Source organism: Isoptericola croceus (genome assembly GCF_029382255.1).
Taxonomy (GTDB): domain Bacteria; phylum Actinomycetota; class Actinomycetes; order Actinomycetales; family Cellulomonadaceae; genus Isoptericola; species Isoptericola croceus.
The window spans coordinates 223911-278977 of the sequence record NZ_JARLLG010000004.1 but is presented as its reverse complement, the minus strand read 5'-3'; the positions used below and the strand labels follow the sequence as shown (position 1 = coordinate 278977).

Below are 55067 nucleotides of genomic sequence, written 5' to 3'. Positions count from 1 at the left end.
CCGTCGACCAGCACCCCGGAGACGTCGTCGACGACGACCGTCTGCAGGCCGCCCACGGCCGCCGCCACGACCGGTGTCCCGCACGCCTGCGCCTCCGCCGCCACCAGCCCGAACGACTCGCTGTGCGACGGCACGGCGACGACGTCCGCCGCCCGGAACCAGTCCGCGAGCTCGTCCTGCGGCACCGGGGGACGCACGTCCAGGTGGTCGGTGACCCCCGTCTGATGGGCGAGCGCCTCGAGCTCGCGCACGGCCGTCGGTCGCCCGCTCGCGCCCCCGAGCACCACGAGGCGCGGCAGCGGGCCGCCGCCCGACGAGCCCACCGGGTCCGCGTGGTCGGCCATGACGCCGAGCGCCCGTACCAGCACGTCCGGACCCTTGAGCAGCTGGACCCGACCCGCGAACAGCACCACGGGCCGGTCCGTGGGCAGGCCGAGCCGCTCGCGCAGCGCGCGGCGAGCCTGCGCCGTCGCCCCCGTGGGCGGGCCGAGGGGCGCGAACTCCTCCAGGTCGACGCCGGGCGCCACCACGTGGACCAGGTCCGGGTCGGCCCCGCAGTACCGGACGAGGTCGTCGGCCTCCTCCCGTGTCGAGGCGACGAGCGCGTCGGCCGCCTCGACCACCTGTTCCTCGCCGATGACCCGGCCCTGCGGCTCCGGGACGTCCCCCGGTGCGAGCGCCGCGTTCTTCACGCGCGCCATCGTGTGCATCGTGTGCACCAGGGGGACGTCCCAGCGCTCGGCCGCCAACCAGCCGACCTGGCCCGACAGCCAGTAGTGCGCGTGCACGACGTCGTACCAGCTGGGCGGGCGGTGGGCCTCGGCACGCAGCACACCGGCCGTGAACGCGCAGAGCTGCCCCGGGAGGTCGTTCTTGTCGAGACCCTCGTAGGGACCGGCCGCCACGTGCACCACCCGGATGCCCGGCTCGACGTCCACGACCTTCGGCTGCGCCGACGTCGTCGCCCGCGTGTAGATCTCCACCTCGGCGCCCCGCCGTGCCAACGCCCGGGACAGCTCGAGGACGTAGACGTTCATGCCGCCGGCGTCACCTGCTCCGGGCTGGTCCAGCGGCGAGGTGTGGACCGACAGCATCGCGACCCGTGGACCGGGCCGGTTCCCGGCGGTCACCGCTCGACCAGGACGCACGCCGGCGGGGTCGCCCACGGGACGCGTGCGACGATCTCCCCGCTGCCGGAGGCGCCGAGGCGCACCGCGACGAGCTCGCTCGTCCCCTGCAGCGCGACGACCACGACCTCGCCCCCGGGACCGTCGACGACCTCGTGGTGCCGTGGCCAGCCTCCGTCGCCGAGCGCGACGTCGGCGAGGTACGAGATCTCCGGGCTCGCGCCGTCGGTCACGGCATGGACCGCCAGGACGTCCGCGCCACGGATCCCCACGTGCAGCCGCGTGCCGTCGCCGCTGAGCGTGATGTGGCCGCCGAGGTCCTCGCCGGCCGCGGCGCCCGGTGCGAGCGGGACCCTGCCGGAGGGCTCCCAACCGCCGTCCGACGGGACGAGGACGTGGAGGTGCGCGTCGAGCTCGCCGACCACGACCAGCGCGCCGCTCGGTAGCACGACCAGGTGCCGCGGACCGGTCCCGGCAGGGAGCCGTGCCGCGACGTCGTCCCCGGCCGCCCGGCCCGGGCCGGCGTCGACCGGGTACCGCCGGATCAGGTCTGCCCCGAGGTCGGTGACGAGCACCTCGTCGCCGAGGACCGTGACCTGGTGGGCGTGCGGGCCCTCCTGCCGGTCGGCGACGGGACCGGAGCCCGACCCTGCGTGCAGTGCACGGCGGTCCGGCACGGGCGTACCGTCGTCGGTCACCCCGACCACCGTCGCGATGCCGTCACCGTAGTTGGCGACCCAGACGGCCCCCGATGTCGCGGCGACATAGCACGGGTCGTCTCCTCCCGTGGTCAGCCCGTCGAGCGGGGCGAGCGTCGCGTCGTCGGAGACGCGCCATGCCGCGAGACGCCCTGGCGCCGTCTCCGACACCGCATAGAGCACCGCGGTGTGCGGGTGCCGCGCGAGGAAGGACGGCGCGGCGGCCTCGGCCACGAGCTCTGCCGTACCGAGGCTGCCCGTCGCCGGGTCGACCTCGATCCGCCAGACGCCCTCCCCGGTGCCCGGGGTGCTGCTCGCCGGGTAGGTGCCGACCCAGAGGGTCCGGCTGCGCGTGGAGTTCATGGGTCCAGCCTAGGTTCCGCTCGCGCACCAGCGCCGCTCGGCGTGGCCGCGGACAGCACCGCGCCCCGGCCGGGGCTGATCCGACCGGGGCGCAGGCTGGTTTCGTACGGGTCAGTGCGCGGCCTCGAAGGCCTCCAGGATGCGACCCGGGATGCGGCCACGGTCGTTGACCTTGTGGCCGTTGGCACGAGCCCACTCGCGGATCTTCTGGAGCTGCTCGCGGTCGGTGCGGCCCCGGCGCGATGCTCCGGAGGACCGCGGTGCGGACTTCGCCGCCGTCTTGCGGCCGTGCCCGATCCACTGGGCCAGGGCCGCACGCAGCTCCGCGGCGTGCGCCGTAGAGAGGTCGATCTCATACGACACGCCGTCCAGCGCAAAAGTGACGGTCTCGTCACCGTCGCTGCCGTCGATGTCGTCGATCAGCACGACCTGTGTCTTCTGAACCACGCTGTCACCCTCCGGTGCCTCGAATTGTCTGAACGATTCGAGCATGCACGAACGGAGAATGAAAAGTCAACTCGTCGCGCAGAGTGTTTGCATTTCGTGACCGATCATTCAGCGGGCGTATTTTCCGCCGCGGCCCTCGCCTCGGCGTCATGGCGCTCGAGAGCAGCCCGCTCGTTCCGGTCGGCCCGGATGATCTTTCGCATGACCAACCAGAAGAGGAGACCGACTCCGATGGAGGGGATCAGCCCGGCGATCACAGCCCAGAGCGTACTCATGAGCGGTCCTCTCAGTGGGTCGGCTTGACGAGCGGGAACAGAATGGTCTCGCGGATACCGGCACCCGTGAGTGCCATGAGCAACCGGTCGATGCCCATCCCCATTCCACCTGCCGGTGGCATCGCGAACTCCATCGCCGTCAAGAAGTCGTCGTCGAGCCGCATGGCTTCGTCGTCGCCGGCGGCCGCGAGCCGCGCCTGGGCCTCGAACCGCTGGCGCTGGATCACCGGGTCCACCAGCTCGGAGTACGCCGTGGCGAGCTCGAAGCCCCGCACGTAGAGATCCCACTTCTCGACCTGGCCGGGCACGCTGCGGTGGTCACGCGTCAGCGGAGAGGTCTCGACGGGAAAGTCTCGGACGAAGGTCGGCGCGTGCAGCTGATCGCCCACGTGGTGCTCCCACAGCTCTTCGACGAGCTTTCCGTGGTTGACCTTCTTCGGGTCGACCGAGATCTCCGCCTTCTCGGCCAGCACCGTCAGGTGCTCCACCGGCGTCGCGGGCGTGATCTCCTCGCCCAGTGCCGCCGAGAGGGAGTCGTACATCTTGATGTCGTCCCACTCGCCGCCGAGATCGTACTCGGTGCCGTCGGCCAAGGTGACCAGCGTGGTACCGAGGACGTCCTCGGCGGCTTGCTGCACGAGGTTCTTCGTGAGCTCGGCCATCGTGTCGTAGTCGCCGTAGGACTCGTACGCCTCGACCATCGCGAACTCGGGCGAGTGGGAGGAGTCGGCACCCTCGTTGCGGAAGTTGCGATTGATCTCGAAGACCCGCTCGACGCCTCCGACGACCGCCTTCTTCAGGAAGAGCTCGGGAGCAATCCGGAGGAAAAGGTCCATATCGTAGGCGTTCATGTGCGTCTCGAAGGGCCGCGCGGTCGCGCCCGAGGCGACCGACTGCAGCATCGGCGTCTCGACCTCGAGGAAGTCGCGGCGGTGGAAGTTCTCCCGCAACGAGCGCACGACGCCGGCACGCACCCGCACCATGTCGCGGGCCGCGGGGCGGGCGATGAGGTCCACGTACCGCTGGCGGACGCGCGCCTCCTCCGACAGCTCCTTGTGCAGCACCGGCAGCGGGCGGAGCGCCTTGGCCGCCATCTGCCACGCGTCGGCGAAGATGCTCAGCTCGCCACGGCGGGAGGCCCCGACGCGGCCGTGGACGAACAGGTGGTCACCGAGATCGACGTCCGACTTGAAAGCGGCCAACGACTCCTCGCCGACGACCTTCTGGCTGAGCATCGCCTGCAGCCGGTTGCCCTCGCCGTCCTGCAGCGACACGAAGCACAGCTTGCCCGTGTTGCGCAGGAAGACCACGCGCCCCGCGACGCCGACGAGATCGTCCGTCTCGACCCCGGCCTCGAGGTGCCCGTACCCGTCGCGGACGGCGGCGACGGTGCTGGTGATCGGCAGGTTGACCGGGTACGCCTCCCCACCTTCGGCGAGGATGCGGTCACGCTTCTCACGGCGGACGCGCAGCTGCTCGGGCAGGTCGTCGGGCACGTCGTCGGACACAGGTGAGGCGGAGTTCTCGGGGGTTGTCACCGTTCGATTCTACGGGCGTCGCCGCACCAACCCGCCGCCCCTGCCGCCCGCCCGTACCGCGCGTCAGACCAACGAGACCCGGCGGTTCCAGGAGCGCGCGGTCCACCCGAGGCACACCAGCGTGCTGAGCAGCAGCGCCGGCAGGAAGCCGATCGGCATGACGTCGGCCGAGCTGCCGGCGACCATCTCCGCGAAGAGGTCGAACCGGACGATCCCGAGCTGGTCACCCTCGACACCGACCGCCAGCGGCACGGCGGCGAACGAGACGAAGGTGAGGACCTGGGTGACGAAGTACACACCCAGCCAGACCAGGATCGGGCCACCGACCCCCAGCCGGTTCAGCGGTGCCTCGCTGCCGATCGAGGCGGCGAAGAAGTACTGGGCCGGCCAGATCAGGACGAGGGCGACCAGCAGGACCACCATGGCGACGACGGCCCAGGCGGGCGCCATCTCGGTCAGCAGCGCCCAGCCCTCGCGCAACGGCCTGAACAGGTCACCCCGCTCGACAGCGACGCCGCGGGCCAGGAGCGGCGACACCGCGAGGACGAGGCCCACGCTCAGGGCGGCCCCGGCGAGCGAGACGAGCCAGGCCCAGACGATCTTGGCCCAGTAGATGGAGGACCCTCTGACCGGCAACGTCTGGGTCAGGTAGCCCATCCGGCCGTAGCTGGACTGCCAGTAGACGACGGCCAGCAGGATCTGTGCCGCCGGGACCACCGCGAAGATCGCACCCATCGCGAGCACCAGCCCGAAGGGGGCGAGCGCCGGCCAACCGGTCGCGGCGAACAGTGCGCCGACGACGGCCACGAGAACGGCGACCCCGCCTACGAGCGCGAGCATCGCGCGGGTCCGCAGGAGCTCGTGCTTGAGGAGAGTGATCATGAGCTGTACACCTTCCGGAAGATCTGGTCGAGGCTGGCTCCGTGCTCGGCGCGCAGGTCGTCGACCTCACCGGTGAGCACCACCCGGCCGTGGCGCATCATCACGACCGAGTCGAGCGTGGTCTCGAGGTCGTGCACCAGGTGGGTGGCGACGAGCAGCAGCGAGCCGGGTTCGAGGTTGCCGAGGATGCCGTCGAGGATCCCCTCGCGAGCGGCCGGGTCGACGCCCGAGATCGGCTCGTCGAGCAGGAAGACCTGCGCCCTGCGCGCCATGGTGAGAGACACCTGCACCTTCTCGCGCATGCCCTTGGACATCTCCTTGAGCCGCATCGACTCGTCCAGCCCGAAGGAGGCGATCATGTCGCGCGCCTTGTCCACGTCGAAGTCGGCGAAGAAGTCGGCGAACAGGTCGAGGCAGTAGCGCACCCGGACCTGGTCCGGCAGCCCGCTGCGGTCCGGCAGGTAGGAGACGATCGCCTTCGACTCGGGGCCGGGGGGATGCCCGCCCACCCGCACCTCACCTCTGTAGTCCGCGTACACCCCGGCAAGGGTCTTCAGGAGAGTCGACTTGCCACAGCCGTTCTCCCCCAGGAGGCCGATGATCCGGCCGGCGGGCAGGTCCAGGTCGAGGCCGTCCAGCGCGGTGCGGGGGCCGTACCGGACGGTCAGGCCACGGACGCTGACCAGTGCGTGCTCAGGCGTCATCGCGCTCTCCTGGTGCGACCGGGCCGTGGGTGTGGTCGTCATGGGTCCATCTCTCCTCGATGAGTTGCCGCGCCTGGGCCTGGGGCATGCCGAGTCCTCGCGCTCGACGGACGTAGTCGTCGGCGATCCGGCGTGCGAGCTCGGCGCGGAGGGTGTCGATCCGGGGCACGTCGGAGGTGACGAACCTGCCGGCGGTGCGCTCGGAGCGGCACAGCTCCCGGCGATCCAGCTCAGCCAGCGCCCGTTGGACGGTGTTCGGGTTGACCCCGAGCTCGGAGGCCAGCTCGCGGACGCCGGAGATCCTGCTGCCTGCCTGCCACTGCCCGGTGACGATGCGCCGGGAGAACTCCGTGACCAGCTGGTCCCAGATGGGCGAGCTGGTGTCGAACTCCACGCCACACCTCCTGTATCACTGTACTAAGACCTTAATACAGTAACACGACCGTCTCGCCCGGGGGCCGTTGCCCGGCGACGGCCGGTACCGTGTCGCCGTGAGCACGCCCGAGAGCCACCTGCCCGTCCACGCGTCACCCTCCGCCGTCGACCCCGGCCTCGACGCCGGCTGGGTCGCACGCACGGTCGAGACCGCCCTGGCGGAGGACCTGGGCCCCGCGCCCGGCCGGGACGTGACCACCCAGGCCACCGTCCCGCCGTCGGCCACCGGCACCGCCGACCTGGTCGCCCGCGAGGACGGCGTCGTCGCGGGCCTCGTGGTGGTCGCGGAGACCCTCCGGCAGACGGCCGAGCGGCTCGGCCTGCCCGTCCCCGAGGTGACCTTCCACGCCCAGGACGGCGCCGTCGTCGTGCCCGGACAGGTGCTGGCCACGCTGACGGGTCGCACCCAGGTGCTGCTGGTGGCCGAACGGACGCTGCTCAACCTGGCCTCGCGGGCCTCCGGGGTGGCCAGCGCGGCCGCCGCCTTCACCCGCGAGCTCGCGGGCACCGGCGCCCAGGTGCTCGACACCCGCAAGACGACACCCGGCCTGCGGGCGCTGGACAAGTACGCCGTGCGCGCCGGCGGCGGGACGAACAAGCGCATGGGCCTCTACGACGTCGCCATGGTCAAGGACAACCACGTGGTCGCGGCCGGCGGCGTGGCGGCCGCGATCCGTGCGGTGCGGACCACGTTCCCCGACGTGCTCGTCCAGGTCGAGGCCGACACGACCGCCCAGGCCATGGAGGCCCTCGACGCCGGCGCCGACTTCCTCCTGCTGGACAACATGGCGACGCCGGTGCTCACCGCCACCGTGCGGGCGGTGCGGGACCGCGAGGGCCGCGACGGCGTGCCGGCGCACGTCGAGCTGGAGGCCACCGGCAACCTCACGCTCGACCGGGCGCGGGAGGTCGCGTCCACCGGTGTGGACTACCTGTCGGTCGGGGCGCTGACGCACTCCGCGCCGATCCTCGACCTCGCGCTCGACCTGCGGGACTGAGCGCTACCTCAGCAGGGGGTGCGCTACCTCGCGAGCAGGGTGCCGTCCTCGTCGAGGGACACCGTCACCCGCCGCTCCCACGCCGGGTCGCGGTCCGGGAAGTCCGTGCGGAAGTGCCCCCCGCGGCTCTCGGTGCGCAACCACGCCGCGCGCACCAGCGCCCGCGCGACCTGGTGGACGTTGGTGGTCTCCCACTCCGCGGCCTGAGGTGCCGCCACCACGTCCGCCTCCCGGTGGGCCGACGTCGTGATCCCGGCCAGCGCGACGTCCGCGCGCTCCAGCGACTCGGCCGAGCGCACCGGCCCGGCGCCGTCGGACGCGGCCCGCTGCACCCTCGACCGTGCCGCCGCGGCGACGAGCCCCGTGCCCCCGGGGCGCTCCACGACCTCCGGGCACTCGCGCAGGTCGCCCGCCTCGTACCGGTGCACGACGTCGGCCGCGGCCCGCTGGGCGAACACGAGCCCCTCGAGCAGCGAGTTGGAGGCCAGCCGGTTCGCGCCGTGCACCCCGGTGCACGCCACCTCGCCCACGGCGTACAGGCCGGGCACCGAGCTGCGCCCGTGCAGGTCGGTCACGACCCCGCCGGAGTGGTAGTGCTGCGCCGGCGCCACGGGCACCGGCTCCTCCGTCCAGTCGATGCCGGCCTCGAGCAGCCGCGCCGTGATGCCGGGGAACCGGCGGCGCAGGAAGTCGGCGCCGAGCGCGCGGGCGTCGAGCAGCACGTGCTCCGCGGAGGTCGCGGCCATCTGCCGCACGATGGCGTGCGCGACGACGTCACGCGGCGCGAGCTCGGCCATCGGGTGCGCCTCGGGCATGAACCGCTGACCGGTGACGTCGAGCAGCAGCGCCCCCTCCCCGCGGACCGCCTCGCTGATGAGCGGCAGCTGGCCGCGCGCCCCCGCACCGAGCCACAGCACGGTGGGGTGGAACTGGACGAACTCCAGGTCCCCGAGCACGGCACCGGCGCGCAACGCCGCGGCGATGCCGTCCGCCGTCGCGCCCGGCGGGTTGGTCGAGGACCGGAACACCTGCCCCACTCCCCCGGTCGCGAGCACCACGGCCGGCGCGAGCACCGCGCCGACGCCGTCCCGCGACCCCTCGCCGCGCACGTGCAGCGTCACGCCGGCCACGGGCCGGGAACCGTCCGCCGCGGGCGCACCCGTCAGGACGTCCAGCACCAGGGCGTTCTCGATCACCTCGATGCCGGGGTCGTGCTGGACCGCCTCGATCTGCGCGACCAGCGCCCGCGAGATCTCGGCCCCGGTGGCGTCACCGCCGGCGTGCGCGATCCGGTCGGCCCGGTGGCCGCCCTCGCGGGTGAGGGCGATGCCGCCGTCGGCCGCCCGGTCGAACGTCGCACCGCGGGCGACGAGCTCACCGACGCGGTCCGGCCCCTCCGTGACGAGCACCTCCACGGCGGCGGGGTCGCTCAGGCCCCCGCCCGCCACGAGGGTGTCGTGCTGGTGCGCCGCAGGGGTGTCGTCGGGGTGCAGCACCGCGGCGATCCCGCCCTGCGCCCAGACGGTCGAGCCGGAGGGCAGCTCGGCCTTCGTCACGAGCAGCACGTGGGGTACGCGGGTGCGGAGCTCGAGCGCAGCGGTCAGCCCGGCGATCCCGGACCCGACCACGACGGCGTCCGCGCGCGTCGTCCAGCCCGGCGCGGGGGCGGCGAGGGAGCGGGCGAACCGGGCCGGGCTCACCGGGCCGCGACGGGGATGCCGGAGCTGACCAGGCCGAAGCCGTCCGGCACCTGGCCCGGGTCGTCGTGGACCTCGACGATCCGGTTCTCGCCGTCGACGAACACGACGTGCGGCAGGAAGCTGCGGGCGTCGGCGTCGGCGAGCATCCCGTAGGCGATGATGATCACGGTGTCGCCCGGGTGCACGAGGTGCGCGGCGGCGCCGTTGATGCTGATCTGGCCGGACCCGGCCTCGCCGGGGATGACATACGTGGTCAGCCGGGCTCCGTTGTCGACGTCGACGACGTCGACCTGCTGGCCGGGGATGAGGTCCGCCGCCTCGAGCAGGTCCGTGTCGACCGTGATCGATCCCACATAGTGCAGGTCCGCCTGGGTCACGGTGGCGCGGTGGATCTTGCCGATCATCATCGGGCGCTGCAGGGAGGCCGGACGGCGCGCGGGCGCGGGCGTGGCCGGGCCGTGCGAGCTGGCGGCTGAAGCAGTCTGGTCAGTCACGAGATGCCTCCTGGCCTGGGGTTTCGCTGCCGTCGGAAGGCGCGACGACGTCCACGGCCTGGTTGTCGATCAGTCGGGTGGTGCCCACGCGCGCCGCGACGAGCAGGAGCGCGGGTCCGGTGTGCTCGGCGGGCACCTCCTCCACGGTAGCCGGGTCGACGAGCGCGAGGTAGTCCACCACAACGTCGGTGGCCTCGTTGAGGATTCCCGAGGCCGTCGCCCGCACGGCCGCGGCCCCTGCGCCGCCGGCCGCCTGCTGCGCCCCGGCGCGCAGCGCACGCGACAGGGCGAGCGCGGACCGGCGCTCCTCGTCGGACAGGTAGGCGTTGCGCGACGACAGCGCGAGACCGTCCTCGTCGCGCCGCGTCGGGACCCCGACGATCTCGACGTCCAGGTCGAGGTCCCGCACCATGCGACGCACGGCGAGGAGCTGCTGCGCGTCCTTCTCGCCGAAGAGGGCGACGTCCGGGCGCGTGGCGTGCATGAGCTTGAGGACCACGGTGAGAACCCCGTCGAGGTGTCCTGGCCGGAACGCGCCCTCGAGCACCTCCCCGATCCGACCTGCGCTGACACGCACGACCGGGTCACCGTCCGGGTAGACGACGTCGGGCGCCGGTGCGAAGACGACGTCGGCACCCGCGCCGGCGAGCAGCGCGACGTCCCGCTCGAGGTCACGCGGGTAGCTGTCCAGGTCCTCCCCGGCACCGAACTGCAGCGGGTTGACGAAGATCGTCACGAGCACCTGGCCGCCCGGTCCCGCCTCGGCGCGGGCACGGCGCACGAGGTCGAGGTGGCCCTCGTGCAACGCGCCCATGGTCATGACCACGGCACGGCGGTCGGTGGCCTCGGGCGCGGTCATCGCCCAGATCGCCATCGCGTCGCGCAGGTCGGACCGTGTCGTGACGACGACCGGCCCGGCAGGCCCGGCAGGCCCGGCAGGCCCGGCAGGCTCCGCCTGCGACGACGTCTCACGTTCCGCGGGGTGGGTCATTCCTGCTCCTGGGGGGTCTCACCGAGGACGTCGAGCAGCGTCCGCGCCGCGACGTCGTCGATCCGGTGGCTCGCGAGCGCGCGCCGCGTCGCACCGCGCGCGAGCTCGGTGTAGGTGTCGGGGACGTCGGTCGCACCGGTGCGCGCGGCGAGGTCGCCGAGGACCTCGAGGTGGGTGGTCACGGTCCCGGCGTCCCCGCGCGAGACGGGCCCCGTCAGGGCCGCGATCGCACCCGGGCCGACGCCGTCGCGCACGTCCGCGGACCGCGTCGCACCGTCGAGCGCCGCGCCGAGCAGCGGGGCGAGCACCCGGCCGGGACGCTCGATCCCCGCCGCCTCCAGTGCCTGCGCCGCCTGGGCCACGAGCACCACCAGGTGGTTCGCGCCGTGCGCGAGCGCCGCGTGGTACAGACCACGAGCGGTCTCGTCGACGACGACGGGCTCCCCGCCGATCTCCACCACCAGCGCCTGGCCGATGGGCAGCACCGCGGCCGGCGCGGTGACGGCGAACGTGCAGCCCTCCAGCCGGGCCAGGTCGAGCGACGTCCCGGTGAACGTCATCGCCGGGTGGACCGCCAGCGGGATCGCGCCGGCACGTTGCGCCGGCGCGAGCACGTCCGTGCCGTAGCGCCCCGAGGTGTGCACGACGATCTGACCGGCCTGCCAGGCACCCACATCGGCGAGTCCGGCGACCAGGCCCTCCAGCGCGTCGTCGGGCACCGCGAGCAGCACCAGCTCGGCCCGTTCGAGCACCTCCGGGACGGTGAGGTTCTCGACGCCCGGCAGCAGCGTGGCGATGCGCTCGCGCGAGTCGTCGGAGACGCCGGTCGCTCCGACGACGGCGTGCCCGACGGAACGCAGCGCGCTGCCGAACACCGCCCCCACGCGTCCCGCGCCGACCACGCCCACGCCGAGGCGCCCCGGCCGGGCCGGTCCCGGGCGGCCCGGGGTGCCCGACGGCGGCTCGAGGCTCACGCGCCGTCCTCCCGTCGCGTGGGCGGGGGGTCCTCTTCCGGTGCAGGTTCGGCGGCCGGTGCAGGTTCGGCGGCCGGTGCGGGTTCGGCGGCCGGTGCAGGTTCGGCGGCCGGTGCGGGTCCGACGGCTGCCGCGACCGCGGCGACCGTCTCCATCCAACGCTCCGGCGTCTGCTGCGCGCGCGCCGTGCGGGCTCGCACGGCCTGCTCGGCGATGAGGCGCGCCGCGTCGGGCTCGTCGAGGTGGTGCACGGCAGGGCTGATGGGTCCAGGCGTCGAGTGCACGGCGAACGAGGCCACCCCGCGGTGTCGCTGCCACGGCCCCTGCTGGAGCCCCAGCGACTGGGTGCGCTCGTGCGGCACGACGGTGAGCCGACGGGTCAGCCGGCCGCCGCGCAGCAGCAGTGCCCTCTCGGTGACGGCGAACCCGTTGCGGCGCCAGGTCAACGGGTCGAGGATCAGGGCGCGCCGCGGGCTGGTCGTGAAGGTCCGGTCGGTGCGGGCGTCCCCCGTCAGCCCCTCGTCGACGAGCATCGCGGGATCCGGGGTGCCGAGGTCGGGCAGGACGAGCCACATCGCCGTCAGCGCCTCCTGGCGGGTGCCGACGGGCAGCAGGACGCTCTGGGTCCCGTCGGTGCCCTCGATGCCGTACCCGGCGACGTTCACCTTGATGCGCCACCAGTCCTTGCCGCGCCACCACAGTCCCTGAGTCAGCTCGATGGCTTGCACCCGGCCCGGCGGGATGGTCTGGGCCCGCGTCTCGAGAAGACCGTGCCGCAGCCGGATGCCGTCCGGCGACACGGCCGCACGGAAGCCGAACTCCCCCGCGAACCGGTTGAACAGGAACGTCGCGACACCGAGCAGGGCGGGCAGCAGCGAGAACAGGATCGCGACGTTCCGCGTCACGGCGACGGCGGCACCGAGCCCCACGAGCAGGGCGAGCGAGATCCAGACCGCCGGCAGCCGCACCAAGGAGGCCACCAACCGGCCGGGAGGAACCTCGTAGACCTGGTTCTCGGGCGCCTCGACCACCCCCGACAAGGGCGGCGACCCGGCCGAGGTCTCCTCGGCGGGACCCGCGTCAGCGGTCACGGACCCCGGCTCGGCCGCAGGCACGGTGGGCCGGCCGGTCCCGGCGGCATCCTCCCGCACACCACCGGCCCGCCGGGCCTTCACGCCGGCGGCCCGCGCCAGCAGGTCCGCTCGCAGAGCCGTGGCGTCGTCGAGGCGCAGGAAGCCGATCGCCACCGCGGAGTCCGTCCCACCGGCCACCTCGAGGGTGAGCTCCGCCAGACCGAAGATCCGGGCCAGCAGCGGCTGGCGGACGTCGATCGCCTGCAACCGGTCGAGCCGGGCATGGCGCTGCTGGCGGAAGAGGATTCCCTTGCGCAGGTGTGCGGCGTCGTCGTCGACCGCGAAGGTGGTCATCCTCCAGGCCAGCGCGGCGTACCCGAACACGAGGACCAGCACACCGAGGACGCCGAGGGCGAAGACCCACCACACCCGCGCCACGTCGTCGACGAGCTCGCCGTACGGGACCGCGTCGAAGCTCTGCTGCGTGACCACGAAGAGCAGGGCGACGATGATCGCCCAACCACGGACGAACGGCGTCACCGGGTGGACACGGCGCCACTGCTGGTCGTCCCGCTCCGCCGGTGACACCTCAGGGGGCTCCGGGGGTGTCGCCGAGGACTCGTGCGCCGGGACGGGCGCGGGACCGCTCTCGCTCACAGGCCCGCCAGCCTCGCCTCGCCACGGACGGTGAGGCGATCGCGCAGCCGCTCCGCCTCGTCCGGTGCCAGACCGGGGATGACCGCGTCGGTGCTGGCGGCCGCCGTGTGCAGCTGCACCTTCGCGATGCCGAGCTTGCGGTCCAGCGGACCGGCCTCGACGTCGACGAACTGCATCCGGCCGTAGGGGACGACGACGAGCTGCCGGAACAGGATGCCCTTGCGGATCAGCAGGTCGTCGTCACGTTCGGCGTAGCCGATCGCCCGGACCTGCCGCGGGACGAGCAGCACCGCCCACACCAGCAGGGCGGCCAGGACCCCCGCGGGGAGCCACACCCACGGCGTCACCAGCACCGCGACGACCGCGCAGACCACGAACGGGACGCCGAGCATGATCCCCAGCACGACGAGCCGCGCCGTGATCAGGCGGAGCGACACGCCGTCCCAGGCGATGCCCGGCGGGTCGAACGGGCCGGAGGGGTCAGGGGCCGCGGTGGGATCGGGCGAGGTCATGAACTCATCTTCCCATCCTCGGCGTTCAGGACGTGATCGCCTCGGCCTCGCCGCCGTCGTCCTCGGGCGGCGGGATCTCGCAGAACTTCTCGACGAGCAGGCCCGCACAGCTCAGTGCCACGGCCGCCAGCGCCGCGACGCCCGACACGACCGCCTGGTCCCGCCGCGCCTCGACCTCGAGCTGCGGCAGCACCACGAGCACGTGGGCCAGGTACCGACCGGCGAGCAGCGCACCGGTGTAGGCGGCCGCCTTCGCCATCGCGAAGGTGCGTGCCGCACGCAGGGCGTCGAGGTCAGGCTTCTCGCCCCGCAGATAGGCACGGACCGACCAGCCCGCCCAGACGACGAGAACAGCCAGCAGGGCGATCGCGAGGACCTCGACCCATGCGGCGCCCGGCAGATAGGCACGCCGCGACTCCAGCAGCCGCAGCACCAGCGCGCCGACGGCGGCGACGGCCGCCGCGAGAGCGACCAGCGTGCGGACGCGGGTGCGGCGCACGTCAGCGCAGGCCCGGCTGACCGGTGTCCGGCGCGGGTGGGATCGGCGCAGGCGGGATCGGCGCGTGCTGGTGCGGGGCAGGGATCGTCGCCTGCTCCGCCGACGGCGGCCGGACCGCCGGTGCCGGCGGGTGCACCGGTGCGGGTGGCACCACGCGCTCCGGTTCGGCGAACACCGGCTGCGGCTGGGTGCCATAGACGGCCGGCGGCGGCGTCCCGTTGTCGTGCTGGAGCGTGTCCGGGCCGTAGCTCGGCCAGGGCTCGACGTAGACCTGCTGGACCGGGGCCCGCTCCGGCTCCGGCTCCGGGGCGGCGGGGATGAACGCCGGGGGCTCCTGACGTTCCGCCGGCACCTCCGGCTCGTAGGTCCAGCCGGAGCCAGGATGGCTCGGGCCGTCGATCACCTCGGGCTCGGGCTCGGGCTCGAACGACTGCTGCCGCAGGTCCTGCGGGAGCTGTCCCTGCGGCGGCTGGCCCTGCGGCGCGAGGCTCTGGGGTGGCTCCTGGCGAGGCACCGGGATCGACGGTGGCAGCTGCTCACGAGCGGGCGACAGCGCGTCGGGCGCCACCGGGTCACCCTGCACCGACGGGGGTGGTCCGTTAACGGGCGGTGCCGCGACCGGCTGCGATCCTGGCTGCTCCCACGGCCCGGGCGCAGGCTGCTCCGCGGCCTGGGGCTGGGCTGCCACCGCACCGGTCGTGGCGGGCTCGGTCAACCAGTCCAGCGCGAGCCAGCGGATGCCGGGGCGGTCCGGGGCCGTCGCGGCGAGCTGTGCCACAGGCCCTCCCCCCAGCCCGCCGAGGACGGCGTCCGGGTCGACCTCGGCCCACGGGACGAGCACGAACGCGCGCTCGCGTGCCCGGGGGTGCGGGAGCTCGAGGTCGTCGGCACTCGTGACGAGCCCGTCGTACTGCACCAGGTCGATGTCGAGGGTGCGCGGCCCCCATCGCTCGTCCCGGACGCGGCCGTGCAGCAGCTCGACCTCCTGGCAGGCGCCGAGCAGGTCGCGTGGCGGCAACGTGGTGCGCACCAGCAGGACCGCGTTGAGGAAGTCCGGCTGCTCGGGGCCGACGGCGGCGGTACGGGCCAGCGGGGAGACCTCCATGACCTGGAGCCCGGCGATCCGGTCGATGTCCGTCACGGCAGCCCGCAGCGTCCCCTGCGGGTCACCGAGGTTCGAACCCAGCGCGAGCACGGCGTCCACCGGCCCGGACGGCGGTGTGTCCAGCGGGTCCAGCGGCGGCGCGGGGGTCGGCTCGGGCTCGGGCTCGGGGACCCGGCCTGGCTCAGTCGCAGCCGGCGAGGCGGCCAGCCCCACCGGCACCGCGGAGATCATCGTGGCGCCTGAGTCGGGCGCGGCGGCGGTCGGCACCGGAGCGGCGGGAACGGGTTCCGACGGCACAGGGGCCGACGGGGCCGACGGTACGGATGCGGCCGGCACGGGGGCCGACGGCACGGGGGTTGACGGCACGGGGGCTGACGGCACGGGAGCCGACGGCACGGAAACCGCGTCCGCCGGGGTGATCGGTGCCGGCCGGGTCTCGGGCGCCACGGCCTCGTGCCACTGCTCCGGCTCCGGCTCGGGTGAGACGGCAGGCAGCCGCTCCCGATCCCGACGCACCACGACCTCGACGTCGTCGAACGGCACGCTGATCGGCGCCTGCGGCTTGTGCACGCGGACGTCCACGGCCTGCACGGACGCGTACGAGAGCAGTACCGACGCGATCCGTTCGGCCACGGTCTCGACGAGGTCCACGGGCGGGCCGGACAGCACGTCGTACACGTCCTCGGCCACCTCCGCGTAGCTCACGGTGGCGGTCAGGTCGTCCGAGCGCGCGGCGGCCTGGGTGTCGAGGTGCAGCACGACGTCGGCGCGGAAGGTCTGGCCCTCGGCACGCTCCTCGGGCAGGACCCCGTGGTGGCCCGTGGCAGTCACGCCCGTCAACCGGATCTGGTCGAGCGGCCGCCCGTCCGGGCCGGGTACGGCATCGGCAAACGTCACGGGGTGGCCTCCGTCTCGTGGTCCGGTGGCACGACGTGGTCGCGCCCCGGAGGGGTCTTCTCCTGGGTGGTGCGCGCTGCGTCCCAGGCGGCTGCGACGCGCACGGCGTCAACGCTCGCACGCGCGGCGTGCACACGCACGCACCACGCCCCGGCGTGTGCGGCCAACGCCGAGATCGCCGCGGTGGCGTTGTCGCGGGCCAGCGGGGGTGCGGGTTCGCCGCCGCCGGCGAGCAGGTGTCCGAGGAACCGCTTGCGGGACGCGCCGACCAGCAGCGGCCGGCCGAGCGCGTGCAACGCGTCAAGATGTGCCAGCAGGGGCCAGTTCAGCGAGCCGGCCTTGGCGAAACCCAGTCCCGGGTCGAGCACGACCTGCTCGGGTGCCACGCCGGCGTCGTACAGCGCCGTCAGGCGTGCCCCGAGCTCCGCGCGCACGTCCGCGACGACGTCGTCATACACCTCGAGATCGTCCATGACGTCCGCGTGACCGCGCCAGTGCATGGCGACGTAGGCCGCGCCCGTCGCCGCGACGGCCTCTGCCATCGCCGGGTCCGCGAGGCCGCCGGAGACGTCGTTGACGATCCGGGCGCCCGCAGCCACCGCGCGCTCCGCGACGGTCGCCCGGGTGGTGTCCACCGAGACGATCGCCCCGGCGGCAGCGAGCCGCCCGATGACGGGGATCACCCGACGGAGCTCCTCGTCCTCGCTGACGCGGGCGGACCCGGGCCGGGTCGACTCACCGCCGACGTCCAGGATGTCCGCACCCTCGGCGAGCAGGTCGAGCCCGTGCTGCACGCCGGCTTCCGGCTCGAACCACTCGCCCCCGTCGGAGAAGGAGTCGGGCGTGATGTTGACGACGCCCATGACGAGGCAGCGCCCGGCCCCGGAGAGCTCCGGGAGCCCGGCGACGACGGCGTCGCGTGCAGACATCTGCGCTACCGCCCCAGGATGAGGCTCATCGCCTCGGCGCGGGTCGCGGCGTTCTGCATGCCCCCGCGCACGGCCGAGGTGACGGTCCGCGAACCCGGCTTGCGCACACCGCGCATCGACATGCACAGGTGCTCGCACTCGACGACGACGATGACGCCGCGGGGGTCGAGGATCCGCACCAGCGCGTCGGCGATCTGCGTGGTGAGCCGCTCCTGGACCTGCGGACGCTTGGCGTAGACCTCGACCAGCCGGGCCAGCTTCGACAGACCGGTGATCCGGCCGTCGGCGCTCGGGATGTAGCCCACGTGGGCCACCCCGTGGAAGGGCACGAGGTGGTGCTCGCACGTCGAGTACACCTCGATGTCCTTGACCAGCACCATCTCCTCGTGACCGATGTCGAACGTCGTGGTCAGCACGTCCTCGGGCTCCTGGTGCAGCCCGGCGAAGATCTCCTGGTAGGCGCGCGCCACCCGCGCTGGGGTGTCGCGCAGGCCCTCCCGCTCCGGGTCCTCGCCCACGGCGATCAGCAGCTCACGCACGGCGGCCTCGGCACGCGCGGCGTCGTAGGGCGGCACCTCGGCGGCGGGGCGGACCCCGAGGGACACCGCGCTCAGCGGCAGGTCCTCGGCACTCACGGGCTCTCCTCGGCGGGTCCGTCCTGCGTGGTCGCACCCTCGCCGTCCGCGGCGGCTGCCCGCGAGACGCGTCCGCCGACGTCGGACCGTGACGCCGCCTCCTCCGCCTCGACGTTGCCGACGACGGCGGCCTCGTCCTGCGGCGCGCCGGGTGTGCCGTTGGTCGAGAACGCGGCCCGCTCGCCGTCGGTCATGACCGGACCGCGGGTGTGGACCGTGCGCTGCTCGCTGGAGAGCCACACGTCCCGCGGGGGGCGCTTGGCCACGGGACCGAAGATCTCGGCCAGCTCGGCCTGGTTGAGCGTCTCCTTCTCGAGCAGCTCCAGGACCAGGTCGTCCAGGACGTCGCGGTACTGCGTGAGCACCTCCCACGCCTCGTCGTGCGCGGCCTCGACCAGCCGGCGGACCTCGTGGTCGACGGTGCCGGCCACGGCCTCCGAGTAGTCGCGCTGGTGCCCCATGTCCTTGCCGAGGAACGGCTCGGACGAGGCGGAACCGAGCTTGATCGCCCCGACCCTGTCGCTCATCCCGTACTCCATGACCATCTTGCGGGCGATGGCGCTGGCCTTCTCGATGTCGTTGCTCGCGCCCGTGGTGGGGTCGTGGAAGACGATCTCCTCCGCCACCCGGCCACCCATGGCGTAGGCGAGCTGGTCGAGCAGCTCGTTGCGCGTCGTGGAGTACTTGTCCTCCGTGGGCATGACCATCGTGTAGCCGAGGGCCCGCCCACGCGGGAGGATCGTCACCTTGGTGACCGGGTCCGTGTACCGCATGGCCGCAGCCACCAGGGCGTGCCCGCCCTCGTGGTACGCGGTGATCTTCTGCTCCTTGATCTTCATCACGCGGGTGCGCTTCTGCGGGCCCGCGATGACCCGGTCGATCGCCTCGTCCAGCGCCCGGTCGTCGATGAGCTGGGCACCCGACCGCGCCGTGAGCAGGGCGGCCTCGTTCAGCACGTTGGCCAGGTCGGCGCCGGTGAACCCGGGGGTGCGGCGCGCGACGGCGGCCAGGTCGATCTCGTCGACCATCGGCTTGCCCTGCGCGTGCACCTGCAGGATCCTCTCGCGGCCCTTGAGGTCCGGTGCCTCCACAGCCACCTGCCGGTCGAAGCGGCCGGGGCGCAGCAGCGCGGGGTCGAGGATGTCAGGGCGGTTGGTGGCCGCGATGAGGATGACGTTCGTCTTGACGTCGAACCCGTCCATCTCGACGAGCATCTGGTTGAGCGTCTGCTCACGCTCGTCGTGCCCGCCGCCCATGCCGGCACCGCGGTGCCGGCCCACGGCGTCGATCTCGTCGACGAAGATGATCGCCGGTGCGTTGTTCTTCGCCTGCTCGAACAGGTCCCGCACCCGCGAGGCACCCACGCCGACGAACATCTCGACGAAGTCGGAGCCCGAGATCGTGTAGAACGGCACGCCCGCCTCGCCGGCGACGGCACGTGCGAGCAGGGTCTTGCCGGTGCCGGGGGGCCCGTAGAGGAGCACGCCCTTGGGGATCTTCGCGCCCACGGCCTGGAACTTGTCCGGCTCGGCGAGGAACTCCTTGATCTCGTGCAGCTCCTCGACCGCCTCGTCCACGCCGGCGACGTCCGCGAACGTCACCTGGGGCATGTCCTTGCTGATGAGCTTCGCCTTGGACTTGCCGAAGCCCATGACGCGGTTGCCGCCCCCCTGCATCCGGGACAGCACGAACCAGAAGATCGCGATGATGATGAGGAACGGGATGAGGAACGAGAACATCGACCCCCAGAAGGACGCCTGCGGCACGTCGGTGTCGTACCCGTCGGCCAGGTCGGCGCCCTCCACGGCCGCGACGACGTCCTCACCCTGCGGCGCCACCCAGAAGAAGTCCACCTTGTCGCCGTGGTCGACCTCGTCGTCGGTGTCCGCGTCGACGACGTAGTCCTCCGAGAGGTCGAGCTCGACCCGTTGCTCGCCGTCGACGATGAGGGCGTGCTTGACCGTGTCACCCTGCAGCAGCTCGAGGCCCTGCGACGTCTCGATCCGGCTCACGCGGTCGCCCGTGAAGGCCGAGAACGCGAGCGCGATGAGCACGAGGCCGAGCACGATCCAGATGATCGGTCCGCTGAAGATCTTCTTGAGGTTCATCCGTGACGGGGCGCTGCCCCGCTTCCCTTCGTCCGGGCGATGGTTCGATAGGCGAAAATATACGGCGGTCCTGAGAGTTCTCCGCCGTGTTCGCGCAGGGCTCAGCGCACGTCAGGAGTAGACGTGCGGCGCGAGCGTCCCGATGAACGGCAGGTTGCGGTACTTCTCGGCGTGATCGAGGCCGTAGCCCACCACGAACTCGTTCGGGATGTCGAAGCCGACGTAGCGCACGTCGACCTCCACCTTGGCGGCGTCCGGCTTGCGGAGCATCGTCGCGACCTCGACCGACGCCGGGCCGCGCGAGCGCAGGTTCTGCACGAGCCACGAGAGCGTCAGGCCGGAGTCGATGATGTCCTCGGCGATGAGCACGTTGCGCCCCGACAGGTCGGTGTCGAGGTCCTTGAGGATCCGCACCACTCCGGAGGACTTGGTGCCGGAGCCGTAGGACGAGACCGCCATCCAGTCCATCTCGATCGGGTGGTGCAGGCGCCGCGAGAGGTCGGCCATGACCATCACGGCGCCCTTGAGGACGCCGACCACCAGCAGGTCCTTGCCCGCGTAGTCCGCATCGATCTGGGCGGCCATCTCGTCGAGCCGCGACCCGATCTGTTCCTCGGTGAGCAGGATCTCGGCGAGGTCGCCGGCGACGTCCGACTGGTCCACGGGCTACTCCTCATGGTGCGGGGTGGGGTTCCGCGCCGGGAACCGTGCCCGAGCGCAGGACCAGCCTGCCACACGCGCGCGTGGCCCGTGCGCCACCAGGCAGGTGCACCTCACCCTGACCGCGCCACCGCGTGACCAGGGCGTCGAGCGCCTCGACGTGCCGCGCCGTCGTCGTCCCCGCAGGACATCCGGCCTCCAGGACGGCGGCGCGGAGCGCGCGGCGGCGCAGCGCGGCGGGCGCATCGGCGAGCGGTGTGACGTCGAGCACGACGGCGGCCCCCGAGGCGCCCTCGCCGCTCGCCTCGGCGGCGCGCGCGTCGGCGAGGAGGTCGGTGGCGAGGGTGTCGAGCAGGTCCGCGTCGTCGCGCAGCTGGACCGCGCTGCGCGCCAGCGCCTCCACCGCACCGGGACCGAGCACGCTCTCGAGCGTGGGTAGCAGCCGGTCCCGTACCCGTGAGCGCAGAGGCGCCGCGGTGGTGGACCCGTCGTTCGTCGGGTCATGCCACGGCTCCCTGCCGACGACGGCGCACACCCGCTCCGTCTGAGCGCGCCGGAGCCCGAGGAACGGTCGTCGGTAGCGGTCGCGGCGCGGTGGCATGCCCGCCAGCGACCGGGCCCCGCTCCCCCGGGCCAGGCCGAGCAGGACCTGCTCGGCCTGGTCGTCGAGGGTGTGTCCCAGCAGGACCGCGACCGCACCCGTCGCTGCCGCGACCTCGTCGAACGCCCGGTACCGCGCCTCCCGGGCGGCGGCCTCCGGCCCGGGCCCCCGCGTCACCGCGACGCGGTGCACGACGACCGGGTCGAGGCCCAGCTCCCGGCACTGCTGCGCGGCGACCTCCGCGACGCCGTCGGACCCGGGCTGCAACGCATGGTCGACGACGACGGCACCTGCCCGCACGGCGTACCCCGGGGACCGGACGGAACGGCCGACGCGCTGCGCCTCCGTGGCGACGGTCGCCGCGAGCGCGAGGGAGTCCGGCCCGCCCGAGCAGGCGACGAGGACCAGGGACCCGGCAGGGAGGTCGGCGAGCTCGGCACGGACGGCGGTGCGGGCGGCGGCGAGCGCCGGGTCGACGGAAGGCACGGGTCCCTAGGAGTGGACCCGGCGCACCCAGGCGCGCGGGTCGTGGATCTCCCGCGCGGACGGCAGGTTCTCGGGGGCGGCCCACACGGCGTTCAGCCCGTCGCGACCGACCTGCTCCTCCACGGCCCGCACGAACCGCGCGCCGTCACGGTACTGGGCCAGCTTGGCGTCCATGCCGAGCAGGCGCCGCAGCACGGCGTCGAACCGGGGGGCGCCCTCGCCGTCGCGCCGCTTCTCGAACCGGGCACGGATCGTGCGGACGCTGGGCACGACCCGGCGGCCGACGGCGTCCATCATCACGTCGGCGTGGCCCTCCAGGAGCGCCATCACGGCGGTGATCTCGGCGAGCACGCGCTTCTGCTCGGCACCCAGCACCTGGTCCAGCGGGGTGGTGAGCTCGCCACGGACGGCGTCGAGGACGGTGCGACCGACAAGCGCGGCCTTGTCGCGCCACGGGGCACGGGTCAGGTCCAGCGAGGTGGCGGTGACGTCCTGCAGGAGCGCGGCCAGGCGGCCGGCGAGGTGGTCCGCGAGCCACGGGGCGGTGGCGAACTGCAGCGCGTGCGTCTGCTCGTGCAGGCACACCCACAGGTGGAAGTCCCGGCGGTCGAGGCGCAACGCCCGCTCGGCGGCGAGCACGTTGGGCGCCACGAGCAGCAGGGCGGGCCGCCCCTCGCCGTAGGGGTCGAACTGACCGAGCACCTTGGACGAGAGCAGGGCGAGAAGGCCACCGACCTCCACGGCCCCGGCCAGCCGGGCAGCACCGGACCCGGCCGACCGGGCCTCGGACCCGAGCAGGGTGAGGGCCGGCTCGGTCATCGCGGACATCGACCGGGTGTTGGCGAGCGCCCAGGTCGCACGGTCGACGACCCGGACGTCCCCCAGGTCCGGGCGCGGGACCCGCACACGGCGCAACCGGCCGTCCGGGTGACGGTCGCGCTCGACGGCACCGGCGCCCACGGGACGCATCCGGGTGACGCGCAGGACGTGGGGTACGGCGTCGTAGGCGGCCGTGCGCAGCCCGCCGACCAGGTCGTCGAGCTCGCCGCGGGAGGCGACCGGCCCGGGAGGCGCGACCCGGCGGGCGATCTGTGCGGCTGCCGTCCAGTCGATGAGGGCCGTGCTCGGTGCGGTCACGGGTCCACCGTAACCGCACGGTGCCGAGCAGGAACCTGGTCCCGCTATGGCAGAGGAATGCGGGCGCAACCTCCTGCTCGGCGGTGCTCCGGTTAGGGGCAGCCGCAGGTGGCGAGGTCGCCGACGAAGCGGTCGAAGATCAGGTTGGCCCCGTAGGAGCCGCCCTCGGGGATGCGGTCGGCGATTAGGGCGAAGACCAGCAGGCGGTCGTCCGCCGTGACCACGGTGCCCGCGAGCGAGCGGACGTCGGGCAGGCTGCCCGTCTTCGCCTCCGCATAGCCACGGCCCGGGTTGTCCCCCCCGAACCGGTCCGCGAGGGTCCCCTGCAGCCCGGCGACGGGCAGCCCGGTCACCGACTCGCGCAGGTCCGGTTCCGCGGCGGCCGCGACGAGCGTGTCGACCAGCTGTCGGGCGCTCATGACCGACCCCGTGCCCAGCCCGGACAGGTCGGCGAGCTCGGCGCCCGACAGGTCGACCCCCAGGGCTTCGACGGTGGCCATCACCTCGCTGACCGCTGCGTCGCCGGAGCCTGGCAGCCCGGCGTCGATGGCGACCAGCCGGCCCACCACCTCGGTGATCGTGTTGTCCGACTCCTCGAGCAGATACCCGACGATGTCGCCGAGCGGCGCGGACTCCACGCGCCCGATCTCCCGCGCGGAGGACGGTGCCGCCTGCCGGGCGATCTGGCCCGACACGTCGATACCCCGGTCTGCCAAGGCCTCGGCGAACGTCTCGGCTGCGGCGAGCGCCGGGTCCTCCTCGCGGCGGGCGTACTTGTCGTCGGTGAGCCGGGCGACGTCGACGGCGAGCGCGGCCACGGGCGCGATATACCCGTCAGCGGCGTCGTTGGCACGGACGGACGACGCGACAGCGGGCCCGGTGAACAGGGTGTCGTCGACGGTGAGCGTCACCGAGCGGGTGCCGGAGAGGCCGATCTGCGCGACCACCTGGTCCGCGAGGTCCCCCAGCCCGGCATGCCCGTTGATCGCGCCCGGGTCACCGTCGTCGGCTGCGAGCATCATGTCGCCGCCACCGACGAGCACGAGCCGGTTGTCCCCGTGCAGCATCACCCGGGTGACGAGCCGGGTGTCGCCCCCGGGACCGGCGTAGGCCGCGACGCCGGTGAGGATCTTCTGCGCGGACGCCGGGACCAGGAGCCGGTCCTGGCCGGAGGCCCCGAGCGTCTCGCCCGTGACGGCGTCGACCACCATCACGCCGGTGCGCTTGCCCAGGCGGTCGTCGTCGGCGAGATCGTCCACGAGGTCACCCAGCTCGGTGGCGTCCGGGACGGGTGCCGCGTCCGGCAGGGCGGGGACGGCGACGGCGGGGCTCGGACCGGTGGTCGCGCCGGGGGCGGTGGGGAAGGGTGCGGCAGGCTCGGGTGCCGGCTCGAGCGTCACCATGCCGGGCACGACGTCGTAGGCGTCGGCCACCAGGTAGCCCCCGAAGAGGACGACGACCGTCGTGACGGTGGCGCCGACCCTCAGCCGCCACCCCATGCGGTCCTCCCCGTCCTCGTGAACCTGGTCACAAGCAGGCTCCGTCGCGGGATATTCTCGCACGAACTCGCCTGTGAGCGGCACGTCGCCACGGCGTTCGCGCAGCAGCCGCGTGGCACACTGGGGGGGCGCGCACGCCCCGAGACTGGAGGAACAGTGGAGTTCGACGTCACGATCGAGATCCCGAAGGGTCAGCGGAACAAGTACGAGGTCGATCACGAGTCAGGTCGGATCCGCCTCGACCGCATGCTCTTCACCTCGACCCGCTACCCGGACGACTACGGGTTCATCGAGGGCACGCTCGGTGAGGACGGCGACCCGCTGGACGCTCTCGTCCTGCTGGAGGAGCCCACCTTCCCCGGCTGCCTCATCAAGTGCCGCGCACTGGGCATGTTCCGCATGCGCGACGAGGCCGGCGGCGACGACAAGGTGCTGTGCGTGCCCCTCGGCGACCAGCGTGCGGCGTGGCGCCAGGACATCGACGACGTCTCGGACTTCCACCGCCTGGAGATCCAGCACTTCTTCGAGGTCTACAAGGACCTGGAGCCCGGCAAGTCCGTCGAGGGTGCGCACTGGGTCGGCCGTGACGAAGCCGAGGCGGAGATCGAGCGCTCGTTCCAGCGGGCCAAGGACTCCGGCTACAGCCACTGACGCTTCCCGACGGCGGCCCCACCCTGCGACAGGGTGGGGCCGCCGTCGTCTCAGCGTGTGGATCACCCCTTCCACCGACCGACGGGCTCAGGACCGCGACCACGCGGCCAGGGCGTGCGTCGTGCTGTTGACGACGGTGGCCGTGACGGTGCGGGCCACCGCCGCGCCGGCGGCCTGGGCGCCCCAGCTGCCGCGTTCGAGCTTCTGCGCACGCTTGATCACCGGCGTGGTCCACGGGATCTCCCGGTCGAGCCGGGGAAGCGTGCCGCTGCCCGCCAGCAGACCCGCGAGCGCCGCCACCCGGGCCGTCGGCTCCTCCCCGTCGACGAGCACCGCGCGCACGCTCGCGACGAGCTCCGCACGGCGCGGCGTGCCGCCGTCCACGAGGGCGGTCGTGCCGAAGAGCCCGAGCACCTTGCGCCTCTCGCGCCGGACGTCCCCGCGTGCGACGACGGCCTCGAGCAGCGGCTCGCGCAACGACGGCCCGATCGCCGCGAGCACGCTCTGGACAGACCGCGGCTTCTCGGCGACGTAGTCCCACCCCGGACGCAGGAGAGCGTCCGACGGCGGCCGCTCCTCGACCGCCTCCACCCGGACGTTTCCCCCGGGCGACCGCGTGGTCCGCACGTGATCACCGAGGGCGAGGTCCGCGAGCACACCACCGGCGAGGACGGAGGACAACGTGTCCTCGCCGGCGATCGTGCCGGACCGCGGCTGGAACAGCAGCAGGAGGAGGTCCTCCGCCACCGTCGGTGCCGCCGCGGGACCAGGAACCTCGGTCATCGTTCTTCCTCTCGTCGTGCCGGTGCGCACCTCACGACCACCGGTGCCGTCCCGTCACAGCCAGTCGTGCTCGCGCGCATAGCGGGCAGCCTCGTGCCGGGTGCGGGTCTGCGTCTTCTGCATCGCGCTGGACAGGTAGTTGCGCACCGTGCCCGGGGCGAGGTGCAGCCGGGCCGCGATCTCCGCGACCGAGTACCCGTCGCGTGTCACCCGGAGCACGTCAAGCTCCCGGTCGGTCAGCGGGACGTCGTCGATGAGCGCGGCGGCGGAGACGTCCTGGTCGATCCAGCGCCCACCGCCGTGCAGCGCCTCGACGACCGAGGCGATGTGGGACGGGTCGGCGGACTTGCTGACGAAACCCTGCACGCCGAGCCGCAGGGCCTGGCGCAGCACCCCCGGCCGGGCGTGGCGGGTGAGCATGAGGACCACCTGGTCGGGCAGGACCCGGCGGATCTCGGTGACGGCCCCCAGACCGTCCACCCCGGGCATCTCGAGGTCGACGACCAGCACGTCCGGCCGGTGGGCGACCGTCGCGGCGACCGCCTCCTCGCCGTCTCCCGCCTCCGCCAGGACGGCGATGTCGCCCTCGAGCGGGAGGAGCGCCGCGAGCGCCCTGCGCAGCAGGACCTCGTCGTCGGCCAGCACCACGGTGGTCGTCACGCGTCCTCCTCGGGCCGCTCGTCGGCACCTGCGCGCGCGGCGGGGAACTCGGCCGCCGTGCGGAACCGCCCGTCGGCACGGTCGGCGGTCAGCACGCCGCCGCTGTCCGCGACCCGGCGCGCAAGCAGCGCCAGACCACGCAGGGACGGTGGTTCGTGCGCCGCGACCCCGTCGTTGACGATCGTGATGCCGTGGTCCGTGACGGCGACGTGCACCAGCGTCGCGTTCGAGTGGCGCAGCACGTTGGTGGTGGTCTCCCGCAGCACCTGGGCCAGGAGGTCGCCCGGCCGGGGGCGGACGCCCGGCGGGCGGTCGACGCGCACGTGGATGCCTGCGGCCTCGAGCAGGTTCCGCGCGTTCTCCAGCTCGGTGGACAGGTTCGGCCGCCGCCGCCCGTAGGCGAGCTCCTTCGCCTGCGCGATGGTGTCGCCGACCAGGTCGTACGTCTCCCGCAGCTCCTGCTCCGCGCGCTCCGGGTCGGATCGCAGGAGCTTCTGGGCCAGCGCGATCTTGAGCTTCACGACGTGCAGGGTGTGTCCCTGGATGTCGTGCAGGTCGCTCGCGAAGCGGACCCGTTCACGCACGACGGCGAGCTCCGCCTCGCGTTCCCGCGCTTCCTCGAGCTCGGTCATCACGTCGTAGAAGCCCTTGTTGGGGAACCGGAGGCAGATCACGACGACCGTGATGCCGGTGGGGACGATGACGTAGGAGATCAGGTTGCTCGACGTGAACGGTCCGTCGGCGGCCACCCCCCAGGCGCCGATCGAGGCGATGTACGCCGCCACCCCGACCGCGGCCACGGCCCGGTGGCGTGGCAGCTCCGGGACCACGAGGCTCCCGACGATCAGGAGCGAGTAGTAGGACGCCTGGACGGGCCCGCCGACCACGAGCACGCCGTACGGCCACATCGCCGCCGCGACGAGCAGGCACGGGGTCGCCACCCGGGCGAGGTCGCCGATCGTCCATCGCTCGAAAGCGACCAGGGCGGCCAGCAGGCCGAGCCCCAGCACGAGCACCTGGAGCCAGGTCTGCGCCTGGCGCGCCACGAGCAGGACCCCGACGACGGCGAACAGCGGCAGCATCACCGTGAGGTTGAGGCGGCGGAACCGCCGCCGGGACGACCGTGACGCCGCCGTCGGCTTCCAGGGCAGCACGACGTCCCGCGGAGCAGAGGTGCGGTCTTCCATGGTCAGCGGCTCACAGGCTCGGGGATCGTCGTCCGCCAGTATCCGCTGCCGCGCGCGACCGCTGCTAGTGACGCCGTGTCATACCGGTCCGCTGCGGCGCGTCATGCGCAGGCCTGACACCGCGGCACTGGGCAGGACCGGGCGCCAGGAGTGTGATGTAGCCATGTCAACGAACACTGTGATCGACGTCGACGGCCTCGACGTCACGTACGGCGACTTCCGCGCCGTGAAGGACCTGTCGTTCCAGGTCGAGCAGGGTGAGCTCTACGCGCTCCTGGGGACCAACGGCGCCGGCAAGACGTCGACGCTGGAGGTCGTCGAGGGACACCGCGAGGCCACCTCGGGCACCGTGCGTGTGCTGGGGTCAAGCCCCCGGGACCGCTCGGCGGTCCGCCCACGGGTCGGGATCATGCTGCAGGAGAGCGGGTTCTCCGCCGACCTCACGGTCGCGGAGTCGACACGGCTCGTCGGCCGCCTGACGGGCCGCGAGGACTCCGTCGAGCGCGTCCTGGGCCTGGTCGACCTCACCCACCACGCCGACACACGGGTCGGTCAGCTCTCCGGCGGCGAGAAGCGTCGCCTCGACTTCGCCACCGCCGTCTACGGCAGCCCGGAGCTCCTCTTCCTCGACGAGCCCACGACGGGTCTGGACATCCAGTCCCGCGACTCGCTGTGGGCCACCGTGCAGCAGCTGCGCGAGGAGGGCACGACCGTCGTGCTGACCACCCACTACCTGGAGGAGGCGCAGCAGCGCGCCGACCGCATCGGGCTCATGCACCGCGGCACGTTCCGCCGCCAGGGGACGGTGAGCGAGCTGACCCGGGCGCTCCCGGCCGCGATCCAGTTCTCGCTGCCGCCCGACGCCCCTGCGCCCCCGACGGGCTCCGTCGCGCAGGCCGACCGCTCCTACGCGATCGAGACGTTCGAGCTCCAGCGGGACCTCAAGCAGCTCCTCGACTGGGCCGACGCCCACCGCATCGAGCTGGACGGCCTGTCCGCGGCGCCGACCCGCCTGGACGACGTCTTCCGCGCCATCGGCGCCGACTCCATCACTTCCTGAGACCCCCGACAGGAGATCGTCATGCTTCCCATCGCACAGGGTGAGCTGGTCCAGCTCTTCCGCAACCGGGCGGTGCTCGTCACCAGCCTGCTCATGCCCGTGGCAGTTGCCGCCTTCTTCATCGGCTACCGCGACGTCTTCGCCACGATCGGCAGCCTCGGGTACGTCGCCGCCGTGCTCGTGTTCACCATCGCCGCGTTCAGCCTCTACGCCACGACGGTGACCACGCTGGCCGCCCGGCGCCAGAACCTCTTCCTCAAGCGGCTCCGGTCGACGGCCGCGAGCGACGCCACCATCCTCGCCGGGCTCGTCCTGCCGATCAGCGCGATCGCGCTGGTCCAGGTCGGGCTGATCCTCGGCGTCTTCGCCGCCGTCGGCGGCGGACCTGCCGACGCCGTGCTGCTCGTGCCGGCGATCCTGGCCACGTTCGTCATGATGCTCGCCCTGGGCGTCGCCACGGCCGGGGTGACGAACTCGCCCGAGCATGCTCAGGTGACGGCCCTGCCCCTCAGCCTCGGCGTGATCGCCGTGGCCAGCTGGGTCGGGATCACGGGCACCGAGAGCCTGGCCCCGCTCAAGCGGGCCCTGCCCGGGGGTGCGGCGACCGAGCTCGTCGTCGACGCGTGGAACGGCGGCGCTCCCCTGACCGACTCGCTCCTCCTGCTCGTCCCGACGCTCGCCTGGGTCGTCGTGGCGGTCGCGATCGCCTCGAGGATGTTCCGGTGGGAGCCGCGCACGTAGGCGTAGGGACTACGCGGGGCGCCGGTGGATCGCCAGGTCGCTGCGGCCCGGCGCGTGCTCGTCGAGCAGCCGGCGCTCCGCGTCGTAGTCGTCGAGGAGCCGCCGGTACGGCAACGGTTCGTCGGTGGCGAGGTTCTCGAACCGCTTGCGGACCTGCGCCCGGGCGTCCTCGATGCCGGCCCAGACCGGGGAGTCCACGCCGAGCAGGGTCAGCGGCGGCAGGGGCTCGATGCCCGTGTACCAGAAGATGCCGTGGTTGATCGGGAACAGCAGGTCGTCGATGTGGCCGTTCACCCCCCGCGGCCCGAAGGCCTCGGCCCGGTCGCCCGCCGTCGTGACGACCAGCCCCTTCTTGCCGGCAAAGGCGCCGTCGCCGTACTTGCGCGGGTTCCCCTGCTGGTCCCGCAGACCGTAGGCGAAGCCCTGCGTGAAGACCCGGTCGACCCAGCCCTTGAGGATCGCCGGCATGCCCGCCCACCACAGCGGGAAGACGAGGACGACGAGGTCCGCCCGGCGCAGGAGCTCCTGGTGACGGCGGACCTCCGGGGCCAGGCTGCCGGACGCCGCCGCGTCCACGGCGTGCTTCCCCACCGGTGCGGTCAGCTCTTCCACGCCGTAGTCGGACGGCCGGACGGCGGGGTGCCAGTCGAGTAGCGCGAGGTCGAGGAGGACGACCTCGTGCCCCTGCTCACGGAGCGTCGAGCCGGCGACGGCGGCGAGGTCTGCGGTCAGGGAGCTCGCCGCGGGAGCGGCCGAGACGATGAGTGCTTGCATGGTTGCGACCGTAGGCACAATCATCGTTGTGCGGTAGTACGGTCATTCTTGTCACCAAGCGACGTCAGGGAAAGTGAGGACGGCATGCGGGATGCGGTGCGACGCGCTCTGGAGGTGTGCCCGATCGAGGTGGGGGTCGCGGTCGCCGGCGGCGACTGGAAGCTGACCACCGTGTGGAAGCTGTCCGGTGGTCCGCTGCGGTTCGGGGAGCTGCAGCGCGCGGTGGGCCCGGTCTCTGCCAAGACCCTCACGCGCCAGCTCCGGTCCCTGGAGACCGACGGGGTCGTCGTCCGGACCGTGTTCCCCGAGGTGCCACCGCGTGTGACGTACGAGCTCACGGAGGCCGGCCGTGAGCTCGCCGGCATCGCCGTCCAGCTCGGGCGGTGGAGCGAACGGTTCATCGCGCCGGTCGAGGCGAGCACCGTCTCAGAATATGGTCCCGCATCGTGAGATCCGCTGGGCGGCGTCCCTACCGGGGGTCTACCGTCGAGCGCATGACTCGTCGAATGCGCAGCTGACCACCGCGCACCGTCGCCTGCCTGCGGCCACGCACCGGGCAGCCCCACGCCGTGTGCGCCCGCCCCACCGCACCCGCCGGAGACCGCAGCCAGGAGAGACGATGACCCCGACGCCGACCAGCAGCACGAGGCCCGACGCCGCACCGACAGCACCCGAGACAGCACCCCGACCCCACCCTCGCACCGCCCGCCGCACCCCCGACGCGCCGGTCCCGGCGTCGGGCGCCTGGCGCGACGGCGACCCGGTCGCGGACCGCCGGTTCGCCGACGTCGGCACCTTCGACCTCGAGGCCGGCGGCCGCCTGCCGGACGTCCGCGTCGCCTACGAGACGTACGGCGAGCTCGCCCCCGACGGCTCGAACGCCGTCCTGATCCTCCACGCCCTCACCGGCGACGCCCACGTCCGCGGACCAGCCGGACCCGGTCAGCTCACGGCCGGCTGGTGGGAACCCATGATCGGGCCCGGTGCACCGATCGACACCGACCGGTACTTCGTGGTCGTCCCCAACGTGCTGGGCGGCTGCCAGGGCACCACCGGACCGTCCTCCACCGCCCCCGACGGCCGCCCCTGGGGCGGCCGGTTCCCGCGCATCACCACCCGCGACCAGGTCGCCGTGGAGATCGAGCTCAGCCGCACGCTCGGCATCGACTCCTGGGCCTCGGTGGTGGGAGCCTCCATGGGCGGCATGCGCGTGCTGGAGTGGGCGGTGCTCGGACCCGAGGCGGGCGTCGACGTCCGATCCCTCGCCGCCATCGCCACCGCCGCCCAGTCCTCCGGCGACCAGATCGCCTGGGCCCACCCGCAGCTCGGTGCCATCCGCGCCGACCCCCGCTGGAACGGCGGCGACTACTACGACGCCCCCGACGGCGAGGGGCCGCACGCCGGGCTGGCCCTCGCCCGGCAGATCGCCCACACGACCTACCGCACCGCCCTCGAGCTCGACGAGCGGTTCGGGCGCCTGCCGCAGGGCGGCGAGGACCCGTTCGACGACGGACGCTTCGCCGTGCAGTCCTACCTCGACCACCACGGGGACAAGCTCGCCCGCCGGTTCGACGCCAACTCCTACCTGCGCCTGACCGAGACGATGATGACGCACGACCTCGGCCGCGACCGCGGTGGCGTCGAGGCCGCCCTGTCCCAGATCACCGCGCGCGCTCTCGTCGTCGCGGTCGACAGCGACCGGCTGTTCCCGCCCGCGCAGGCCGAGCGGATCGCCGCCGGCATCCCGGACGCCGGGGCGCTGCGCATCATCACCTCGGACTTCGGGCACGACGGCTTCCTGCTCGAGCACGACCAGACAGGACCGCTGCTCCGGGACTTCCTCACCGAGGTGGTGCCCGCACCACCCGCATAGCGCGCGAGCGCGGCGGCGCGGAGACACCATGGTGCCGGACGTCGGCGACGGCGGCCGTCAGCCCTCGTCAAGGAGACAACCATGGCTCGCCTCAACCCGTACCTCAGCTTCGCCGGCCGGGCCCGGGAAGCGCTGGAGTTCTACCGGTCGGCACTCGGTGGGGACCTCGAGATCACGACGTTCGGCTCCGTGCCCGGCATGGTCGAGGACCCGGCGGAGGAACAGCTCGTCATGCACGGGCAGCTCGAGACGCCCGGCGGGCTCGTCCTCATGGCCGCGGACTCGCCGTCGTCCATGCCATATGTCGCCGCGACGTCAGGCGTGACCGTGGCGCTCACGGGCGGCCCGGAGGACATGGAGTACGTCCGGGGGGTGATCAGCGCGCTGCTCGAGGGGGCGACCGACGTCCTGCCGTTCGAGCAGGCCCCCTGGGGCGACCACTACGGTCAGCTGACCGACCGGTTCGGGATCTCCTGGATGTTCGACGTCGGGTCGGCCTGACGTCGGCGCCTGGTGATCACGGTCGCATCGACCGCGGCGTCAACGACCAGCAGCAGACCGCCCAGCACGGCGGCCGTCCGCCGGGCACCACGGGAACGGGTGCCGGCCACCGCCGTCGCCACGCCGAGCAGGGCCTCCGCCGCCGCGAACGCGTACGCCGCGCGGGGATGCCGCGCCAGCAGCGCCTCGGCACGCTCGATCGAGCCGATGACCGGGCCGGGGCGGGAACCGAGCGGGCTCAGTCCTCTGACGCCGTCCTCGGCGACCTGCAGCAGGGTCTCCAGCACGCGCCGGCCGTCGTACCGCCGCCGGCGACGAGCCGCTCGCCCGCCAGCAGGCCGTGCAGCCGTACGGCGACGTCCGCTGACGGCACTGATCCGTCCAGGACCGCAGCGCCGGTCACGGTGAGGTGCGGGGAGACGTCGATGACGAACGGCGCGGCAGGCACGGCGACAGCCTACGATCCCCCGCCGGTCGGAGAGTCCACGGGGTGGCACTCGGCACCGGCACGTACGTTGGGACCATGCTTGCCGCCACTGTCGCCCGCTTCAGCCCCGACGCCCCGCTCCAGGGCCTGGAGGTCACCGACCGTCCAGAGCCCGCCGAGCGGGAGCACTGGACCACCGTGGAGGTCCGGGCCGCAAGCCTCAACCACCACGACCTGTGGTCGCTGCGCGGCGTCGGGCTGCGCGAGGAACAGCTGCCGATGATCCTCGGCACGGACGCAGCCGGTGTCACGCCCGACGGCAAGGAGGTCGTGCTGCACGGGGTCGTCGGTGCGGACGGCCACGGCGTCGGGCCCCACGAGCGCCGGTCCCTGCTGTCCGAGCGGTACCCGGGCACGCTCGCCGAGCGTGTCGCCGTCCCCACGGCCAACCTCGTGCCCAAGCCCGCGGAGCTGACCTTCGCCGAGGCGGCGTGCCTGCCGACGGCGTGGCTCACCGCCTACCGGATGCTGTTCGGCGCGGCGGCGCTGGGGCCGGGCGACCGGGTGCTCGTCCAAGGGGCCGGGGGCGGGGTCGCCACCGCGGTGATCGTCCTGGGTGCGGCCGCCGGCCTCGAGGTGACCGCCACCTCCCGGGACGAGGCGAAGCGCGAGCGGGCGCTGGCGCTCGGCGCCGCCCACGCCGTCGCGCCCGGTGAGCGGCTGCCGGACCGCGTCGACGCCGTCGTCGAGTCGGTCGGCCAGGCCACGTGGGCGCACTCGGTCCGTGCGGTGCGGCCCGGCGGCGTGATCGTGGTGTGCGGCGCGACCAGCGGCGACGCGTCCCCCGCCGAGCTGACCCGGGTGTACTTCTCCGAGATCCGCGTGCAGGGCGTGACGATGGGTTCACGGGAGGACCTGGCCGCGCTGCTGCGGTTCTGCGCGCGGACCGGCGTGCGGCCGGTCATCGACTCCGAGGTGTCGTTGCCCGACGTCGGTGCGGGTCTCGCCCGGATGGCAGCCGGCGAGCAGACCGGCAAGATCGTCGTCGTCCCCTGACGGCTGCCGAGCGGGTCAGGCGAACCGGGCGCGGTAGGCGTCCAGCAGCGACGGCCCGTCCGGGCCCAGGTGCCACACGTTCCAGCCGTCGTCGGTGGGGGTCCCGGACGCCGCCGAGGCGGCATGGTCCGGGTGCTGGAAGCGCGAGCCGTCGGACAGCTCGATGACGCCGTTCGGGTGCAGCACGGCCTCGAAGTACTGACGACGTCGTGGCCGCGACCACACGAGCATCGTCGGGCGGTGCAACGTGGCGGCGAGCGCGATCAGGTCGCCGTCCACCTCGTCCTCGAAGCCGACCGGGGGGCGCTCGGCGGTGTCGTACAGCCCGTGGTCGGGCGGTGGCGTGTACGACGGCGCCTCCAGCGGCGGCACCTCCAGGCGCGGCAGGTCGTCGGAGGCGTTCGTCCAGCTGTTCGGCGTGGACGGCTCCCACCCGGAGGAGCGGTACGGCGCCGGGTCGTTCAGCGGGTCCTCCCACCGGTTCGCCGGCGGGTCCCACGGTGCGGGCTCCCGACGCGACGCGGCGGACTCGACCCGCGGTGCCGGCAGGTCGAGCGCCGGGGCGGTGTACCGCGCGAAGTCCTCCCCCAGACCAGGGGTGTCCGTGCTGGCAGCCGACGTCGTCGTGCGCCGGGCCAGCTCCGCGAGGTCGAGGTCCTCCGCCGAGCCCGCCGACGCCGCGGTGAAGGCCGCCAGCTCCGGCGTCGGCTGCGGGGGCTGCGACGTGAAGCGGTCCCTGCGCGAGCGACGGCGGGGCGGGGCGGGTTCCGGGGCCGGAGGCGGCGGTGGCGGTGCGGGCGCCCGCCGGGCCGGGGCAGGCGGGTCCTGCGGAAGCTCGGCCCGGACCGCCGGGAGCGACAGGCTCGAGGCACCCGCCGCGGCACGCCGTCCGGCGCGGGTGCGCTGCGCCGGCGCCTGCTCGGCGGTGTCCCGGGCGGCGTCGGTGCGCGACCGTGCGGAGCGGCTGGGGGCCGCGCCCCGCGCCGGGTCGGGCGAGCCCGTGCCGCCGGGCTGCGCGACCGCGGGTTGCTTGCCGGTCAGCGCGATGCCGACCTGGACGCCCTCGGCGAAGGACTCCGGCTCGGCACCGCGGGACGCGGAGGTGCCGTGCAGCTCCTCCTGCGGCACAGCAGCGGAAAGGCGCGGCGCCGCCGGGGTGGAGGCGGGGTGGATGACCAGCGGGGAGACGTCGACGAACCGGCGCCCGTCCTGGCTGTGCACCACGCCCATCTTGAGCACCTCGACGGGCATCGTGGGCTGGCGCAGGAAGTCGACGGCGTTGAGGATCTCCTCGCCGGCCTCCTGGCAGATGATGATCAGGCGGGCACTGGACCGGCCCGGCTGGGAGCGGGTGATCGGCACGGAGTCGTAGAACGCGGCCACGTCGCGCTGGAAGGCGTTCGGGCCGCCGTGGTACCGGGAGGCGAGCTCACCGCGGGTGAGGCGCCCGGCCCAGCCCGCATGGTCCAGCGAACGGGTCAGCGCCGGCCGGTCGAGCTCGGAGACCAGCTCGACCACGACGGGCGAGCCGGTGGCGTCGAGGGCCAGCAGGTGCGGCTCGTCCGGTCCCACGCCCTGCGCGACCGGGAAGATCTGCTCGCCGAGGAGCCCGTCGATGTGCGAGTCCACCACGCGGTGCGCCGTCGTCCCGAGCCCGGGCTCCACGGCTCCCGCGGAGCGCCCGGACTGGACGAGGAGCGGCCTGCTGGCGTCGACCTCGAACAGTGGCATCGTGCTGACTTCTCCCCGGTTGCCGCACACGACCTGGTGCCGTGTGCCGCATAGCCTACGGCGCGAGGTCCAGTGACCTGCAACACCCCAGGTGAGTGACCACGATCACGCGTGCCCGCCGGCCTCCTCGTCCGCCGCGAGGGCCTCCTCGACCCGCTGGACCTTGGCATCGAGCTGGCCGGTGTACCCCGGCCGGATGTCCGCCTTGAGGACCAGCGAGACCCGGTGACCGCCCGCGCCGACGGCCTCCGTGGCGCGCTGGATCACCGGCATCACCTCGTCCCACTCCCCCTCGATCTCGGTGAACATCGACGTGGTCCGGTGCGGCAGCCCGGACTCACGCACGATGCGGACGGCCTCGGCGACGGGGCCCGCGACGGACTCGCCCACGCCGAGCGGGGCGACGGAGAATGCGAAGACAGCCATGGGTCCATCATGCCCCCGGCGCGTCTAGGCTCGGGGCGTGAGCATCTCGGTGACGGTCCTGGCCGGTGGCGTCGGTGGCGCCCGGCTCGCGCACGGCTTCGCGCTGGCGCTGCCCGACGGCGGCGCTCCGTCGGGCGGTGGCGGCCTGACCTGCGTGGTCAACGTGGGCGACGACACCGAGCGGCACGGCCTGCACGTCTCGCCCGACCTGGACACCGTGATGTACACCCTGGCGGGCCTGAACGACGAGGAGCGCGGCTGGGGGCTGACGGGCGAGTCGTACACGACGCTGGCGCAGCTCGAACGGCTCGGCGAGGACACGTGGTTCACGCTCGGCGACAAGGACCTGGCCACGCACGTCGTCCGCACGGCCCGGCTGCGGGACGGGCAGCCGTTGAGCGCCGCGACGGGGTCGCTGGCCGCCTCGCTGGGTGTGCGCGCCCGGCTGCTGCCGGTCACCGACGACCGGGTGCGCACCCGGGTGAGCACGCCGTCGGGCACGCTCGACTTCCAGGAGTACTTCGTGCGGCGGCAGCACGCGGACGCCGTCCTCGACCTGACCTACGAGGGGATCGGCACCTCGGGCCCGGCTCCGGGCGTGCTCGACGCGGTGGGGGGCACGGACCTGCTCGTCGTCGCGCCGTCGAACCCGTTCCTCTCGGTGGAGCCGGTGCTGACGGTCCCCGGCGTCCGCGACGCCGTGCGGGCCTCGCGCGCCCGCCGGGTTGCGGTGAGCCCGATCGTGGGCGGCCGTGCCCTAAAGGGTCCGGCGGCGCAGATCCTCGAGACGCTGGGGCACGAGGTCTCGGCGCTCGGCGTCGCCCGGCTCTACACCGACGTCGTGGACGTCATGGTCATCGACACCGCCGACGCCGCGCTGACGGCGCCGATCGAGGACCTCGGGTTCGAGGTGCTGGTGACCGACACGGTCATGGGCGGGCCGGACGGGCGGGCGCGCCTCGCCCGCGAGCTGCTCGCCGCCGTCGGACCGCGCACGTGACGACTCCGCGGACGGCGGGGACGGTCGCGGTCGTCCCGCTGCGCGACGGCGTCTCGGGCAAGTCCCGCCTGGCGGCCTCGGTGGACGCAGGTGCCCGACGGCGGCTGGTCGTCGCGCTCGCCCGCCACGTCGTGTCGGTGCTCGGGCCGCTCACGGCGAGCGGGCGGCTGGCCGGCGTCGTCGTCGTGACGGCCGACGTGCCGTTCGTCTCGGGAGTGCTCGCACCGGTCGGTCGTTCGTGGCGGGATCGGCAGTCCGAGCTACCGACCTTGCCACGAACGACCGACCGGCAGGCGGACACCGTGAGCGTGATCGCCCAGGCGGCCGATCGTCCGGGACTCAACCCGGCGCTCGACGACGCCCGCCGGCACGTGGAGGCGCTCGGCGCCGACCGGATGCTCGTCGTGCACGCGGACCTGCCGCGCCTGACGGTCGACGACGTGGAGGCTGTCCTGGCCGCACCCACGGACGTGGTCGTCGCCACCGACCGCCACGACGCCGGCACCAACCTGCTCTCCGTCCCCCTGACCGGGCACGACGGCGGCGGGTTCAGCTTTCGGTTCGGCCCGGGGTCCCGGGCCGCGCACGAGGCGGAGGCGAGCGTCCGTGGCCTCACCTCCGCCGTCGTGCGCCGTCCCGGGACAGCCGCCGACCTCGACACGATCGACGACTGGGCCGAGCTGCCGGCCGAGATCCGCCGGAGGGTGGGCGCCGTCGTCGGGCACCCCCTGACCTTGTAGCGACCTCAGGCCGCGTCGAGCCGGTCGCGGACCTCGTCGGGCAGGTCGAGGTGCACGGCGCCGAGGAGCTCGTCGAGCTGCTCCACCGAGCTCGGTCCGGTCACCGGGATCACCGGGACCTCGCCGCCCATCATCCAGGCGAGCGTCACCTGCGCGGGCGTCGCACCGATCTCCCGCGCCACCTCGCGCAGCACGCGGACCCGGTGGACCGACCCGGGATGGTCGGCATCGTGGTACCGACCCTTGTCGTCCCGCATCAGGGCACCAGCCTGCAACGGCCCGTACCCGACGACGGCCAGCGACGGGCGGCCGGGCCCGCCGGTGGACGCGGCGTAGTCGAGCATGTCGCGGCTCACCCAGGGGCGCGACGTCGGCCGCGGGTACACGTACGAGTGCTGCTGCTGCACGACGGCGTAGGGCGGTACGCCCTGGCGCTCGGCCTCGGCGCGGGCCTCGACCACGCGCCACAGGGCGACGTTCGAGATGCCGGTCAGGCCCACGGACCCCTCAGCCTGCAGCTTGCCGAACGCCCCGACGGTCTCGGCGAGCGGGGTGTCGCGGTCGTCGAAGTGCCCGTACAGCAGGTCGAGGTGGTCGACACCCAGGTGGCGCAGGCTCTCGTGCGCCTCCCGGGCGATCGTCTCCGCGCCGAGGCCCTCGAAGTTCGCGGGCGAGAACGGCCGGTCCGGGTCCCGCGGCGCCGCACCGACCTTGGTGGCGATCCGCAGTTGGTCCCGGACACCCCGAGCGGCCATCCAGCCGCCGAGCAGGTCCTCACTGTCCCGGCCGTGGCCGCCGTGCCAGACGGCGTAGTTGTTCGCGGTGTCGAGGAAGGTTCCGCCCGCCTCGACGAAGCGGTCCAGGATCGCCTCCGAGGTGACGGGGTCGACGGTGGTCCCGTAGTTCATGGTGCCGAGGCACAGGGTGGAGACCTCGAAAGCGCGGTCTCCGGTGCCGATGGTGCGGTAGCGCATGGTTCCTCCGTGTGGTCGTGCGGCGGTCAGGTGGTGCGGGCTGTCAGACCGCGTCGAGGCGGGCGCGCAGCGCGGGGTCGAGATCGAGGTCGGCGGCGCCGAGGAGCTCGTCGAGCTGCGCGACCGAGCTGGCTCCGACGACCGGGATCACCGGGACCTCGCCGCCGAGCAGCCACGCGAGCACCACCTGGTTCGGCGTGGCGCCGATCTCCGCCGCCACCTCGCGCAGCACCCGCAGCCGCTCGTGGGTGGTGGGGTGGTCGAAGCCGTCCCACAGCGGCTTGTCGGCCCGGGTCAGCGCACCCTGCATGAGCGGGGAGTACGCGACGACGGTGAGCGGCGCGCGGCCGTCGGCGGTGGCCCGGCCCGCGTAGTCGAGCATCTCGGCCGACGCCCAGTTGTGCCGCCCGACGTCGGGCCGCGGGTAGGGGTAGGTGCGCTGCTGCTGCACCAGCCCGTACGGCGCCACACCCTGACGGACCGCCTCCTCGCGGGCCTCGACCAGGCGGTGCAGCGCGACGTTCGAGATGCCGGCGACGCCCACCAGGCCGTCCGCCTGGAGCTTGCCGAAGGCCCCGACGGTCTCGGAGACCGGGGTGTCGTGGTCGTCGACGTGCCCGTAGCAGACGTCGAGGTGGTCGATCCCGAGGTGGCGCAGGCTCGTGGCGACCTCGCGCAGGACCGTCCGTGCCCCCAGCCCTTGGAAGTTGGTGGGTTCCACGTTCTGCAGGGGCAGCCGCCGGTCCTTCTGGGCTGCGCCGACCTTCGTGGCGAGGCGCACCTGGTCACGGGTCCCACGGTCGGCGAGCCACCGGCCGATGACGTCCTCGCTGTCACGCCCGTGTCCCCCGACCCAGGCGTTGTAGTTGTTGGCGGTGTCGAGGAAGGTGCCACCGGCCTCGACGAACCTGTCCAGGATCGCGTGGGCGGTGGCCTCGTCGGTCCGGGTGCCGAACCACATCGTGCCGAGGCACAGGGTGCTCACCTCGAAGGAGGTCGAGCCGTTGCCGATGGTGCGGTAGCGCATGGTGTCTCCGTGTCGCCGTCGTCGCGTGGTCGTCACCGACGCTACGGAGAGATCGGTCCGGGTGTACCGTCCATTGGTATGGCAGTTGACCAGACCAATCTGGCGTGGGAGACCTTGCTCGACCTCGACACGGCATCCGGCCCGCGGGTCGTCCGCCTGGAGCAGGTGCTGCGCGACGCCGTCGGCTCCGGGCGGGTACCGGCCGGCGCGACCCTGCCCGCCAGCCGGCGGCTGGCCGAGTCGCTCGGCGTCTCACGGTGGGTCGTCACCGAGGCCTACGGCCAGCTCGTCGCCGAGGGAGTGCTCGAGGCCCAGGTCGGCGCCGGGACCCGGGTCGCGGCCGGGGTACCGCCGCCCGTGCCCCGCGACCTCGAGACGACGGCGTCGGGCACCGTGCCGCCACTGCCCCCGCGGCCGCGGTTCGACCTGCGCCCAGGGATCGCCGACCTGCGGCACGTCCCGCGCGACGCCTGGCTGCGGGCGGCACGCGAGGCACTGTCCACCGCATCGAGCACCGACCTGGCGACCGCGCCGACCGCGGGCCACCCCGCCACGCGGACGGCGGTGGCGGGCCACCTCCGCCGGGCGCGGATGGTCGAGGCCCCGGACACCGCCGTCGTCGTCACCCGGGGAGCCACCGACGCGATGGCACGGGTCGCGGCTTCCCTCCGGGCCGACGGTCACACGCACCTGCTCGTGGAGGACCCGTCGTGGCCGGTGCTGCGCGACGTCGCCCGGCAGGCCGGGCTGGAGCCCGTACCGGTGCCGGTGGACGCCGGTGGCCTCGACGTGGACCGGCTCACCGGGGCCGCCGCACGGACCGGCGCACGGGCGGTGCTGCTCACCCCCGCCCACCAGTTCCCGACGGGCGTGGCACTGTCCGGCGAGCGCCGCGAGGCCGTGCTGGCCTGGGCCCGGGCCGTGGACGGGCTGGTCGTCGAGGACGACTACGACGCCGAGTTCCGCTACGACCGGCGCCCTGTGGCGGCGCTGCAGCGTCTCGATCCGGAGCGGGTCGTGCTGCTCGGGTCCGTGAGCAAGACGATGTCACCGGCGTTCGGCATCGGATGGATGGTGGTGCCGACCTTGTGGCGGGCCGCGCTGGGTGAGCTCGGACGGTCGGGGGCACCGTCGGTGGTGGACCAGCTCACCTTCGCCCGGTTCCTGACCTCGGGCGGCTACGACCGGCACCTGCGGGCGGCGCGCGCACGGTACCGACGGCGTCACGACGCGCTGGCCGGCGCCGTCGGGCACCGGATGCCCGCTGCCCGGCTGCACGGCATGGCCGCCGGGCTGCACGCCCTGCTGGAGCTGCCCGACGACGGCGACGGACGGGTACCCGACGCGGCCGAGGTGGTCCGGGCGGCCGCCGCCCGCGACGTGGGGGTGGTGGACCTGCGCCGCTACCAGGCCCGGTCCGCCGCCCGGTCGCGGACGCTGGTGCTCGGCTACGGCAACCTGGTCGACGCCCGGCTGGACGAGGCGGTGGCGCGGCTGGCGGCGTGCGTCTGAGGGCTCACCAGCGCCCGCGGTGCACGATGTCGGCCATCGCCTTGCGCTGCCGGCGGGCCGGGGAGCCCTTCGCTCCACCGGCCACGGGGTGCCCGACGGCGATCACCCCCGTGGGCGCCCACTCCTCCGGCACGCCGAACGCATCCCGGAAGGCCGAGAGCCGCCCGGCATCGATCCCGAAGAAGCACGCACCGAGGTCCTCGTCCACGGCGGTCTGCAGCATGAGCAGGGCGGCCATGCCCGCGTCGACGTGCCAGTACGGCACGGGCCAGCGCGCCTCGTCGCGGTCGGTCCACCCCTTGTCCGGCTCGGCGTACCGGCCGACGTACGCCGCCTGCGAGGTCAGCGCCACGATCAGCACCGGTGCCGTGCGCATCCCCGCCAGCCACGCGGACATGTCGCGCTCCGAGCCCTCCGGGGTGGTCGCGGACCAGAACCGTTCGCGTTCCTCCTCGGAGGTCAGCACCAGGAAGGACCAGCCCTGCGTGAAGCCCGCGCTCGGTGCGCGGACGGCGTTGCGCAGCAAGCGGTCGACCGTCTCCGACGGCACCGGCTCGTCGGTGAATCGGCGGACCATGCGGCGCCTGCGGACCACGTCCTGGAACTCCATGCGGGAGAGCCTGCCACGCCACCGTCGTCCTGGCGTTCTTCTTCGACCTGCCCGGCGCCCGCCTCTCGTCGCGCCGACTCGAAGCGGTCGAACACCCGCTTCCACCTCACGAAGTCAGAGATCGCGTGCTCGATGCGCAAGGTAGCCATCGCACCCCTTGCGATCAGGCCGACGCCGGGGCGACCGCTCCGCCCGCGAAGTGGAGATGGACGTCGAACGTCGAACGGACGACTGCCTCACCACCCAGCTCTGCAGCGGCGTAGGCGGCCCCGAGTCGATCGGTGAAGAACCGCTCCATGTCCTGCGGCGAGTTCCAGACACTGATCGCTCGCAGTCCCTGGTCGGCCGGGCCGGCGGCGAAGAAGATGAGGCCTTCGGGTGGCATCGGGCCTGACTCGGACAGGTGCGTCATCACCTGCTCGAACTGCGCCATCGACTCGTTCGGATTGTCCAGCACCAGACAGATGGTCATGGTTACCTCCAGGTCGTGTTGGTGCAGTTCTCAGGTGCTACTGACGCTAGGCGCATTTCCGGCGTCCGCCGATCCCACGTTCGTGGGATTCTTGGGCCGTGGCCGCTTCGCGCAATCGAGCGATGGCGCGCATCGAGCGTCTGTGCTCCGCAGAGATGCGCGACCGCCCGCTGCGCGCTGCACTCGTCGAGGCAATCGGTGGGCTGGTGCCGTTCGACGCGCACGTCTTCCTGCTCACGGATCCGGTCACGTGTGTCGGTGCATCGCCGCTGGCCTCGATCCCCGGCCAATCGTTCGATCGGCTGCCCGAGCTGATCAAAGCGCGATACCTGAGCCGTGGGAATCGTTGGAGCACCATCGACGGTGTGGCGGCCCTGGCGGCTGCGCAACCACGCGCCGACGGCGACCAGTGGTGGCGGATCGTGCGTGAGCTCGGCGGTGTCGATGTGGCCACGCTCGTCTTCGCCGACCAGTTCGGCTGCTGGGGGTTCTTGGATGTCTGGCGGCTGAGCGGGCCGCCGTTCAGCCGCCCGGAACTTGACCGTCTGCGCGAGATCGCTCCGATCGTCACACGGGGAATCCGGCGCGCCCTGGCGCACACGTTCACCCTCGCCCCCACGAGCGCGCCCCACCGCCAGCCCATCGTGCTGTTGCTCGACGACGGGCTGCGCGTACACGAGCAGACCACGCTGACCGACGCCTGGCTGCGGATCCTCATCCCGACCGACTCCGACGTTGCGCCGATCCCCGCACATGCCTACAACGTGGCGGCACAGCTCCTCGCACGGGAACAAGGCGTCGACAACCACGAGGCTTCGGCGCGCACCCATCTGGCAAACGGATTCTGGGTCTCGATGCGGGCTGCACGGGCCGAATCTCGCATCGTCGTCACGATCGAGGCCGCGACATCGGTCGAGCGGGTCGACATGCTCGCCCGGACCCACGGACTCAGCCCCAGGGAGACCGAGGTGCTGAACCTGCTCGTGAGCGGCGCCGACACGAAGTCGATCGCCGCGACGCTGTTCCTGTCGGAACACACCGTGCACGACCACGTTCGATCGATTCTCACCCGGACCGGTTTCAGGACGCGACAACTCCTCCTCGCCAAGACGCTTGGCGGCGCTGCTCCGTGAGGTGCCGTCCGCCCTGATTCGCTGCACACAGCGTGCGCTGCAGCCACCCGGGCATGCCGCGTAGAGCGAGGCCGTGGCACGGCCGATGACAGTTCGTCGGCGAAGCAGCGGACCATGCGGCGCCGGCGGACGACGTCCTGAGACTCCGTGAGACCCAGCCACGCCGGCACGGGCCCGGTTTGCCATGCTGTGACCACGAGACGTGGCGGGCACTGCGCGGGAGGACCAGATGGAGCACTCGGCGATCGTGGTCGGCGGCGGGATCGCCGGTCTCGCCTCAGCGATCGCGCTGACGCAGCAAGGCTGGCGCACGACCGTCGTCGAACAGGCTCCGGAGCTCGCCGAGATCGGAGCCGGGTTCGCCATGACGCGCAACGCGGTGGCCGCGTTCCGGGGCCTCGGGTTCGACGACGACGACGTCGCCCGCCTCGGTCACGAGACCTGGGCGGCGGGCACGTGGGACCTGCACGGCCGCCCGATCCTGAAGATCGGGGACGAGCCGAAGGCCCGCCGCGCGACGACGGTCCTCGGCGTGCACCGCGCCCGGGTACACGCCGCCCTGCTGGACCGCGCCCGATCCGAGGGCGTCGAGCTGGTGACCGGAACGCGCGTGACCACCGTGGAGCCCGGCGAGACGGGCGGCGCGCGGGCCGCCGTCGTCGACGGGGAGCGCCGATGGGAGGCGGACCTGCTCGTGGGAGCCGACGGCGCGCGCAGTGCGGTGCGATCCGCCCTGTTTCCCGCCCACGTCCCGGTGTACTCCGGCTACTCGAGCTGGCGGGCGATCGCGCCCGGCCCGGTCGACGAGCCCGGCCTGCGCCAGTACTGGGGACCGCACGCCTCCCGCCGCGGTCCTGCGTCACGACGTGTACTACCTGCCCGGCGGCCTGGGCCGGTACGTGTCAGGGCGGGTCGTCATGGTGGGTGACGCCGCCCACGTCACCCTGCCGACCATGGGGCAGGGCGCGGCGACGGCGCTCGAGGACGGGCTGTGCGTGGGGCTGCTGGTCGGCCGGCCCGTGGCGGCCGGCGAGCCGTTGGGCGCGGCGCTGCGGGCCTTCGACGCCGAGCGGCGGCCCCGCTGCCGGGCGATCGGCCGCGCGTCGGTGCTCTCCGGACGGTTCGGCGCCCACCTCGGGCCGCGATGGCAAGGCTTGCGCAACCGCCTGATGCGGCTCGTGCCCGCAGGGTCGATCACCCGCGGGGCAGACTCCGTCATGGGATGGACGCCGCCCCGATGATGCTCAAGGGCGGAGCGAGTCGTTGAGCGAGCGTCGCGTCGTGGCGCACCACCTCCGCACGGAGAAGCGTGATCATCGCGGCCTTCGAACGATGCAGCTCGGCGGGGTCGAGCGTGGTGGCTCGTGCAGCGCCCAGAGCGGTGAGCTCCCCTGCTGGCAGCAGGTCGACGTCGCGGCCGTGGTGAGGATCCAGCCCGTACCGCTCGCAGGCGAGCATGACGATCTGGTCGCGGATACCGTCGAGCATCATCAAGGTCTGCCAGAGCTTGCCGCGCGCCAGCGCCGAGCGGGCGTGCAGCGCATAGAGCCATCCCATCCCGATGTGGTGGGCGGCGTCGAACGGCCGAGGCGTGGAGGGCTCGTTCGGCGCTCCGAAGAGCACCGTGAATCCGTCCTGCGTGGCCCGGAACGTGTCGAAGCGCCAGAACGAGAGGTCGATCTGGAGCGAGTCGGCCAGCAGGAAGACGCGGAAGAGCGTCCCTCCCGCGACGACGTCGAGCGTATCCGCAACCTCTGCCTCAGAACACAGCCAGGTCGTCCAGTCCGCGGCGACGTGTGCGGGATCGTGTCCCCTCGAGACCTGGAGCGCAAGATCGATGTCGGACCAGGAGTCCTCTCGACCGGTGGCCGCGGACCCGACGAGCGCGGCCCCCGCGACACACGGGTCGTGACGTGCTCGTGCGACCAGGCTTTCGCGAACGGCGCTTCTGGTCTCGGGGGTGAACATGACCACGAGCCTAGAGCCCCCTCGTTGCCCGAGGCATCCAACAGCGCGGTCCGCCTGATGGGAGGATGCGCACATGCCGAGCCACGGAGACGGGGACGACCCCTGGGTGGAGATCATCTGGACACCCACGCTCCGGGACACCCGGGAGCTGTACGCCACCATGGTCCCCTGGCGAGGCCGCGTCCTTGCTGTCGTCGCGGGGATCGTGATGCTTCTCGCCGTCGTGGCGACCGTGCCGCTCACGACCACTACCGAGGACGAAACGGTCATCAATCTGATCGTCCTGCTGCCCGCATCCTTGGTGGTGGCCTACCTGGCCTTCGTCGCTGCACTGCCACACTTCATCGGCGCGCTCATGTGGCAGCTGCAGCCCTCGCTCCGATCGACGGAGACTCTGCGCATCGACGGCGTCGCCGTCACCAGCACGACGCCGCGCAAGACGGTGACGATCCCCTGGCAGGAGGTGCGCCGGGTGCGGGATCACGACCAGCTCGTCGTGCTGTTCACCGGGCGAGGTCGGCGCGCGCTCGCCGTCCCCATTCCCCTGCGCGTGCTGCCCCCTGACCAGCGCACGACCGTTCGGACGCTGATCGCCGACCGCGGCTCGCGACCGGCACGCCTCCCGTCGTGAGACCTGGCGTCGGCGCAGGCCGGACGCCTTCGGCCTGACCGGACGCTCAGAGCCGCTCGGCGAGGACCTCCACGAGCGCCTTGCCCTCGACTCCCTCGAGCTGCACCGCCTGGGTGCGACACGAGAACCCGTCGGCAATGAACTCCTCCCCCTCGCCCTGTGCACGCAGGGCGGGCAGCAGCGCGTTCTCCGCCACGGCGACCGACACGTCGTAGTGACCCTTCTGCATGCCGAAGTTCCCGGCGAGCCCGCAGCAGCCGGCCAGCTCGGTGACGGTCGCCCCGGCGTCGGCCAGCAGCGACCGGTCGGCGCCGAAGCCCATCACCGAGTGCTGGTGGCAGTGCGGCTGCACGACGGCGGTGACGTCGCTGAGGTCCGGCAGCTCCCAGCCCGAGTCCTCGGCGGGGGCCGTGGCAGGGTCCGTCAGCAGCTCGGCGAGCGTCTTCGTCGCCCCGGCGACGGCCGTGGCCCGCGGGTCGTCGGGGAACAGGTCCAGCAGGTCCGAGCGCAGCACCGCCGTGCACGAGGGCTCCAGCCCGAGGATCGGGATCCCGTTGACCGCGTACGGCCCGAGCACCTTCAGCAGGTCGCTCAGCCGGCGCCGCGCACCGTCGAGCTGACCCGTGGAGATCCACGTCAGCCCGCAGCAGGCCTGCTTGTCCGGGACGACGACGTCATACCCCGCCGCGCTGAGCACCTTCACCGCGGCCTGGGGCACGGACGGGGACAGGGAGTCGCTGAACGAGTCGGTCCACAGCACGACCTTCGGCCGCTGGGAGGACACCGGCCGGCCGGGGAGCGTGCCGTGCGCCACGCCCGGTACGCCGTGCGTCGCGTACCCGCGGCGCCACCAGGTGCGGAACGGCATCTCGGCGAAGCGCGGAACCTCGCGACGCGAGTCCATGCCACCGCCCCAGAGGACGGCCCGGCGCACCCAGTCCACGGACAGCACCCTGTTGATCAACCGCGGCGCGAGGCCCGCGAGCCGCGCCCACCGGGGCAGCCAGCCCAGTGCGTAGTGGTCCATCGGGCGGAGCTTCCCGCGATACGTGCGGTGCAGCACCTCCGACTTGTACTGGGCCATGTCGACGCCGGCCGGGCAGTCCGAGGAGCACGCCTTGCAGCTCAGGCACAGGTCGAGCGACTCGTGCACCTCGGGCGCCGTCAGCCCACCGACGAGCGACCCGTTGACCGCCTCCTGCAGCACGCGCGCGCGGCCACGGGTGACGTCCTTCTCGTCCTTCGTCGCCAGGTAGGACGGGCACATGAACCCGCCCGCCGCGCTCGTGTCCGCACGGCACTTGCCGACGCCCACGCACCGGTGCACCGCCGTCGTCAGGTCGTGGTGGTCGTGGGAGAAGCTGAAGCCGGCGTAGCCGGACTTCTTCGCCGTGCCCCGCAACGTCCCGGAGCCGAGCAGCCCCCGCGCCCCGACCGGCGAGGTCGACGGCACGGACTGGGCGGCCGGCCGCCGCAGGTCGGCGTCCACGGCGGCAGGCCGGACGACGACGCCGGGGTTGAGCAGGTCGTCGGGGTCGAACAGCGCCTTGACCTGCTCCAGGAGCGCGATGGCCTCCGGCGAGTACATGACGGGCAGCAGCTCCGACCGCGCCCGGCCGTCGCCGTGCTCCCCGGACAGCGACCCGCCGTACTTCGCCACGAGCTCCGCCGCCTCGGTCAGGAAGGTGCGCAGCACCGACCCCGACGTCTCGAGCGGGATGTCGATGCGCAGGTGCATGCACCCGTCGCCGAAGTGTCCGTACGGCAGACCGTCGACGCCGTAGCGCGCCATGAGGGCGTCCAGGTCGCGCAGGTAGGCACCGAGCTTCTCGGGCGGGACGGCGGAGTCCTCCCAGCCGGGCCACGCCTGCTCCCCGGCGGGGGTCCGCCCCGCCAGCCCCGCGCCGTCGGCCCGGATCTGCCACATCTTGGTCGCGTCGGGCCCGGCCGGCAGGATCGCCGCGTCGATCGCGGCGGACGCGTCGACGATCATCTCGGCGACCTCGCGGGCCTCTCCCGGCGAGGTCCCGCCCACCTCGATCATCAGCCAGCCGGCACCCTCGGGCAGCTCGGGCACGGCGTCGGGGCCGTTGGCGCGCCGGACGACGTCGACGAGCCGCGCGTCGAGCCCCTCGATCGCGAGCGGGTCGTGGCGCAGCAGCACCGGCACGTCGTCGGCGGCCGCGGGCATGTCGGGGTAGCCGAGCACCACCAGCGTGGGCGCGTTCGGCACCGGCACCAGGTCGAGCGTCGCGCCGAGCACGGTGACGAGGGTGCCCTCCGTGCCGACGAGCATCCTGGCCAGGTTCGACCCGTTCTCGGGCAGCAGGTGCTCCAGCGAGTAGCCGGACACCTGCCGGCCGAACCGCCCGAACTCGGTGCGGATGAGCGCCAGGTTCTCGCGGACCAGCTCCGCCAGCCCGGGGACCGCGGCGAAGGTCGGGTCGCCGAGGCTCGCGGTGAAACGTCGCCCACGACCGTCCACGACGTCCAGGGACACCACGTTGTCGGCCGTGCGGCCGTAGGCCACGGCGTGCGGTCCGCAGGCGTTGTTGCCGATCATGCCGCCGAGGGTGGCGCGGTTCTGCGTCGAAGGGTCCGGGCCGAAGCGCAGCCGGTGCGGCGCGGCCGCGCGCTGCAGCGAGGACATCACCACGCCCGGCTCGACGACGGCGGTCCGGGCCTCGGGGTCGACGGCGCCGATCGCGTGCAGGTGCTGCGCGAAGTCGAGCACCACTCCCGGCCCCACGGAGTTGCCCGCCACCGACGTCCCGGCTCCCCGTGCGGTGACCGGGACGCCGAGCTCGCGCAGCACCTCGAGCGCCGCGAGCACGTCGTCGGTCGAGGTGGGGAACGCCACGAGGTCGGGGACCACCCGGTAGTTCGAGGCGTCCGTGGAGTACTCGGCGCGGCGGCGTGTGGTGGTGTCGACGGTGCCGGTCATGACGGTGCGCAGTGCCGTCGCGACGGCCTCGCGCGCCTCGGCCGCCGCGAGCTGCGCCGCACGCTCGGCCTCCCGCTGCGCGGCGAGCGCCGCCACCTGCGCATCCTCCGCGGAGGGCACGGCGTCCGGGGAGTGGTGGTGGCCGGAGGGTGTGGTCGTCGACTGGGCAGACACGGGGCGATTGTGCCACCGGTGTGCTCCGAGCACCGGATCGTCCGCCGTAGCGGGGCGCGTCGCGGTCCGCATCCGGCCCGTCGAGCACTCCGCGCCGGGCGCCGATAGCGTCAGGTCATGCGAGTCGTCGTGATCGGAGCCACCGGGAACGTCGGGACCTCCATCCTGCGGGCCCTCGTCGCCGAACCGGTGGTGACCTCCGTCCTGGGGGTCGCTCGCAGGGTCCCGCGGGCGGACGGGACCAGCACCGTCGGCCCGCCCCACGACGCCGTGGAGTGGGCACGCGCCGACCTCGCGGACGATGCCACCGTCGCGCAGCGGCTCGACGTGGCACTCGCGGGGGCCGACGTCGTCATCCAGCTGGTCTGGGCCATCCAGCCGGCGCACAAGCCCGACGTGCTGCACCACGTCAACGTCGACGGGACCCGCGCCGTCGTCGACGCCGTCGTGCGCCACCGGGTGCCGCACCTGCTCTTCATGTCGGCGTCCGGGGTGTACTCCCCCGGTCCCGCCGACGGTCACGCGGTCGGCGAGGACTGGCCGGCGGGCGGTGTGCCCGGCTCGCCGTACGCCCTCGGCAAGGCCGAGGTCGAGCGGATGCTCGACGAGGTGGTGGGGGCAGAGCCGTGGCTCACCGTGACGCGGATGCGTCCGGCGATCATGCTGCAGCGCGAGGCGGGCGCCGAGATCGGGCGGTACTTCCTCGGGCCCGTCGGGCGCCTCGGTCTCAAGATCGCGGCTGGCCCCCTGGGCCGTGCGGTCGGCGGGCTGGTCCGTGGCTGGCAGAGCGACACCCCACCCACGCCTACCGACCCGTCGCTGTTCCCCCTCGTGCCGTTCCCGCGAGGCGTCCGGCTGCAGGTGCTGCACCCGGACGACACCGCGAGCGCCGTCCGGGCCGCCGTCGTCGGACGCCATCCCGGCGCCTTCAACCTGGCACCGGACGGGGCGCTGACCGGACAGGACCTGGCCGACCTGCTCGCCGACGGTCGGCTCGTCGAGCTGCCGCTCGGCCTGGTGCGCCGCGGGCTGGCCATCGCCTCCAAGGCTCGGCTCGTGCCGATCGACGTGGGGTGGCTCGACATGGCTGCCGCGAACATCGTCATGGACTCCTCGCGTGCCCGGGACGTGCTGCACTGGCAGCCGACCCGGTCCCAGGGCGAGGTGCTCCTCGAGGTGCTCGGCGGGGTGCTGGACGGCGCCCACGCCGACACCCCGCCGCTCGCGAAGTAGCCCCGGCAGGCAGGGTCAGCCCTCGCTCTCCCGGTCAGGCTGACCCTGCACTCCGCTCCGGGTCAGCCCTCGTAGGTGACGTCGAGCGTGATCTCGTCCACGCCCGCGAGCGCCTTCGAGACCGGGCAGCCCACCTTTGCCGCCTCGGCGGCCTTCCGGAAGCCGGCCTCGTCGGTGCCGGCGGCGTACCCGCGCACGCTCAGCGCGATCTTGGAGATCCGGACCCCACCGGCCGGGTCCGGGGTCAGCGTGACGTCGGCGGACACCTCGACCTGCTCGGGCGTCGCGCCGGCCTTGCCGAGCTCGCCCGAGAACGCCATCGAGAAGCAGGAGGTGTGCGCCGCGGCGATCAGCTCCTCGGGGCTGGTGACGCCCTCGGCGCCCTCGGCCGTGCGGCGCGGCCACGAGACGTCGAACGTGCCGGTACCGGAGCTGGACAGCTCGACCTGGCCCGACCCCTCCTGCAGGGTGCCGTTCCAGGCGGTGCGTGCGGTACGAGTGGACATGGTGAGCTCCTTCGCGGGGTACAGCAGGGACGCCCCGACCGTACCCCGGGCTCACGGCGAGGTCGTGTCGAGCACGCCCTCCGCCACCGCGAGCACGGACCACGTGTTCCCCGCGGCGTCGCTCAGCTCGTAGGCGGGCAGCAGCAGGACGGACCCGCCGTCGTCGTGGTGCTGGGTGAGCCCCAGCCGGGCCTCGGTGATGGTCACCTCGGACACGGGCCACGGCAGGTCGTCGCCCGACGACGGCGGAGCGGGCGGCGCCGTCGGCTCGCTCTGCTCCTCCTCGGCGTACCGCGCTTCCAGCATCTGATCCGCCTCCGCCGAGTAGAGCACCGGCCACGAGGACCCTCCGAAGCGCGGGTCGCCGAGCCGTTCGACGGCCTCTGCGGGGCTCACGACCGGGTACTCGCCGAGCGACACCGTCTGGGCGAGGAACCCGTCGAGCCATGCGACGCCGTCGTCGGACACCGTCGCGCTCCAGGACGACCCGGTCCGCTGACCGTCCACCACCTGCTCGGCCGACACCCACACCGCACCCTCGCTCGCGTCGTCGGGCGCGTCGAGCTCGAAGCCGGCCGGGTCGACGCCGACGCGCTCCATGAGGTCGCGCACCTCGTCGATCGCGTCCTGCCGGGTGATCTGCGCGGCTGCCGGCTCCTCGCAGAACGTGGGCTCGACGAGGCCGTCCTCGCCGTTCGCGTCGTCCTGCTCCGGGATCCCGGCCAGCTCCTCCTCGCAGCGCCACGGGTCGGCGGCGGGGTCGTTGTAGCTGAAATAGGCGGTGCCGTCCGCGGAGAGCCAGATGCTCGCACCGCTGCCGTCGCGCGGCCCGACCTGCCATGAACCCCACTCCCAGCGAGGCTCGCCCGAGACGCCGAGCGCCTCGGCCAGCCGGGCGGCACCCGCCTCGGTGGCCGACTCCCGGGCGTCGTACGCGTAGGCGGTGGCGACGCCGGCCTCGTCCGACAGCCCGCTCGCGCTGAAGACGGCGCGCCCCTCGAACCAGCCCGGCAGGGAGATGTCGGCGGAGCCGGAGCCGTCCGCCGACTCGTCGGCCATGGCCCCGGCCGCGGCGTCCGCGCCGGACTCCGCCATGTCGCGCCCCCCGCCGAGCGTGATGGGCGGCAACGCCTCGCTCCCGGCCCGGTCCGCGGCGACCTGCGCCCCGCCGGCGGCGGCGGTGACGCCCAACGCATACCCACCCCCGGAGAGCGCCACGGCGCCGGCGATCCCGGCCGCCACCAGCCACGGAGCGCGGCGGCGCTCCCGCCTGGCGGCCAGCTCGTCGCCGTCCGACGGCGGGTCCTGCGCAGGCTCGTCGGCCAGTGCGTCGATCTTGGCCCGGAGCACACTGGCGCGCGGCTCCGCGTCGGTGGCGGGGTCCGCGGCGGCAAGCCGCTCGTAGGCGTCGTCCTCGGTGTTCATCACGACCTCCTGGGGGCGCGCTCGCTCTGACACCCTGAATGTGTCCTCACCGGCTGCTTCCTTGCGTCCCGTCCGCGTCCGCGGCAGGGTGCGGCCCTCGCCCCGCGCCGGGCTCGGCGGTCTCGACGCCGTCGTCGTCGGACTCCGCCCAGGCGGCACTCAGCCGGGCCCGCGCGCGGGAGAGCGCGGCGTCCGCCCCGCCCCGCGACACGCCGAGAACCTCGGCGAGGTCTGCTCCACCCAGACCGTCCCAGGCGACGAGGAGCAGGATGCGCCGGTCACGCGGAGACAACCGGGTCAGGGCCCGCCGCACCCGGTCGTCGGCGACAGCGAGCGTCGCCGGGTCGACGTCGTCCGGCTCGTCCGGCACGGCGGCCACCGGCAGCGCGCGGTGCTTGCGCCGGTGGTTGGCGAGCACGTAGCCGGCGGTCCGGTAGAGCCACGGCAGCTCCGCTCCGTGCGGCACGTCCGTCCGACGGCGCCAGGCGGTGGCCAGCACCTCGGCGGCGAGGTCCTCGGCCTCGTCCCGCGACCCGTCCCCGGCGCGGAGCCGGCGCAGGAAGTAGCGGTGGACGGCGACCGAGTGCGCGGCGAACAGCGCGTCGAACCAGGCGTCGTCGTGCTCGATCGCCACGTCGGGGGTCACGGGGCCTCCTGCGGTCGTCGTCGGTCGCACGCCGGCCCTGCGCCGGCTATCCGCTCTGTGTCACGAGTGTGCCCAGCCTTGCACCAGGCCAGGAACTGTTTCACCCCGCGACGCGCTGACCTCACGGACAGCCCACCACGTACTCTGCGGTCATGACCGCAGAGCCGGGCGCCGTCGCAGCGCCGGCAGCGCGCCCGAGGCGCCACGTCGTGCGCTGGGTGCTGCTGTCGATGCTGGTGCTCGTCGTCGCCGCGGCGGTGGCCGCGGTGCTGATGATCCGCGACGCGCTGACGGCTCGTGGCGCGCTGGAGGAGGCCGCCGCGCAGATCCCGGCCGTCGAGCAGGCTCTGCGCGAGGACCTCTTCGCGGGCTCCGCACGATCGCTGGCGGATGCTCCCGAGCTGGTCGCGCTGCAGGAGCAGACCGCGGCCGCGCACGACGCCACGGACGGGGTGCTCTGGGATCTAGCGGCGAACCTGCCCGCGATCGGGCCGTCGGTGGACGCCGTCCAGTCCGTCGCCGCCGCACTCGACGACCTCGCTGCCGAGGTCCTGCCCGCTCTCGCGGCGACCGTGGACGCCGCGAGAGCGACCACCCGCACGGACGGCGGCGGGATCGACCTGTCGCCGCTGGCCGAGGTGGCAGGCCAGGTATCGACCGCGCGGGCTGTCCTCGACGAGGCCCGGGCCGACCTGGACGCGATCGATCCGACCCGCATCCGCCCCGGGCTCGTGGACCCCCTGGCGACGCTCGACGCCCGGCTCGGTGACCTTGCCGGGCTCACGGCGACGGCCGAGCGGGCCACGTCGCTCCTGCCGCCGATGCTGGGTGCCGCCGAACCGCGGCGCTACCTGCTGCTCGGCATGAACAACGCCGAGCTGCGCACCGGCGGCGGCATCGCGGGCTCCCTCACCCTGCTGACCATCGACGGCGGGAAGGTGACGATCGAGAGGCAGGCGTCCAGCGGCGACGTGGGGTCGTTCGACGAGAGCGTGGTACCGCTCGACCCCCAGGACGAGGAGGCCTACTCCGTACGGCTCGGTCGGTTCGTGCAGGACGTGACGGCCACACCCGAGTTCCCCACGACGGGCAGCATCGCCGCCGAGATGTGGGCCAGGTCCCAGGGCGAGCAGGTCGACGGGGTGATCGCCACAGACCCCGTGGCGCTGTCGTTCGTGCTCGAGGCGATCGGTCCCGTGCAGGTTCCCCTGCCGAAGGACGTGGCCGAGGCGGTGGGGAGCGACAGCGTGGAGGTCCGGGCGGAGAACGTCGTGGACCTCCTGCTGCGCCGCGCCTACCGCTCCATGGAGCCCGAGGTGGCCGACCAGTTCTTCGCGGCCGTCGCGGCGGCGACGTTCACCGGTCTGACCACGAACGACGTGGAGATCTCGACCGTCGTGCCCGCTTTCGAGCGGGCGGCGGAGCAGCGTCGCTTCCTGGCGTTCTCGACCGTGCCCGCCGAGCAGGAGCTGCTGACCGGCACGCTGGTCGCCGGGACGTTCGGCGCGGAGCGTGCCGCGGACGCCGTCGGCGTCTTCCTCGATGACACACGGGCCGGGAAGATGACCGCCTACCTGGAGGTGGAGCTGGACCTCACCGCGTCCGTGTGCTCCGGTGACGGCCGCGTCGACACCGTCGAGGTCACCCTCAGCAACCAGCTCGACCGCGCCACGGCCCGCGACCTGCCCTTCTACGTCGCCGGTCCCGAGGACGACCCGCGCCGCGGTGACATCGCGGTCAACCTCACGGCAGCGGGAGTGCAGGGTGGCGGCGCCCCC

57 protein-coding genes (2 of these 57 cut by a window edge) are annotated in these 55067 nt (G+C 73.4%); 17 read left to right on the top strand and 40 right to left on the bottom strand.

The genetic code is table 11. The features are described from left to right. From mshA to PZC42_RS11900, 8 genes are all read right to left on the bottom strand, one after another. A protein-coding gene (gene mshA, locus PZC42_RS11935; RefSeq protein WP_277211387.1) for a D-inositol-3-phosphate glycosyltransferase crosses the window boundary here: on the bottom strand, positions 1-1094 show its 5' portion. 175 nt of this gene lie to the left of the window's left edge; the window shows 1094 of its 1269 coding nt (coding positions 1-1094); its start codon is at positions 1092-1094; its stop codon lies off the left edge, out of view. Between the two features lie 32 nt (positions 1095-1126). Further along, entirely contained in the window at positions 1127-2188 is a 1062-nt protein-coding gene (locus tag PZC42_RS11930; RefSeq protein WP_277211328.1) for a lactonase family protein, read from the bottom strand. Positions 2189-2299: 111 nt separating this feature from the next. Beyond that, the gene (locus PZC42_RS11925; protein ID WP_277211326.1) at positions 2300-2635 is read right to left on the bottom strand and encodes a histone-like nucleoid-structuring protein Lsr2; all 336 of its coding nucleotides are present in this window, start codon (positions 2633-2635) and stop codon (positions 2300-2302) included. Between the two features lie 104 nt (positions 2636-2739). Continuing rightward, on the bottom strand, positions 2740-2910 hold the full coding sequence (locus PZC42_RS11920) for a hypothetical protein (protein WP_277211324.1): 171 nt from the start codon (positions 2908-2910) through the stop codon (positions 2740-2742). An 11-nt stretch (positions 2911-2921) separates the two neighbouring features. Next, on the bottom strand, positions 2922-4448 hold the full coding sequence (gene lysS, locus PZC42_RS11915; protein ID WP_277211322.1) for a lysine--tRNA ligase: 1527 nt from the start codon (positions 4446-4448) through the stop codon (positions 2922-2924). Positions 4449-4511: 63 nt separating this feature from the next. Further along, positions 4512-5330: a hypothetical protein gene (locus tag PZC42_RS11910; protein ID WP_277211320.1), complete on the bottom strand. Its 819-nt coding sequence runs from the start codon at positions 5328-5330 to the stop codon at positions 4512-4514. Then, positions 5327-6076, bottom strand: coding sequence for an ABC transporter ATP-binding protein (locus PZC42_RS11905; RefSeq protein ID WP_277211318.1), 750 nt, complete (start codon positions 6074-6076; stop codon positions 5327-5329). Before PZC42_RS11905 ends, PZC42_RS11910 begins: the two co-directional genes overlap by 4 nt. Then, positions 6024-6428 carry a GntR family transcriptional regulator gene (locus tag PZC42_RS11900; protein ID WP_277211316.1) on the bottom strand — a complete coding sequence of 135 codons (405 nt, stop codon included), beginning with the start codon at positions 6426-6428 and terminating at the stop codon, positions 6024-6026. Before PZC42_RS11900 ends, PZC42_RS11905 begins: the two co-directional genes overlap by 53 nt. A 97-nt stretch (positions 6429-6525) precedes the next feature. Between PZC42_RS11900 and nadC the strand changes: the two genes are divergently transcribed. Continuing rightward, positions 6526-7467, top strand: coding sequence for a carboxylating nicotinate-nucleotide diphosphorylase (gene nadC / locus PZC42_RS11895; RefSeq protein WP_277211315.1), 942 nt, complete (start codon positions 6526-6528; stop codon positions 7465-7467). A gap of 23 nt (positions 7468-7490) precedes the next feature. Here the strand turns inward: nadC and PZC42_RS11890 are convergent, their stop codons facing one another. From PZC42_RS11890 to dacB, 15 genes are all read right to left on the bottom strand, one after another. Then, positions 7491-9167, bottom strand: a complete 1677-nt coding sequence (locus PZC42_RS11890; RefSeq protein WP_277211313.1) for an L-aspartate oxidase — start codon at positions 9165-9167, stop codon at positions 7491-7493. Then, the gene (gene panD, locus PZC42_RS11885) at positions 9164-9574 is read right to left on the bottom strand and encodes an aspartate 1-decarboxylase (RefSeq protein ID WP_277211386.1); all 411 of its coding nucleotides are present in this window, start codon (positions 9572-9574) and stop codon (positions 9164-9166) included. The genes PZC42_RS11890 and panD overlap by 4 nt, the downstream gene beginning before the upstream one ends. A gap of 79 nt (positions 9575-9653) precedes the next feature. Next, positions 9654-10652: a pantoate--beta-alanine ligase gene (gene panC / locus PZC42_RS11880; RefSeq protein WP_277211311.1), complete on the bottom strand. Its 999-nt coding sequence runs from the start codon at positions 10650-10652 to the stop codon at positions 9654-9656. Continuing rightward, a complete protein-coding gene (locus tag PZC42_RS11875) occupies positions 10649-11626 on the bottom strand; it encodes a Rossmann-like and DUF2520 domain-containing protein (RefSeq protein ID WP_277211309.1) in 978 nt (325 codons plus the stop codon). Before PZC42_RS11875 ends, panC begins: the two co-directional genes overlap by 4 nt. Further along, complete coding sequence (locus PZC42_RS11870) at positions 11623-13356, bottom strand: PH domain-containing protein (RefSeq protein ID WP_277211307.1); 1734 nt, start codon at positions 13354-13356, stop codon at positions 11623-11625. Before PZC42_RS11870 ends, PZC42_RS11875 begins: the two co-directional genes overlap by 4 nt. Beyond that, positions 13353-13868, bottom strand: coding sequence for a PH domain-containing protein (locus PZC42_RS11865; protein WP_277211305.1), 516 nt, complete (start codon positions 13866-13868; stop codon positions 13353-13355). Before PZC42_RS11865 ends, PZC42_RS11870 begins: the two co-directional genes overlap by 4 nt. Before the next feature lie 25 nt (positions 13869-13893). Beyond that, the gene (locus PZC42_RS11860; protein ID WP_277211303.1) at positions 13894-14367 is read right to left on the bottom strand and encodes a DUF3180 domain-containing protein; all 474 of its coding nucleotides are present in this window, start codon (positions 14365-14367) and stop codon (positions 13894-13896) included. Position 14368: 1 nt separating this feature from the next. After that, positions 14369-16369: a 2-amino-4-hydroxy-6-hydroxymethyldihydropteridine diphosphokinase gene (folK, locus tag PZC42_RS11855; RefSeq protein ID WP_277211301.1), complete on the bottom strand. Its 2001-nt coding sequence runs from the start codon at positions 16367-16369 to the stop codon at positions 14369-14371. Beyond that, positions 16366-17298 carry a dihydropteroate synthase gene (gene folP, locus PZC42_RS11850; RefSeq protein WP_277211299.1) on the bottom strand — a complete coding sequence of 311 codons (933 nt, stop codon included), beginning with the start codon at positions 17296-17298 and terminating at the stop codon, positions 16366-16368. Before folP ends, folK begins: the two co-directional genes overlap by 4 nt. Before the next feature lie 5 nt (positions 17299-17303). Beyond that, positions 17304-17912, bottom strand: coding sequence for a GTP cyclohydrolase I FolE (gene folE, locus PZC42_RS11845; protein ID WP_306574839.1), 609 nt, complete (start codon positions 17910-17912; stop codon positions 17304-17306). Positions 17913-17929: 17 nt separating this feature from the next. After that, complete coding sequence (ftsH, locus tag PZC42_RS11840; RefSeq protein ID WP_277211297.1) at positions 17930-20041, bottom strand: ATP-dependent zinc metalloprotease FtsH; 2112 nt, start codon at positions 20039-20041, stop codon at positions 17930-17932. Positions 20042-20152: 111 nt separating this feature from the next. Then, positions 20153-20704, bottom strand: a complete 552-nt coding sequence (gene hpt, locus PZC42_RS11835; protein WP_277211295.1) for a hypoxanthine phosphoribosyltransferase — start codon at positions 20702-20704, stop codon at positions 20153-20155. Positions 20705-20714: 10 nt separating this feature from the next. Continuing rightward, positions 20715-21788 carry a tRNA lysidine(34) synthetase TilS gene (gene tilS / locus PZC42_RS11830; RefSeq protein ID WP_277211293.1) on the bottom strand — a complete coding sequence of 358 codons (1074 nt, stop codon included), beginning with the start codon at positions 21786-21788 and terminating at the stop codon, positions 20715-20717. Positions 21789-21794: 6 nt separating this feature from the next. Then, on the bottom strand, positions 21795-22925 hold the full coding sequence (locus PZC42_RS11825) for a zinc-dependent metalloprotease (RefSeq protein WP_277211291.1): 1131 nt from the start codon (positions 22923-22925) through the stop codon (positions 21795-21797). Positions 22926-23017: 92 nt separating this feature from the next. After that, on the bottom strand, positions 23018-24424 hold the full coding sequence (dacB, locus tag PZC42_RS11820; protein WP_277211289.1) for a D-alanyl-D-alanine carboxypeptidase/D-alanyl-D-alanine endopeptidase: 1407 nt from the start codon (positions 24422-24424) through the stop codon (positions 23018-23020). A 156-nt stretch (positions 24425-24580) separates the two neighbouring features. On the opposite strand from dacB, the gene PZC42_RS11815 reads away from it, so the two are divergent. Further along, the gene (locus PZC42_RS11815) at positions 24581-25075 is read left to right on the top strand and encodes an inorganic diphosphatase (protein ID WP_277211287.1); all 495 of its coding nucleotides are present in this window, start codon (positions 24581-24583) and stop codon (positions 25073-25075) included. Between the two features lie 87 nt (positions 25076-25162). On the opposite strand, the gene PZC42_RS11810 is transcribed toward PZC42_RS11815, so the two are convergent. From PZC42_RS11810 to PZC42_RS11800, 3 genes are read right to left on the bottom strand one after another with little or no spacing between them, the layout of a single operon-like run. Next, the gene (locus PZC42_RS11810) at positions 25163-25858 is read right to left on the bottom strand and encodes a GOLPH3/VPS74 family protein (RefSeq protein ID WP_277211285.1); all 696 of its coding nucleotides are present in this window, start codon (positions 25856-25858) and stop codon (positions 25163-25165) included. 54 nt (positions 25859-25912) lie between these two features. Beyond that, entirely contained in the window at positions 25913-26518 is a 606-nt protein-coding gene (locus tag PZC42_RS11805; RefSeq protein WP_277211283.1) for a response regulator transcription factor, read from the bottom strand. Beyond that, positions 26515-27705, bottom strand: a complete 1191-nt coding sequence (locus PZC42_RS11800) for a sensor histidine kinase (protein WP_277211281.1) — start codon at positions 27703-27705, stop codon at positions 26515-26517. Before PZC42_RS11800 ends, PZC42_RS11805 begins: the two co-directional genes overlap by 4 nt. A gap of 163 nt (positions 27706-27868) precedes the next feature. Here PZC42_RS11800 and PZC42_RS11795 point away from each other — a divergent pair, with 163 nt between their 5' ends. Both PZC42_RS11795 and PZC42_RS11790 read left to right on the top strand, forming a co-directional pair. Continuing rightward, positions 27869-28765: an ABC transporter ATP-binding protein gene (locus PZC42_RS11795; RefSeq protein WP_277211279.1), complete on the top strand. Its 897-nt coding sequence runs from the start codon at positions 27869-27871 to the stop codon at positions 28763-28765. 21 nt (positions 28766-28786) lie between these two features. Further along, complete coding sequence (locus tag PZC42_RS11790) at positions 28787-29506, top strand: ABC transporter permease (protein WP_277211277.1); 720 nt, start codon at positions 28787-28789, stop codon at positions 29504-29506. A gap of 9 nt (positions 29507-29515) precedes the next feature. Here PZC42_RS11790 and PZC42_RS11785 read toward each other — a convergent pair whose 3' ends face one another. Continuing rightward, positions 29516-30280: an NAD(P)H-dependent oxidoreductase gene (locus tag PZC42_RS11785; protein WP_277211275.1), complete on the bottom strand. Its 765-nt coding sequence runs from the start codon at positions 30278-30280 to the stop codon at positions 29516-29518. Positions 30281-30376: 96 nt separating this feature from the next. Between PZC42_RS11785 and PZC42_RS11780 the strand changes: the two genes are divergently transcribed. From PZC42_RS11780 to PZC42_RS11770, 3 genes are all read left to right on the top strand, one after another. Next, a complete protein-coding gene (locus PZC42_RS11780) occupies positions 30377-30730 on the top strand; it encodes a winged helix-turn-helix transcriptional regulator (RefSeq protein WP_277211273.1) in 354 nt (117 codons plus the stop codon). A 169-nt stretch (positions 30731-30899) separates the two neighbouring features. Continuing rightward, positions 30900-32153: a homoserine O-acetyltransferase MetX gene (gene metX, locus PZC42_RS11775; protein WP_277211271.1), complete on the top strand. Its 1254-nt coding sequence runs from the start codon at positions 30900-30902 to the stop codon at positions 32151-32153. An 81-nt stretch (positions 32154-32234) separates the two neighbouring features. Beyond that, on the top strand, positions 32235-32654 hold the full coding sequence (locus PZC42_RS11770) for a VOC family protein (RefSeq protein WP_277211269.1): 420 nt from the start codon (positions 32235-32237) through the stop codon (positions 32652-32654). Here the strand turns inward: PZC42_RS11770 and PZC42_RS11765 are convergent. Next, complete coding sequence (locus PZC42_RS11765; protein WP_277211267.1) at positions 32600-32941, bottom strand: hypothetical protein; 342 nt, start codon at positions 32939-32941, stop codon at positions 32600-32602. The genes PZC42_RS11770 and PZC42_RS11765 overlap by 55 nt on opposite strands. Beyond that, positions 32893-33102: a hypothetical protein gene (locus tag PZC42_RS11760; RefSeq protein WP_277211265.1), complete on the bottom strand. Its 210-nt coding sequence runs from the start codon at positions 33100-33102 to the stop codon at positions 32893-32895. Before PZC42_RS11760 ends, PZC42_RS11765 begins: the two co-directional genes overlap by 49 nt. Positions 33103-33177: 75 nt before the next feature. On the opposite strand from PZC42_RS11760, the gene PZC42_RS11755 reads away from it, so the two are divergent. After that, entirely contained in the window at positions 33178-34137 is a 960-nt protein-coding gene (locus tag PZC42_RS11755; protein WP_277211263.1) for a zinc-binding dehydrogenase, read from the top strand. Between the two features lie 15 nt (positions 34138-34152). Here the strand turns inward: PZC42_RS11755 and PZC42_RS11750 are convergent, their stop codons facing one another. Continuing rightward, positions 34153-35868, bottom strand: coding sequence for a restriction system modified-DNA reader domain-containing protein (locus PZC42_RS11750; protein WP_277211261.1), 1716 nt, complete (start codon positions 35866-35868; stop codon positions 34153-34155). A gap of 105 nt (positions 35869-35973) precedes the next feature. Next, entirely contained in the window at positions 35974-36294 is a 321-nt protein-coding gene (locus tag PZC42_RS11745) for an MTH1187 family thiamine-binding protein (protein ID WP_277211259.1), read from the bottom strand. A gap of 37 nt (positions 36295-36331) precedes the next feature. Here PZC42_RS11745 and cofD point away from each other — a divergent pair, with 37 nt between their 5' ends. Both cofD and cofC read left to right on the top strand, forming a co-directional pair. Then, positions 36332-37294, top strand: coding sequence for a 2-phospho-L-lactate transferase (gene cofD, locus PZC42_RS11740; RefSeq protein WP_277211257.1), 963 nt, complete (start codon positions 36332-36334; stop codon positions 37292-37294). Continuing rightward, positions 37291-38034 carry a 2-phospho-L-lactate guanylyltransferase gene (gene cofC, locus PZC42_RS11735; RefSeq protein ID WP_277211255.1) on the top strand — a complete coding sequence of 248 codons (744 nt, stop codon included), beginning with the start codon at positions 37291-37293 and terminating at the stop codon, positions 38032-38034. Before cofD ends, cofC begins: the two co-directional genes overlap by 4 nt. A gap of 5 nt (positions 38035-38039) precedes the next feature. Here cofC and PZC42_RS11730 read toward each other — a convergent pair whose 3' ends face one another. Together PZC42_RS11730 and PZC42_RS11725 are read right to left on the bottom strand one after the other, a co-directional pair. Beyond that, on the bottom strand, positions 38040-39008 hold the full coding sequence (locus tag PZC42_RS11730; protein ID WP_277211253.1) for an aldo/keto reductase: 969 nt from the start codon (positions 39006-39008) through the stop codon (positions 38040-38042). 43 nt (positions 39009-39051) lie between these two features. After that, entirely contained in the window at positions 39052-40035 is a 984-nt protein-coding gene (locus tag PZC42_RS11725) for an aldo/keto reductase (RefSeq protein WP_277211251.1), read from the bottom strand. A 78-nt stretch (positions 40036-40113) separates the two neighbouring features. Here PZC42_RS11725 and pdxR point away from each other — a divergent pair, with 78 nt between their 5' ends. Then, the gene (gene pdxR / locus PZC42_RS11720) at positions 40114-41547 is read left to right on the top strand and encodes a MocR-like pyridoxine biosynthesis transcription factor PdxR (protein ID WP_277211249.1); all 1434 of its coding nucleotides are present in this window, start codon (positions 40114-40116) and stop codon (positions 41545-41547) included. Between the two features lie 4 nt (positions 41548-41551). On the opposite strand, the gene PZC42_RS11715 is transcribed toward pdxR, so the two are convergent. Further along, complete coding sequence (locus PZC42_RS11715) at positions 41552-42157, bottom strand: nitroreductase family protein (RefSeq protein WP_277211247.1); 606 nt, start codon at positions 42155-42157, stop codon at positions 41552-41554. A gap of 163 nt (positions 42158-42320) precedes the next feature. Then, positions 42321-42629, bottom strand: coding sequence for a hypothetical protein (locus PZC42_RS11710; RefSeq protein ID WP_277211245.1), 309 nt, complete (start codon positions 42627-42629; stop codon positions 42321-42323). Positions 42630-42751: 122 nt separating this feature from the next. Here PZC42_RS11710 and PZC42_RS11705 point away from each other — a divergent pair, with 122 nt between their 5' ends. The 3 genes from PZC42_RS11705 to PZC42_RS11695 all read left to right on the top strand — a co-directional run bounded on the left by PZC42_RS11705 (position 42752) and on the right by PZC42_RS11695 (position 45003). Then, positions 42752-43762 (top strand): helix-turn-helix transcriptional regulator, encoded by a 1011-nt coding sequence (locus PZC42_RS11705; RefSeq protein ID WP_277211242.1) that lies wholly within the window; start codon positions 42752-42754, stop codon positions 43760-43762. Positions 43763-43964: 202 nt separating this feature from the next. Then, complete coding sequence (locus PZC42_RS11700; protein ID WP_277211240.1) at positions 43965-44690, top strand: FAD-dependent oxidoreductase; 726 nt, start codon at positions 43965-43967, stop codon at positions 44688-44690. After that, positions 44680-45003, top strand: a complete 324-nt coding sequence (locus PZC42_RS11695; protein ID WP_277211238.1) for an FAD-dependent oxidoreductase — start codon at positions 44680-44682, stop codon at positions 45001-45003. Before PZC42_RS11700 ends, PZC42_RS11695 begins: the two co-directional genes overlap by 11 nt. Here PZC42_RS11695 and PZC42_RS11690 read toward each other — a convergent pair. Then, positions 44978-45730, bottom strand: a complete 753-nt coding sequence (locus tag PZC42_RS11690) for a nucleotidyltransferase domain-containing protein (RefSeq protein ID WP_277211236.1) — start codon at positions 45728-45730, stop codon at positions 44978-44980. The two genes, PZC42_RS11695 and PZC42_RS11690, sit on opposite strands and share 26 nt — an antisense overlap. A 73-nt stretch (positions 45731-45803) precedes the next feature. Between PZC42_RS11690 and PZC42_RS11685 the strand changes: the two genes are divergently transcribed. Continuing rightward, positions 45804-46361 (top strand): YcxB family protein, encoded by a 558-nt coding sequence (locus PZC42_RS11685; RefSeq protein ID WP_277211234.1) that lies wholly within the window; start codon positions 45804-45806, stop codon positions 46359-46361. A gap of 46 nt (positions 46362-46407) precedes the next feature. Here the strand turns inward: PZC42_RS11685 and PZC42_RS11680 are convergent, their stop codons facing one another. Further along, positions 46408-49305 carry an FAD-binding and (Fe-S)-binding domain-containing protein gene (locus PZC42_RS11680; RefSeq protein WP_277211382.1) on the bottom strand — a complete coding sequence of 966 codons (2898 nt, stop codon included), beginning with the start codon at positions 49303-49305 and terminating at the stop codon, positions 46408-46410. Positions 49306-49596: 291 nt separating this feature from the next. Here PZC42_RS11680 and PZC42_RS11675 point away from each other — a divergent pair, with 291 nt between their 5' ends. Then, positions 49597-50712 (top strand): NAD-dependent epimerase/dehydratase family protein, encoded by a 1116-nt coding sequence (locus tag PZC42_RS11675; RefSeq protein WP_277211232.1) that lies wholly within the window; start codon positions 49597-49599, stop codon positions 50710-50712. Positions 50713-50774: 62 nt separating this feature from the next. Here the strand turns inward: PZC42_RS11675 and PZC42_RS11670 are convergent, their stop codons facing one another. From PZC42_RS11670 to PZC42_RS11660, 3 genes are read right to left on the bottom strand one after another with little or no spacing between them, the layout of a single operon-like run. Next, a complete protein-coding gene (locus PZC42_RS11670) occupies positions 50775-51218 on the bottom strand; it encodes an OsmC family peroxiredoxin (protein ID WP_277211230.1) in 444 nt (147 codons plus the stop codon). Between the two features lie 51 nt (positions 51219-51269). Continuing rightward, a complete protein-coding gene (locus PZC42_RS11665) occupies positions 51270-52643 on the bottom strand; it encodes a hypothetical protein (protein WP_277211228.1) in 1374 nt (457 codons plus the stop codon). 46 nt (positions 52644-52689) lie between these two features. Next, positions 52690-53289 (bottom strand): RNA polymerase sigma factor, encoded by a 600-nt coding sequence (locus PZC42_RS11660; RefSeq protein WP_277211226.1) that lies wholly within the window; start codon positions 53287-53289, stop codon positions 52690-52692. A 152-nt stretch (positions 53290-53441) separates the two neighbouring features. Between PZC42_RS11660 and PZC42_RS11655 the strand changes: the two genes are divergently transcribed. Continuing rightward, positions 53442-55067, top strand: partial view of a DUF4012 domain-containing protein gene (locus PZC42_RS11655; RefSeq protein WP_277211224.1) — the 5' portion only. The gene runs 243 nt beyond the window's last position; 1626 of the gene's 1869 nt are visible here — the first part of the coding sequence; its start codon is at positions 53442-53444; the stop codon falls past the right edge of the window.

What these genes read in the sequence shown, in the direction of transcription:
- PZC42_RS11930 (WP_277211328.1), bottom strand. Translation starts at nt 2,188, where the DNA reads ATGAACTCCACGCGCAGCCGGACCCTCTGGGTCGGCACCTACCCGGCG.
- PZC42_RS11920 (WP_277211324.1), bottom strand. Translation starts at nt 2,910, where the DNA reads ATGAGTACGCTCTGGGCTGTGATCGCCGGGCTGATCCCCTCCATCGGA.
- PZC42_RS11910 (WP_277211320.1), bottom strand. Translation starts at nt 5,330, where the DNA reads ATGATCACTCTCCTCAAGCACGAGCTCCTGCGGACCCGCGCGATGCTC.
- PZC42_RS11905 (WP_277211318.1), bottom strand. Translation starts at nt 6,076, where the DNA reads ATGACGACCACACCCACGGCCCGGTCGCACCAGGAGAGCGCGATGACG.
- panD (WP_277211386.1), bottom strand. Translation starts at nt 9,574, where the DNA reads ATGATGATCGGCAAGATCCACCGCGCCACCGTGACCCAGGCGGACCTG.
- panC (WP_277211311.1), bottom strand. Translation starts at nt 10,652, where the DNA reads ATGACCCACCCCGCGGAACGTGAGACGTCGTCGCAGGCGGAGCCTGCC.
- PZC42_RS11865 (WP_277211305.1), bottom strand. Translation starts at nt 13,868, where the DNA reads ATGACCTCGCCCGATCCCACCGCGGCCCCTGACCCCTCCGGCCCGTTC.
- folP (WP_277211299.1), bottom strand. Translation starts at nt 17,298, where the DNA reads ATGTCTGCACGCGACGCCGTCGTCGCCGGGCTCCCGGAGCTCTCCGGG.
- ftsH (WP_277211297.1), bottom strand. Translation starts at nt 20,041, where the DNA reads ATGAACCTCAAGAAGATCTTCAGCGGACCGATCATCTGGATCGTGCTC.
- dacB (WP_277211289.1), bottom strand. Translation starts at nt 24,424, where the DNA reads ATGGGGTGGCGGCTGAGGGTCGGCGCCACCGTCACGACGGTCGTCGTC.
- PZC42_RS11810 (WP_277211285.1), bottom strand. Translation starts at nt 25,858, where the DNA reads ATGACCGAGGTTCCTGGTCCCGCGGCGGCACCGACGGTGGCGGAGGAC.
- PZC42_RS11800 (WP_277211281.1), bottom strand. Translation starts at nt 27,705, where the DNA reads ATGGAAGACCGCACCTCTGCTCCGCGGGACGTCGTGCTGCCCTGGAAG.
- PZC42_RS11795 (WP_277211279.1), top strand. Translation starts at nt 27,869, where the DNA reads ATGTCAACGAACACTGTGATCGACGTCGACGGCCTCGACGTCACGTAC.
- PZC42_RS11790 (WP_277211277.1), top strand. Translation starts at nt 28,787, where the DNA reads ATGCTTCCCATCGCACAGGGTGAGCTGGTCCAGCTCTTCCGCAACCGG.
- PZC42_RS11785 (WP_277211275.1), bottom strand. Translation starts at nt 30,280, where the DNA reads ATGCAAGCACTCATCGTCTCGGCCGCTCCCGCGGCGAGCTCCCTGACC.
- metX (WP_277211271.1), top strand. Translation starts at nt 30,900, where the DNA reads ATGACCCCGACGCCGACCAGCAGCACGAGGCCCGACGCCGCACCGACA.
- PZC42_RS11770 (WP_277211269.1), top strand. Translation starts at nt 32,235, where the DNA reads ATGGCTCGCCTCAACCCGTACCTCAGCTTCGCCGGCCGGGCCCGGGAA.
- PZC42_RS11755 (WP_277211263.1), top strand. Translation starts at nt 33,178, where the DNA reads ATGCTTGCCGCCACTGTCGCCCGCTTCAGCCCCGACGCCCCGCTCCAG.
- PZC42_RS11750 (WP_277211261.1), bottom strand. Translation starts at nt 35,868, where the DNA reads ATGCCACTGTTCGAGGTCGACGCCAGCAGGCCGCTCCTCGTCCAGTCC.
- PZC42_RS11745 (WP_277211259.1), bottom strand. Translation starts at nt 36,294, where the DNA reads ATGGCTGTCTTCGCATTCTCCGTCGCCCCGCTCGGCGTGGGCGAGTCC.
- PZC42_RS11730 (WP_277211253.1), bottom strand. Translation starts at nt 39,008, where the DNA reads ATGCGCTACCGCACCATCGGCACCGGAGACCGCGCTTTCGAGGTCTCC.
- PZC42_RS11725 (WP_277211251.1), bottom strand. Translation starts at nt 40,035, where the DNA reads ATGCGCTACCGCACCATCGGCAACGGCTCGACCTCCTTCGAGGTGAGC.
- pdxR (WP_277211249.1), top strand. Translation starts at nt 40,114, where the DNA reads ATGGCAGTTGACCAGACCAATCTGGCGTGGGAGACCTTGCTCGACCTC.
- PZC42_RS11715 (WP_277211247.1), bottom strand. Translation starts at nt 42,157, where the DNA reads ATGGAGTTCCAGGACGTGGTCCGCAGGCGCCGCATGGTCCGCCGATTC.
- PZC42_RS11710 (WP_277211245.1), bottom strand. Translation starts at nt 42,629, where the DNA reads ATGACCATCTGTCTGGTGCTGGACAATCCGAACGAGTCGATGGCGCAG.
- PZC42_RS11705 (WP_277211242.1), top strand. Translation starts at nt 42,752, where the DNA reads ATGGCGCGCATCGAGCGTCTGTGCTCCGCAGAGATGCGCGACCGCCCG.
- PZC42_RS11695 (WP_277211238.1), top strand. Translation starts at nt 44,680, where the DNA reads ATGGTGGGTGACGCCGCCCACGTCACCCTGCCGACCATGGGGCAGGGC.
- PZC42_RS11690 (WP_277211236.1), bottom strand. Translation starts at nt 45,730, where the DNA reads ATGTTCACCCCCGAGACCAGAAGCGCCGTTCGCGAAAGCCTGGTCGCA.
- PZC42_RS11685 (WP_277211234.1), top strand. Translation starts at nt 45,804, where the DNA reads ATGCCGAGCCACGGAGACGGGGACGACCCCTGGGTGGAGATCATCTGG.
- PZC42_RS11680 (WP_277211382.1), bottom strand. Translation starts at nt 49,305, where the DNA reads ATGACCGGCACCGTCGACACCACCACACGCCGCCGCGCCGAGTACTCC.
- PZC42_RS11675 (WP_277211232.1), top strand. Translation starts at nt 49,597, where the DNA reads ATGCGAGTCGTCGTGATCGGAGCCACCGGGAACGTCGGGACCTCCATC.
- PZC42_RS11670 (WP_277211230.1), bottom strand. Translation starts at nt 51,218, where the DNA reads ATGTCCACTCGTACCGCACGCACCGCCTGGAACGGCACCCTGCAGGAG.
- PZC42_RS11665 (WP_277211228.1), bottom strand. Translation starts at nt 52,643, where the DNA reads ATGAACACCGAGGACGACGCCTACGAGCGGCTTGCCGCCGCGGACCCC.